Below are 57,671 nucleotides of genomic sequence, written 5' to 3' on the forward strand. Positions count from 1 at the left end.
TTTTGTCATTAGCTACACGATAGGTAACTTTTTTGCAGAATTGATTACTCTCGCCAAATTCTTCACGCACAACCTGGATTATGTCGTCGGCATGGCTGTCGGTTTTGGCGAAAACTAGAGTCTTCGGTACTTCCTTGCGACCAGGAAAAATAGAAGGTAAAGCATCTTTAAAGGTACGGATTACGGTGCGTATCTGGTCAGGATTGACGATGTTCCGGTCTAGTTGTTTACTTGTGTAGGCTTCATCTTCATCCTGGGTTTCCCAACGTTTACGACGGGTGGTGCGTTCGCGTTTTTCCACCTGTTGTTTGGCGGTAATTTTTCCACCTTGTTTGGTTTTCTCAGTTTCAATTACAAAGATCTCATTACCGACGTTAACACCATCAGCTACTGCTTTTTCATGGTCATACTCGCTGACTACATTCTTACGGAAGAAGCCGTAGGTTCGATTATCGGGTGTTGCGGTCAAGCCTACTAGATAAGCGTCAAAGTATTCCAGTACCTGTCGCCATAAGTTGTAGATAGATCGGTGACATTCATCGATAATGATGACATCGAAAAACTCAGGTGGAATTTTTCGATTATAAACGACTGGTAAGGGCTCTTTCGGGCGGATGTATTGTTCCGCCGGGTTTTCTTCTTCCAAAGCTTCATCAAGCGGTTCATCTTTCAGAATGGAATACATGCGCTGGATTGTACTGATGCACACCTGGGCATCTTTGGCTATGTATTGGTTTTTCAGTCGTTGCACTGTATAGAGCTCTGTGAACTTGCGGTTATCGTCATTGGGGACAAAACTCATGAACTCCTGCTCTGCCTGTTCCCCCAGGTTTTTGGTATCTACCAGAAACAGGATGCGATTAGCACTCACAGGTTCTTTTAGCAAACGATAGCTTGCAGTGATGGCAGTAAAAGTTTTGCCAGATCCAGTGGCCATTTGCACTAATGCGCGAGGTTTGTCTTGCTTTAGCGAAGCCTCTAAATTAGTGATTGCTGTAATTTGGCAATCGCGTAGGCCATCGGTTTTCAATGGAGGGAAATCTTGTAGGCGACCACGCAGGCTTTTGCTCTCACGCATCCATTTAGATAATGTTTCAGGGCAGTGAAAATTAAACACTTCACGTGAACGAGGATTCGGGTCTAAGTTATCGGTAAAACGTGTGATTACCCCAGTGCTTTCATATATAAAGCGCAATGGCTGGTTGTTGTTGACCCACTTTAGTTTCGCATTTGCATAATTAGAGGATTGCTCTTCAACGGTAGTTATTTTTTCGCCCCAATACTCTGGCTTGGCTTCAATGATACCTACTGCCTTTTTGTCCACAAACAGCACATAATCAGCAGGGCCAACATCCGTTTGATATTCACGCACAGCCACGCCTAGTGTGGCAGAAAAGTCGATCTTCTTCTTATCCTGTACAGCCCAACCTGCTTTTTTAAGGAGGGTATCTATTTCATCTCGGGCTATTTGTTCCGGATTCTGGTTGACCATATTTACTTCCTGGCTAATTGAGCCACTCGCTTAATTATTATTCATTTCAGTTTGCTGCATGCTTCCAGCTTCGATCCAATCATCAACTTGAGAAACTTTAAACTTCCAAAGCCGCCCAATTTTATGTGCAGGCATGCCTCTCTCATTAATCCATTTGTAGACAGTATCTCTTTTAACCCCGAGGTATTCGCCAATTTCATCAACCGATAACCACCTATCATTCATTGCTTTTCTCTTATGATTATTTTTGCAATATAAAAACAAGTATAGCCAATGAAAACCAGATTACATTAGGCTAAAAAGGTTTAAAACCGGCCTATGCTAATGAATTTATTTTGAATAATCAATTTACTGGTCATGTTATGATCATAGTGTACCAATCTTGATTTATTTGATGGATGGATTCGTTCTTTAAGTTATCTAAAAACCATAGAACAGATCTAGTTTTACAGAAATAAAGTTCTAATGCCCAATTAGCATGGTGAAATAAAGAAATAGGTTGTGTGCCTTCGAAGGACCTAAGAACTCTTTTCCAGTCAATACTTGGCTGATCACGAGTGGGCTGGCTTCAAGTATTTGAGCTAGTTCTCTACAGTTCAATTCACTGTAAGACAGAATAAAATCAATCAAATATTTCTGAGAGTCTTTTTTTAATTGAAACTTAACATCAATAACAGGCTCTAAAACCTCGATAAAACATTCCATGTAACGACCTCACTTTTATATTATTACGGCATAGTCCAGTCGAAAGACAGTAAACCATAGCTGTGATATCGATAAAATTAGTTTTTTTACATAGAAAAGATCAGAGGTAAAATGCAATTTTGATCTATTTTATATCAATTGTTATCATTTAATATTCCCTTTTACGCAGCTGTTATTGCCTCTAATAACTTCGAATCTGTTTTCTGTTCAATAACAGGATTAATTCTTTTGGCGATCAAGTAAAGGAAAAGCGCGCCCAATAGTGCCCACATACCCAGCTGGTTAAACACATGCAGGTAATCGACATTGGATAGCAATGGATTCGTGGACTCACCTTGGGTCATAGCATTGGAAAAGTAATGTGATAAAGATGCTGATACACCTGATACCATCATCCAGGTGCCCATGAACACGCCTTGTAATTGTGGTGGGGAAATTCTGCCGATCATGGCGTAGCCTACGGGTCCTATCAGTAACTCCGCAATTGCTTGCGTGATAAAATGAAGCATCACCCAATAAACACTAGTATATCCATCCATATTGGCAGAGAGAATACCGCCGGATAACAAGAAGAAAGAACCTGCAAGTATCAGAAAGGCCCAGATAAATTGTTTTGTTACTGATACATTGTATCCTTTTACATGTAGTCGTGTTATCACTATTGATAATAACGGAGCGCCTATAATTATCACAATGGCATTGATATTCAAAATCCATTGAGTTGCCATTTCATAATGGAACAGGTGTTTGTCGACATTATTTTTAATGAATAGGGTTACACCCATTGGGCCTGTGAAGTAGATCATCCAGAATAGGATTGATGTTACTGTTAGGATTAGAAAAGTCATAATTTTTTGCTTATCTAAAGTCGATTTTTGTTGGTAGCCAAGGTACAGAATTACAAAAAACATAATAATGCTGAGGCCTACTACAACCCCATTACTGAGCTGTGCTTTTTGAAAACAAAGCAAAGTGAATGGGATAATTGATAATATAATTCCCCAACCAATAGTTTTTTTGTAATTCAGTGAAGCTTTACTTTTAACTTTGAGTAAGGGAGTATCGCGATCATTCAGGTTTGACCAATAGCTACACATAAGGAAAAGCGTAATTAGGTTTGGAATTATGCTGGCATAGAGCAGAGTTTGATACTGATTGGAGTAATCAAAAAAACCGCTGATAATGTAGCCAGCGCAAAAGCCGACGTTCATGCTGGAATAGCTCAAGAAAAAGGCTTTATCTCTGCGGTTATCATCCGATGCAAAGCGTTGTGTCAGTATGCTGTTGTATGCGGTAGTATTTAAGCCACATCCAACAAGAAATAAACTCAGCCCAAGATAAAGCAGCGACTTAACTGATAGTGCCAAAAGTAAAATACCAATGGTTTGTATGGCTGTGGTAATTAAAAACAAGGATCGGTTACTTAAAAATCGTCCACCAACCACACCACCGAGTAAATGTAGAACATAGTTAAATGCTAGAAATAACCCAACAATGCTGTTTGAAAAGGTATTAGACAATCCTAATTGTTTAGTGAGAAACAGAGACAATGAGGAATATAGAATCGCATAGGAAAAGGTTGAAAAAGCCTGTATTAAATACAGGGGCATGATTCCTTTTGGCATTTTTTCTGATAACAACATAATTTTTTCCCTAAAACTATTTTGGAAAGTGACTCTACCATTAAAAATGGATAAACTTAATCCCTTTCTTCAATTATCCTTCTTTTTAAGAAAGGATAATTGATGTTTAATTGCTATATGGTGCTTAGGGAAATGAACAATATTACTAAAGTTTCATGGGATGAAATCAAACATAAGGTAAAACCAGTCAATGAATCGATATATCGTGTCATTGAAGAAATTAAACCTGGCAAAAAAATACCATTCTTTGTAGCTCGTTATAAATTTGGTGAGCATTTTGGTATTAAAAATCATGCCTATCTGCCAACCAGTAGCGGCCAAATGGAAAAGATTGACAGCAAGCACACAGATAATGAGTTATTCAATCATCTTGGCTATGGTAAAAATAGTCTGCCTTTGGGCTTAATACTGGATAAATTTTGTGAGTGGCATTATTTTGGAGAAGATGAGCGCATCTTTCCAGACTGTGTCCAGGGACCTGGTGCAATTTTTAATATGCAGGTTATTTTTGATGAAGATCAGACTGTAGATAACAATGTGCTGTCTGTTTCTTCTGGCGCGCTTTCATCCTTTTTATTGCCGAATATCGGTTGCAAAAGAAAACATGCTAGAGTCCAGAAATATTTTAATGTTACTGTTCCGGCTCCCAAATCACCTTATGAACATTATCAGGTATTCAAAGAGATATTGAAGGATAAAAATACTAACGATAATTGGCATAGTGAGATTCTTTATTTTTCTGAGCAGTTTATCAATGAAGTCAAACATAATGATAAATGGCTTAAGCTGAAACTATATTTCTCGGAGTCGTTAAGGAAAAAGCTGACGCAAAATACTTATGATGCTTCCTGTAACGATTTATTTCTCAGTGCCAAAAGTATTAATCGTTTCAGACCTACGCCATTCATCATGGATACAGCAAAATACATTTTTAATATTTGCATGGGCTCAGGTATTGGTGTGAAGCCAGCAATTGATGAGCAATACTTCCCCGTTAAAACGATTCAGAAAATTTATAATGAATGTTATGACTTAGAATACACAGCGACCGTAATGGTGCCGTCAACCTTAAATGGTCAGTCTGATAGCGTTTATTATCCCTTACAGTGCCCCTTTGCGAAGATTAATACATTTAAAACCAATCAAAGCAACAGCGCTTATAGTGAACTGGAAATGCTAAAAAATGTGTTGTTGGCTTATCAGTCGGAATTTACTGCCGATAATAGTTCTGCGTTTGGAAGTCCACTTTACCATGTGAGTAAAAAAACAGAATTTTCTTTTTACCATTATAAATCTTCTAATAATCACAGTATTCTATGCTCTGAAGGTTTAAGGGATACAGATAACCGATTTGTTTTTTCTTATTGTACTGACTCAGTACAATTTGCCAGTGACGCTAAGTTATTTAGAGGTTGTGTAAGATTAAGCAAGAATGGTTTATAAAATAGTTAATTAATTAGTTAGTGTTTATCGATATTAGTAAAATATTTTTTGACATGTGCTAAAAAACTGATTAAAAGTTTATAAATTTTATTCTGAGAGAGAGGAATTGTTATTGTTTGATTAGGATATTTAACAATTTCCATGTATTGTTTGACTCTTTTGAAATTATGCTCATTTATATTGCTACCTGAGCCCAATAACTCTAAAAAGTTAGCACTTACATTTGAAATTTGCTCGAGAGCTTTCAAAGCATCTTTTTTTTGATTATGAGTTTTTGTTGACCAGCGATGAAAATAATTAGTTCTTAACCTATGTACGTCAATTAAATTTTTTCTTTCAGTGTCTGAGATTATTTTTGCATGTTGAAGCCAGCGAATTCGTAAACTTTGGTCTAGGTTGTTTGCAATGTTAATTAATTTTGCATCTCCTCTACTTCTAATTTTTATCTGATCCTTTGATTGCATGTTACCAATATTATTTATTAATTCATCACTGCTAGTAATGCATAGATAATTTGCTAACATTTCTCCATGCAGTGCACAAAGCTCAATACACGCAAGGTATTCCCCAAACGAAAAAGTTTTCTTTGCCGAACTTAATGTACTAATTAATTTTGTATGGATATTTTCTTGAGTGGTTCCAGCACTTATATTTGTCATTATATCGCAGGCTTCTACATATCTCTCAAGCAAAGCCCTATAAAGTTCTGATGAATCTAATTCAAAAAAAGCACATATCCACTTTCTTTCATTGCAATATGACTGATTATCTAAATCTAAAAGTGGATTTATATCATTCTCATTTAGATGATAACCAAGAACATTAAATTTTAATGTAACATTTTGCATGTCAATTCTATCTAGTTGCAAAGATCTAATAATATAATTCTAAATCTCTATATTGGTACATATCAATAATAGTCTATATGGTGGATATCTTAATTATTCAGTATTCAATAAAGAAGAGCATAATATTTAGCTTTAAACTAAATCTTCAACTTTCAATTCAAGTAACTTTAAATATTTGCTACTGATTTCTGTTTTTCCTGAAGGTGGAACATAAACAGTTGTTATCGGGTTAATAAGGGATTTATCGAGATATGAAAGCGTGATCCATTCTATTCTTGGTTGCTGAGTGGGTAAGGAAGGTGCTTCATATAAACATATGGTATATTCCTTTGAAAAATATTCGCACAAGTAATCTTTTAAAATTGAGAGCTTATTAGATTTCTTTCCGTCTGTTCTGCCGAAGTTTGCTACTTGCCAAAGAATCAAGTGTGAATGAATATCAATATGACGTTCAAATAATACCAGTTCGGTAGCTTCGATTGAAAAGCATCCATGATTACCAGGGTCAATTTTAAGATCACTAAAAAGACAATCTTGAGCAGAAACAGCAGGTAATATGATAGCGTCACCGCCATTTTTTTTGATCTGTATTACGGCATTTAGCGCCGAATCTGCAAAAACGGCAGGATGGCCGTAAAAAACCACGCATAAAATTGAAACCTTCTTATATTCTTCAATGATATGATTTGTTAGTAACTGATATGCTTCAATCCGTTTTTCACTGCTAAAGTAGATAGAATCCAACGATTCAGAATTTTTTGCTTCTCGTTGAATCCATTGTTTTAGATTATCTTCATTAACGAGGTAGAGTACCTTATCAGCACTTTGAATAACCTGTTTAGTTTCTTCGGTCAGATGGGAAATCGATTTTATTCCTGACCCTACTACTATGAGCTTATTCATTAACTTGTTTTATATTTACTATCTTATTGCTATCAGGCTGATGGTGTCTTTGTACAGAAACTATTGTATTAGAATTAGTCTTCCTCTGATTGTTTTGATTTGTGTCTAACAATAAATCTTTGTGGCTGATCAAATACTCATTTCCTACTGCGTGTTCTAGTTTTTCCAGTAAACTCATTTGATGTCACCTTACCTATATTAAATTTTGATAAACATTGTACAAATAAAATTCTTATAGGTATAGCCTTAAAAAACATTTGCAGTGAAGTGCTCATTATGCTCTAATAAGTACTCGAATCGAGTAGTTATGATATGAGAGAGTTACAGGAGTTGAGAAGTCATGAGCAATATTCATCTAATCCCCCGATTAATTCGTTTAAGAGATGCCCCTACCTATGTAGGTATGGATCGCCATCGATTTAATAAAGATGTAAGGCCAAATCTGGTTGAGATTCCCATGGGAACTCAGGGTATTGCTTTTGATCGACTTGATTTAGATGCCTGGGTAGACGATTATATACAGTGTAGTGGTCGTCCCGCGGCAGTTGAACGTAGGAGTTTGGAGTTATGGGACGAAAAAGAACGCCAGGGCTGCAAAAGCGTGGCAGCGTCTGGTGTATTGACAAAAAGGTCTTCGGACGACGACTTTGCGAAAGCACTGGTACTGACAACCTCGAAGAGGCGGAAAAGTATCTCGCACGGCGTCTCGAAGAGATAAGACTTGCAACAGTCTACGGTGTTCGCCCCAAAAGAACATTCAAAGAAGCCGCTACTAAATTTCTGATGGAAAACCAACACAAACGCAGTATCAGTGATGATGCTGGTCGTTTGCGAGAGGTGGTTAAGTACATCGGGGATTTGCCTATTGAAGCAATTCATATCGGTAGTTTGCAATCCTTTATTGAAGGTCGAAGAAAGGATGAAGTGAGCACGAGAACTATCAATCATGGTTTGATGATTGTTCGGCGTATATTAAATTTAGCTGCTAGTGAATGGATGGATGAATTCGGTTTAACCTGGTTAAACTCAGCGCCAAAGATAAAACTTTTACCTGAGCCAGATTTAAGAAAACCTTATCCATTAAGTTGGGATGAACAGCACAAGCTGTTTCAGCAGTTACCTGAACATCTGAAAAATATGGCTTTGTTTGCCGTAAATACAGGGTGTCGAGATCGTGAAATATGTGAATTGCGCTGGGATTGGGAAATACAAATTCCAGAATTGCCACACATCATCGTTTTTATTGTACCAGGTGAACTGGTCAAAAACGGAGAGGAACGGCTGATTGTTTGTAACGAAACAGTTCGGGAAGTGATAGAAGGGGAGAGAGGTAAACATCCTACTCATGTCTTTAGTTTTAAAGGCCGACCATTAAGTCGTATGTTATCGACTGGTTGGCGACAGGCTAGAGAAAAGGCGAAATTGCCTGAAGTAAGAGTGCATGATTTAAAGCATACCTTTGGCAGACGATTGAGAGCTGCAGGGGTAAGTTTTGAAGACAGGCAAGATTTACTTGGGCATCGTTCAGGTAGGATTACAACTCACTATTCCTCAGCTGAGTTGCAAAGTTTATATCAAGCTGCGAATAAGATTTGTGAGAATCGTAAAAGTGGAGTGATATTAACGTTATTGCGAAACCCAAAGAGTAGACCTGCCAGTCAAAATACTCTAAGGGAAAGTCACGTAAGTTTGTAAGTGCGTGATCTAGGTCACGCAAAAGTCACGCAAGGACTTTTGTGTTAAAACAGGTAATCAACGTAAGTTATTGATTTTAAAGGTCTAAATTGGTGGGCCCACTAGGACTTGAACCTAGGACCAACGGATTATGAGTCCGCTGCTCTGACCAACTGAGCTATGGGCCCGGAGAGGGTGTCATTTTAAACTTAATTTGTTTAATGTGCTAGTTTTTTTTGTGATTTTTTAGCTATTCTTATCTTCATTTTTAAAAATGATGAGGATAAGAGACTCATTGTTCTCTTTATCCCCATTTTGAACTGATGAGCTTAGCCTTCGTCGCCTTCGAGGAAACTTCTTAGTTTCTCGGAGCGCGATGGATGGCGTAGTTTGCGTAGTGCTTTGGCTTCAATTTGACGAATTCGTTCGCGAGTTACGTCAAATTGTTTTCCTACTTCTTCCAGAGTATGGTCAGTATTCATTTCGATACCAAAACGCATGCGCAGTACTTTAGCTTCCCGTGGCGTCAGCGTTTCCAAAATTTCCAAAGTCGCTTCGCGTAATCCTTCGGCAGTAGCCATGTCGATAGGAGATTCAATGTTATTGTCTTCAATAAAATCACCTAAGTGTGAGTCATCATCATCGCCAACCGGAGTTTCCATGGAAATTGGTTCTTTAGCAATCTTTAAGACTTTGCGAATCTTGTCTTCGCTCAATTCCATTTTTTCGGCGAGTTCTTCTGGAGTCGCTTCACGTCCTGTCTCTTGTAGGATTTGTCGGGAAATTCGATTGAGTTTGTTAATGGTCTCGATCATATGTACCGGTATACGAATGGTACGTGCCTGATCAGCAATAGAGCGAGTAATTGCTTGTCTAATCCACCATGTAGCATAAGTAGAGAATTTATAGCCGCGACGGTATTCAAACTTATCTACGGCTTTCATTAATCCTATATTTCCTTCTTGAATTAAATCAAGAAATTGCAGGCCACGGTTGGTGTATTTTTTGGCTATAGAAATTACTAGACGTAAATTCGCTTCAACCATTTCCTTTTTGGCGCGACGTGCCTTCGCTTCGCCAATAGACATTTTACGGTTAATTTCTTTAATTTCAGAAATTGATAAGCCATATTCTAATTCGAACGCAACTAATCGGGATTGAATGCGTAAAATCTCTTCTGTATTGTCCTGAATACGTGCCATATCAAGCTTTTTGCTGTATTTCGCAATAATTGAGTTCAACCACTCAAGATCAGTTTCTTGGCCAGGGAAGGTATCTATAAATAATTTTCTTGGAATACGTGCTTTTTCAATGCAAAGACGCATAATGCCGCGTTCATGTTCTCTAATGTGATTGCGTAATTGGCGGAAATGGCGGGTTAAGCGATCTACTTGTCTTGAGGTGAGCTTAAGCTTTAAAAAGGATTCCGACATTACATCTAATGTTTTAATGGTTTTAGCATGGGTTCTGCCGTGTTCTTTTAATGCAACTACGGCTGCTTCATAAGTTTCCCGTAAATCATCAAAGTAAGCTTTTGCTTGTTCGGGGTTAGGACCATCGTCAACTTCACCCATGCTTCCTTCACCATCTCCGTCTTCATCTTCATCGTCAGAGAGAAGAATTTCTTCTTGCTGCTCTTCGTCGAGCATAGAACCAATACTTGAAGCAGGGGCTATTTCCTCTTCAACATCAGCAAAGCCGCTAATAATTTCATTAAGACGAATTTCTTGGGCATTGAAGCGTTCATAATCATCAAGAACAAGTTGTACTGTTTCTGGGTAATGAGCCAAAGACTTAAGCACTTGATAGATGCCTTCTTCAATCCGCTTAGCAATCCGGATTTCACCCTCGCGAGTCAATAATTCTACTGTACCCATTTCACGCATATACATGCGTACAGGATCTGTAGTTCGACCGGTTTCCTTGTCCACGGAGGCGAGTACCATAGCCGCTTCTTCAATATCAGGTACTTCTTCAGTATTCAGCAATAGCGCTAGCTCATCATCACCTGGTGGTAGTTCAAATACTTTGATGTTCATGCCTTCCAACATGCTGATAATGACATCAAAATGTTCCGTGTCGACTATATTCGGCAGTAAGTCATTGATTTGACTGTAAGTCAAATAACCCTGCTCTTTTCCTAGGCTAATGACTTTGGTTATCTGTGAGCTTTGCTGTTCTTGATCATTTATGGTCATAGGCACTTCTCTAGGGACAATTGGAAAAAATCCTAAAAAAACAACTCAACCCATAGCGTTAAGGCTGTTGATTGAGTTTTGATTGTTTTTTTAGGATTACAAAATCTTATAATTATAAACTGGCTAACAGCAACATACCAGTAATTTTTCATTGCTTTTTTTGAGTTCTCTTATTTTCTGCACTAAAAGTCTGCTTATTATGGGGAGGTGTTGGCTCAATTAAGCATGTCTTTCTTTTAACATTTCTTGTAATTTTATTTTTTCTGCTTCGCTTAAACCATGTTGGCGTGATTTATTAATGAGTTGGCGTATAGTCAATTCTTGGTTTTGTTTTTGTAAAAAAAGTATAATATCTATAAACTCTTTGACCAATTCCGGTTCAGGTACTTGATGATCCCATGCCGCTAATTTATTGATAAAATCAAAATAAGGATGATTTCGCCACGCTTCAATCAGTGTCGCGGTATTGGCTTTTGGATTTATGGTTAATTGGCTTAAGAGTTGAAGCAGTATTTCATGCTCTTCGGCATCGAAGAGATCAAGATTCATTTGCGACATACTTTGCGCATAAATTTCTGGATGCTGTAGTAAAAGAGCTACTGCAATACGCATAGGTGTGCGGGTAATCGTCATTATGGGGTCTTGAGAAGGATTCTTAGATTGATTTGCAATGAGCTGATTGAGTCTATGAGGTTCAATATGAGTCAGGCGTGCGAGATCTTCTATGAGTATTTGCTTGTATGATCCTTCACTCATCTTTTGTAAAAAAGGCTTGGCCAGATTAATTAATTGAGTTTTTCCTGCTGGTCTGAGCAGATTCAGATCTTTTGCCAAATTATCAAAGAAGAAGCGATTTAGAGGAATGGCTTGTTTTATTCGATTTAAAAACCGTTCTTTCCCCTCCTTTCTGACCAGACTATCTGGGTCATGCTCATCCGGTAAAAACATAAAACTGACATCCAAACCTAGATTCAAATGTGGAAGGCAGCTTTCAAGTCCACGCCATGCGGCTTGTTTTCCTGCATTATCTCCATCGAAGCAAAAAATTAGAGATTGAGTATGTTTGCTCAGTAACTGAATATGATAGGTGCTCGTTGCTGTGCCTAATGTGGCTACAACGTTGGTGATTCCATGCTGGACCAGAGCAATGACGTCCATATAACCCTCAACAATAATTATATAATCTATTGATTTTTGTTGACTTAGAATTTGATGTAACCCATAAAGTTCTCGGCTTTTTTGAAAAATTACAGTTTCTGGAGAGTTCAGGTATTTGGGTTTTTGTTCCGTATCTAGGACGCGTCCACCAAAGCCAATAATACGTCCATGACGATCATGGATAGGGAACATAATGCGATTACGGTAGCGATCATAAATTTTCCCTTCTTCATTTTTAATAAGCATGCCTGTTGCAATCAGTTCACGTTGATTGCGAGGAAATGCTTTTTCCAAGTGATGCCATCCTTCTGTTGCAAAGCCTAATTGATAAAGCTTTGCTACTTCTCCACTTAAACCCCGATCGCGTAAATAATTAATGGCAAGCTCTCCTTCATACTTTAATTTTTTTCGATAATAAAGACTCACTGCTGCCAATAGCTTATAAAGATCGCGGGATGTATTCTCTTTTTCTGTTTGCTTTTCTCGAGGAATCATTAAACCAATGCGTGTCGCGAGGGTTTCAACGGCATCAACAAATCCCTGATGGAAATAATTCATTACAAAACTAATTGCATTTCCTGAAGCACCGCAGCCAAAACAATGATAAAACTGTTTTCTGGCAACAACATTAAAAGAAGGGGATTTTTCATTATGAAAAGGACAGCATGCAACATGGCTGTTCCCTCTTTTTTTTAAGGGAACATAACTGTCAATAAGTTCAACCAGATCCGTGCGTTGTAGGAGATCATCAATGAATGGCTGAGGGATTAAGCCAGACATAAGGCTCCTTAACTTAATTTAGCCTTAATCAATCCACTAACCTGTGCCATATCAGCACGTCCTTGTAAACTTGGCTTTAACAAAGCCATGACTTTACCCATGTCTGCCATTTTTGTGGCGCCAGTTTCGACCATGGCATCATGGATCATTTTTTCGATTTCTGCTGCGGATAATGGCTCAGGCAAATAGTTCTTTAAGACATTCAGCTCAAATTGTTCTTGTGCTACTAAATCATTGCGATTTGCTTTTTCATATTGTGCTATGGATTCTTTACGTTGTTTACTCATCTTATCCAAAATCATCAACATACGTTCGTCATCAACTTCAATTCGTTCATCGACTTCAACTTGTTTTACCGCAGCAGTAATTAAACGTAATGTGGATAACAGTTCTTTATCTTTAGCACGCATTGCATCTTTAATGTCATTATTGAGACGTTCTTTAATAGTCATTTTTAATTCCTTAAAAAAAACGAAAAGGCCACATTCAATACGCCACCTTAGTCAATTTATTGTGACTACGCGAAGTATATGTGACCTTAGTAAAAAATACAGGACAGAGTAAATCCTATTTACGTCGGCGTTTTGAACCTTGTTGTCTTGCAGAAGCGTCACGAGAAATTTTCTTTAAATGACGTTTTACTGCAGCAGCTTGTTTGCGTTTGCGCTCAGCAGTTGGTTTTTCATAAAATTCACGGCGACGTAATTCAGTTAGAATACCGGCCTTTTCACAAGAGCGCTTAAAACGACGCAATGCATATTCTGGGTTTTCGCCTTCTTTGACGCGAACGGTAGGCATTAATTAGTCCTCTGGTTATTTGACTTAATAGGTGGGCAATTCTAGTGCTAGTTGAAGCGGTCGTCAAGTTTTAAATAGATAAATTTTATTAATTCTTAGTATATCTTAAGTATCTATTTAATCATAAAAGTCCTTTTTTGATCTTCCAAGAGAGATGATAGACGTCTCCTCTCATAATTAATGTGTTACAATTATAAATTTGCTTTAATCTTTGGATTTGGATTAGGTTTTTATGTTTGTTTTAGGAATTGAATCTTCTTGTGATGAAACTGGTGTAGCTCTTTACGATTCAGAAACTGGTTTGTTAGCGCATGCTTTGCATTCCCAAATTGAGACACATCGGATGTATGGGGGCGTGGTACCTGAGCTTGCTTCACGTGATCATATAAATTACTTGATTCCTTTAGTTGATAAAGTTCTGCAACAGACGGGGCTTGATAAGAATGCTTTAGATGGGATTGCCTATACAGCAGGGCCTGGTTTAATAGGGGCTTTACTCGTGGGCTCTTGTTTTGCAAAAAGTTTGGCCTATGCGTTACAGATTCCAGCGTTGGGTATTCACCATTTGGAAGCACATGTGTTAGCAGCAAAAATGGAAACGCCATCTCTTGGATTTCCTTTTATTGCTCTTTTAGTATCAGGTGGACATTGTCAATTAATCGAAGTTAACGATCTCGGTGTATATCGGTTACTTGGGGATACTATGGACGATGCAGTAGGTGAAGCTTTTGATAAAACTGCAAAACTTATGGGAATTCCTTATCCAGGAGGACCAGTATTGGCGGCACTTGCAGATCAGTGCGAGTCAACTCCTTATCATTTTCCAAGACCTATGACAGACCGACCAGGACTTGATTTTAGTTTCAGTGGCTTAAAAACATATGCATTAAATACTTGGAATCAAAGTGCAAAAGATGAGCGTGCACGCTTGGAAATTGCTAAAGCATTCCAACAAGCTGTTGTCGATACGCTAATGATTAAATGTAAAAGAGCGCTCCAAGAGTCTTCATGCAAGCAATTAGTGGTTGCAGGTGGTGTCGGAGCAAATAAGTCATTACGTATAGGCTTGCAGGAATGGATTCAAAGCATCGGTGGGACAATTTATTTTCCAGCTTTAGAATACTGTACTGACAATGGAGCAATGATTGCTTACGCAGGATACCTACGGATGCTAAGAGGAGAAAGGGACTTAAGTTCAGGAATAGAAGTTAGGGCAAGATGGCCATTGGCATGAATTTTATAGCATCAAATTTATACCCTATTATTATGATTATTCGTCCGTTTGCTTCTTGGTTCTGGGTTTTGATGGAGCAGGCCTTTTAGTTGTTCTTGCTTTCTTTTCAGATGTGTCCTCATTTTTATTCATTGTTTTAGTTGTTTTTTCTACTTTTTTTGTTTTAGGTGTTTCGACGATTGCTTCTGTAATTGTCACCGTTTCTATTTCAATTTCTGCTACTACCGTTTGTTCTTTCTTATGATGATGTATGGGTGCTTTATGTGTTCCCTCCATGATTTTTTCAATAACATTGGGTTTTAGTTTGATTTTGGATTCCTTACCATCGATGAGACGGTTAATGTTATCTTTGTGTTTATAAAGGATAAGTAAAGCTATAGCGAAAATGGGTAGGAAAACGTCCAGGTGTTGGATCAGTAATAGCGAATATAAAGGTGCCAAACCAATAGATGTTATCGATGCTAAAGAAGAGTAACGCGAGAGTTTAGCTACTAATAACCAGGTTGCAACAACAAAAATACCAACAAGAAAATGCAAACCTAATAAAGCACCTATTGCGGTTGCAACTCCTTTACCTCCTTTAAATTGAAAGAAAATAGGATACATATGTCCAAGTACTGCAGCTAAAGCAGTAAAACTTACTGTTACTGGATCAGCACCTAGAATTTTAGCGATAACTACTGGAATAGTACCTTTGAGAAGATCGGCAGCCATAACTAATGCGGCATATTGTTTTCCTGCCAACCGTAATACATTAGTTGTACCAGGATTTTTAGAACCTTCTGTGCGCGGATCAGGAAGAGAACAGGCTTTGCAGACAATAACCGCAGAGCAAATAGAGCCCATTAAATAGCCAAGAACTACCAAGAATATAAACAATACCACTGCTCGCTCCTTTTTCGGTAATTATTTAATTATTAATGAATCTTTATTGACAAGCAAGTGACTTCAATTTGACTTAAAAAGATTTCATCATTTTAGGGGTTCAAATGAGAAGAATTTTAAATTGCTTTTAAGTTATAAGTATAGTGCTTGAAGATCATTTGTATAACGTCTACCTAAAGGGGTGACTTGCCAGTGTGTTTCTGTCAAGGTAATTAATTTTTTCTTTTCGGCTATTTTGAGTTTAGGGAGTAGTTCGGTGAATGCCAGTCCCGTGGTTTGTGTAAATAGTTCTAAGGGAATCGTTTGTTCAAGACGTGTTGTATTGAGCATAAATTCAAAGAGAAGATCTTTTGCATTTACGGTTTCTATGTGTGCTAAAAAGGATTTTTTGGGGTCTAAATATTCTTTGGGTTGACGATGTTTTCGCGTTCTTAATATTCCATTTTCAGTGCTGATCTTGCCATGAGCTCCTGCACCTATGCCTAAGTAATCACCAAATAGCCAGTAATTTAAATTATGTTGGGACTGATGATTTGCCTGAGTAAAGGCAGAAATTTCATAGCGTTCAAAACCCGCTGCCTTGAGCAATGCTAATCCTTCTTCTTCCAAGAGATAAGCTTCATCTTCGGAGGGTAGCGTAGGTTTTTTTTTGTAAAATACGGTATTGGGCTCTAAGGTTAATTGATACCAGGATAAATGCTCTGGTTGGTGGGCTAATGCGGCGCGTAAATCCTCTATTCCTTGGGCAATGCTTTGTTGGGGTAAGCCGTGCATAATATCTAAATTTAGGTTAGTAAAACCTGCATTTCGTGCTGATTCAATGGCACGATGTGCTTGTTGACCATCATGAATGCGACCTAAAGCATGTAACTGTTTGGAATTGAAGCTTTGGATGCCTAAGGAAAGTCGATTAATGCCTAATTGGCGGTAATCCATAAAACGCTGTTGTTCTACAGTGCCAGGATTAGCCTCCATGGTGATCTCTATGTCTTGTGCAAAAGGCAAAAGGCATTTGAGTTCAGTGAATAACGTTTCATAGGCTTGGGCAGAGAGTAAGCTGGGAGTGCCGCCACCAATGAAAATAGAACAGATTTCTCGAGTTTCAAAACGTTGTAAATCGGTTTTTAAGTCAGCAATAAGCGCTTGAATATAACTTTGTTCAGGTAACGTCTCAGGACTTTTATGTGAGTTAAAATCGCAATAAGGACATTTACGAATGCACCATGGAATATGAATGTACAACGATAAAGAGATCATTATTTTTTTGGACTGGCTTGTTTGAACATGCAATAGTATACTTCGTTCGGTTACAATTTGAAGTTTTTCCGCAAAAGAATTAAGACTAAACTTCGGGCTGAACGAATTATATCACATTGAGCATTTTATCACAGAAATTGTAATTATTTATTTTACTTTTCTCATAAATAGAATAAGAATTTGAGATGTTATACTTAATAAATTAAAAGGAAATCACATGGCGAATAAACGAGTAAGAGTTGCTGTTACTGGGGCAGCCGGACAAATTGGTTACGCTTTATTATTTCGAATCGCTTCTGGGCAAATGTTTGGTGCAAATACAGAAGTCGAATTGAATTTACTTGAGCTTGAAGCTGCTCTTCCTTCTTTGGAAGGAGTTGCTATGGAGCTTGATGATTGTGCTTTTCCCTTATTAAAGCGGGTGGTATGTACTGCGGATATGAATAAAGCAATGGATGGGGTAAATTGGGCTTTATTAGTGGGCTCTATTCCTCGTAAACAAGGAATGGAACGTTCGGATTTATTGCAAATTAATGGCGGAATATTTACCAAACAAGGCCAGGCAATTAATGATCATGCAAGTGATGATGTGCGTGTGTTTGTAGTAGGTAATCCTTGCAATACAAACTGCTTGATTGCCATGCACCATGCTAAAGATGTACCCAATGATCGTTTTTACGCGATGACTACTTTGGATGAGTTACGATCACGGACTCAATTAGCTAAAAAAGCAAATGTTGATATCACTGCTGTGACTCAAATGACCATTTGGGGTAACCATTCTTCTACCCAATATCCTGATTTTTATAATGCAAAGATCAAGGGTGTCTCTGCTGCACAAGTGATTGATGAGTCATGGTTGAAGGATACTTTTGTTGCTACAGTACAACAGCGTGGTGCGGCGGTAATCAAAGCACGTGGTTCTTCTTCTGCTGCATCTGCTGCAAATGCTATTATTACAGGTGTGAATCATTTAGTGAATGATACTCCTGCAGGAGAGTCATTCTCCATGTGCCGTTGCTCTCAAGGTGAGTACGGTGTTGATGAAGGATTGATTTTTTCATTCCCTTGCCGTCGTCAGCAAAATCAATTGAGTGTTGTTGAAGGATTGAGCTTTAATGATTATGGCCGAGACATGTTTAACAAAACCTTAGATGAGTTAAGACAAGAACGTGATACTGTTAAATCTTTAGGTTTATTGGATTAGGAATTTATTTCTAGTAGAGTACCAAGCCCCAGAGCGCTCTCTCTTTTCTATATCCTGCGGTTTACTCGGCGTTGTTGCATCTATAAAAGCTCCGCTAGCCCCTTAAGGGGCTGCTTAAAAATCAGCCACACTTTTAGGTAGTCCTAATGTATTCATTTTATTTATAATCTGATATCGAATAGAAAGGTCTGGCTGAAATTAAGAAAGGTCCAAAAGAGTCCATTTTTAATTAGGCGCGCCGGGTCTTTCTTGTTGTTCTTTGGCTTCTAACTCTGAATGTACTTTATTATGATGGAAAAATCGATATAACTTACTGTCTTTATCTCTTTCGTCCACTCCAGTGAGTACAAAGTTAATATGTTTTTTTACATCTTCGGGAAATTGTTCCAAGCTTGTTTTTAGCTGTTGATTGAGTTTGGGAATATCTTCCTCTTTCACCCCTAACTCTAAACCACGCACGATGGCAAGTAATACAATTTTTGCATCTGTAAGATTAACTTCTTTCTGATTTAAAATATTGTTTACTGCTTCTTGGATTGCTGGATAAAGCTCGCCACGTTTCTTACCACGAAAATAGAAATGTGCTAGCTGGTGCAAACATTGTCCTGAACGAATGGCTCCCATGGATGCGCGACGATCATATAATTTAGTACCATCATTCATTTTAACATTATTAAAACTTGCAGAACTTGGGTATAAAAAATTAAAACTATCGCGAATTTTATATCGATTTATTTCTTTTTTTATAGGCAAGTCTTCAGGATCATGTAATAATCGAGAGCGCAAAAATAATGGATAATCTTCCAGTTGTGAATTGGGTTGTTTGGGATTAGTTAGAAAAAATTTTACTAATGATTGATTTTCTTTTAATCTTTTTTCAAATTCGTAACCCGATTTTAATTCAACGTAATGGTCAATCAAAGTAGATAAGTAAAAATCTTGTTGATGGATTACATCTTCATGTTTTAATTTTTCGGAGACTGCTTTTTTACAATGCATGACAAAGCCTGCAGGTGCTCGTTTATACATTGTTGATTTATTATAGGAATTAACGATACTTACACCGATACATTGCTCGGGAAATTCATCAAAAATTTTCTGCACAATTCCTGGATCTTTTTTTAGTGTTTCATCCACAACGACATAAAATTTCTGAGTGGGAGGAATCTCTTCCTTATCATAACCATCCGTTAACTTATAAATAATTTGCTTTATAACGTCCACATCTTGATAGTACTCAGAAACAGGGGCTACATAAATAATGTGATTTTTATCCGAATTTTTCCATGCAGATAATTCCGCCTGTCTGACTTCAAAATAAAAAGAATTATCAAATTCATAAGTTATTAAAAATTTATTACTGTGTTCTTTAGTGATTTCTTTTAAAGAAGTAATAATATCATCATCGTTTTCATCATAAGAATAAAAATCCACATCAGGAGAGCCTCCTCCTGCAATTTTTCTCAATGTTTCCAATTCTTCAGTAATCCATTTTTCTTTATTTTTTAGAATACAATTTTTTGTTTCAGTTAATGTCGAATATTCTTTTTGAGAATCTAAAGATTCTGAGGGATAAGATAACTCTAATGTTTTGATTTTTTGTTGTATCTTATCTAATTCACCGTCAATTACTTGTTGGTATTCTGCTAACATTATTGGATCATTTAATTTACATTCATTTATTTTTTGAAATTGCTCATGAGCATAATAAGTAGCAGATAAAATCGCGTTCATACAGGAATTTTTTAGAGCAAAGTCTACATCACCTTGTGGACATGTAATTTTTTTTAGTTCTTGTAAATAGTCATGGTATAACGCATCCTTATTTGTAAATTGAAATAAATGGTAGAGCAATTGAGATGCATTTTCAAAAAAATACTCAAATCTAACAGGGTCTTCTTTTGAATGTTCAAATGCTTTGGTAATCTCTTTTTCTAATAAGTTGATTAACTGTAAAATTACTTTTTTATTTTTATCAAACAACTCTTTATCGATATTATTTTCTAGAAGTTTAATTGTATTTAGCCATTTGTTTGCAATAAGGCCTCGATAATCTGTAGTGTATTTTAATAATGCTACAATCGAAGGATTTTCTTTTAACTGTTTAATTTTTTCATACGGATCATCTTCAAAATTCTTGCTGCTAGATTCATCGGCATACAGAGCGTTAAAATTCAAATTCAACTCTTTATCTATAAAATCTTTTGGAGAATTATAACATCTCGCTAGGTTAAAAAAGAATTTACTTGCATTCGATGCCAACATAGTAAAGCCAGTATATTGACCAAACATGTTGTTTTTTTTATCAAACTCGTCATTCATAATGAATACAGGTGTATTATTAATATAAGCTAAGCCAATAAAAGGTGCATTTTTATTTCCTTCTCCTAGTAAATCACATAAGATTTTTTTTTCAAAATGGACAAAATTATCATAATGTAAATCCGATTTATAATAATAACCTTTATCATTTTCCTCGTAATTAGACTTAGGATCGATATGTTTTATCTTTTTTAAATCTAAAAACTGTTCTATTTCTTTTAAATCATATTCATCAATTGGAACAACTTTAAATTTTTTCTTACCTATAGTTATTGTTTTAGCTAAACAACCTTCTCGACTATATACGCCTCCCTTGTGATCTACTGGATCTATACTGCGGAATAAACCATATGACATATAGGATGCATTGGCCCCTATTTCTCGCCGAGCAAGGTATGCATAAGCATGCTTTAAAGGCTCCGGTAATTGATCATTTTTTAAATCTTCTTCAGAAATTTGTACTAAGCGTTTTAATAGATGAGAATATTCTTTAAAAAATAATGCTTTTTTAAGCTTTGTTTCTATTTTCTTTTTCATAGGAACTCTGTGTAAAACGATAGTCTATGGTAAATTATAGTTCAAATTGCATCCGTAATTGCACATAATCCAAGTCTCTGAATTAAGCTTTATGAGCAGCTCATCGCGAGGAATAAGTGCGGGGTTTTTCTTAATTTTATTTCTTTGCACTGCAGCATTATGTTGAGGAGGAAAAACAAGCTTTAAGTCCTTTGCTCTACGACATAAAGTACTATAATCTGGCGCCTGGATTTCTAACTGATTGAGTTGAATTAAGGAGCGTAAAAAACCTTCGGTCGCTCTGTAAGGCAAATGAAATAGTTGTCTTAGCGTTAATGCACAAAGAATAAGTGAATTAGAATAGGCTTGATTTCCATGCGTGCCTTCAGCACTTCTTATATGCTCTTTATTAAACCATACAGTAAGACTTCCACGAGATACTAATCCTTTGTTATACTCCGACCAGTTACGAACTCTATAGACTTTTTTAGTCATGGGTAAACTCCTTTTTTTCGACGAACAGAAATTATACCGTTTAGGTTCGTAACGCCATATTTTTTATATCTTTTTTACATCCCCGAAATTTAAAAAGCAGATTTTATAAATCTGCAACAACGCCGGTTTACTCGCGGGATATAGAGTTTCATTAACATCACTTGATTCTTCAGTAATCTGCAGACGGCGCAGAATTTTCGGATATTATTTAAAATTTAGGCTTCAAATTTTCATTTTCGGCTGTAAATATGGGTGGTTGTTGGCGATTTTTATATTCATCAGTTTGATAGATGCGAAAAAATTCAGAACGGTCCAAAATTGCTTTGGCTTCTGCATTACGTAGGAGAGTAGAAATAGAACGTCCGTTAGATAATATTTCATTAACTTTATCCACTAATTGTTCTACTTGCATGAATGCATTTGGATGCTCCTGTCGTAAATTAGGTAAGTACTTGATTATTGCGCTCGCGATTTGTTCATCAGTTAAGTAAAGAATGAGACGTGTATTTGCAATTTTGATGAAATCACTTTCTGATTTCATAATCAAACGTGATAAAAATTCGGGATCTTTTTCTAAATGAGCCCTTAATTTTTGACTAAATCCAAGGTGCTCTCTGTGTGCAATTAAGATAAGAGTTTGTTCACTAGACGAAAATTGCGTGAACGCTTTTCCTGATTGGGTACTTAACCATGAGATAAGTTCGACATCTTGTTGCTTCACAGCAAAGGCATTGAATGCAAACCTTGATGAAATCCTAGAATGATGCAGAAATTTATCCCAATTGACGCGGGCCATTTGGTGATCTGCTGCCATTAAATCAATCGAGGTTTTGACGGCTTCGAAATTAATTCTTAATTTCTCAAAGTGTGGTAATGCTGCACCTATTGCTTTGACCAAATGAATGAACGTTACTCTTTTATCCATATGGTAATTCACGCAGGCTTCTTTCAAATGTTGAATTTCAGGATAAGTGTATTTACCGTTTCTCATCGGGACGGAATGAAATGCAGATTCTAGTGCTGTTTTTAGCGCAGAAAAAGGGTCATCCATCAAATTATCCTCTGTAGGCCCTTATTTAAAAGTAGTTTATAAAAAAGCAAATGCCAAGATTTTTTGCAAATTGATTGCTATGGGACTTTATGTTTCAAAAAATAAACTTCATTTATTCCTCCTTCTCTTGCACCTAGTATTGGCATACCTATTTATGTATTGGTTGTAACCAGCATCGTTGCTGGGCTTGCTTTTTTATCTTTCATTTTTGGAAATGGTATTGTTTTCATTTGATTGTTCAGTGCCGCAAGTTTTTCTGGTTTTAAAAGTAGCAACGGTTACTCTAATTTCTGCTAAAATAGGTACATTTATTTTGTATGGATGTAGTGATGCAGACTTTCAAAGTGTTCTCCGTTGTTATTATTGTGATTGTTTTGTGGGCTTCGGCATTTATTGGAATACGAATAGGATTAACGGATTATTCTCCAGGAGCACTGGCACTATTACGGTTTATGATTGCATCACTTTGTCTGTTAATTATTTACTATAGTTTAGGCATAAAAAAACGAGTTTCTTGGAAAGATCGTGTCCAGTTGCTTATCACAGGAATGGCTGGGATAGGCATTTATAATATTTGTTTAAATTATGGCGAGCTTAGTGTTTCAGCGGGTATTGCCAGCTTTGTGATTGGTTTAATGCCGATTATGACTGTAGTTTTATCATTTATCTTTTTACAGGAAAAGCTAAAGCGTCATGTTTGGTATGGTATCTTAATTAGTGTACTAGGTTTGGTATTATTGACTCTCGGTGAGAGTTCGGTTCCAGGAATGCGACATGGGGTCTTAGCGATTTTGGTTTCCGCTTTAATGGGAGCTATTTTAACCATTGTGCAAAAGCAATTTGTACGTGTTTATCATCCAGTTGCAATTATTTCTTGGATCATGTGGGGTGGAACTTTATTGTTGGTTATTTTTTTACCTGATTTACTTCAACAAATTAAGATTGCCCATGTACAGACTACTGTAGCAGTTGTCTATATGGGGATTTTCCCTGCAGCTCTTGCTTATCTGGCTTGGGGGTATGCATTAAAATATTTATCTGCTTCTAAAGCAGCAATTACGTTATATGCACTTCCTATTGTATCTACTTTAATGGGATTTGTAGTGTTGCATGAACACCCCTCACTTCTTTCGTTGATTGGATGCAGCATTACGTTGTTAGGCGCTTTTATTGCCAGCCGTTCTCCGCTAGAGACTTCTTTTGCTTATAAAGAATCCTTTAAAATGGAATAGTTTTCTTCACAACATTAAAGTTATTAATTAATTCTCTGTAAAAAGGTTGAAACTGGGTTTATACTTTTTGTTTTGAAGTTTTTGGCGAAATGCTCATGGAATTGAGAATTGATAATACTCCGTTTAAAGCCTTATTTCAGTCTTTGGATTTAGGTTTTACTCAATTAAAAAATCGATTATTAATGGGATCGATGCATACTGGCCTTGAAGAAGATAAGGACAGTTTAAATCGTTTGGCCCAATTTTACAGAGAAAGAGCTCTAGGGGGTGTAGGATTAATTGCTACTGGTGGTTTTGCGCCAGATCGAGCGGGTCGTTTGGCTCCTTTTTCTGCTAAATTGACGAACAGCAAAGAGCAACAGAGACATGAGTTAATCACCCATACGGTACATGAAGCAGGGGGCAAAATTGTTCTGCAAGCCTTGCATGCTGGACGTTATGGTTATCACCCTTTTATTGTAGCTCCTAGCGGAATCAAATCACCAATTAGTCCATTTAAACCCTGGGTAATGAGTCAATATCGAATTAAAAAAACCATCAAGCATTTTGCCCGTTGTGCTCGGCTTGCCCAATTAGCCGGTTATGATGGGATTGAAATTATGGGAAGTGAGGGTTATTTAATCAATCAGTTCATTGTTACTCATACCAATCAACGTCAAGATGAATGGGGTGGTAATTATAGTAACCGTATTCGTTTTCCTGTTGAGATAGTGCGAAGTGTACGTGAAGCAGTGGGCGAGAAATTTATTATTATTTTTCGTTTATCTATGCTTGATTTAATTGCAGATGGTAGTAATTGGGAAGAAATCGTGATCCTGGCTAAAGCCATTGAAGAAGCCGGTGCTACTTTAATTAATACAGGTATTGGTTGGCATGAGGCGCGAATTCCAACTATTGCAACTATGGTTCCTGATGCGGCGTTTACTCATTTAACGCACCATTTAAAGCCAGAAGTGAACATACCTGTAATTACTTCAAATCGTATTAATACCCCTGAACTAGCCAATCAAATAATCGAGTCCGGTGTTGCTGATATGGTCTCTATGGCTAGACCCTTTTTAGCAGACCCTTTATTTCCTGAAAAAGCAAAAAAAGGTGAAAGTGAAGCGATCAATGTGTGCATTGCATGCAATCAGGCTTGCCTTGATCAAGTTTTCGTGCACAAAACCGCTTCTTGTTTGGTGAATCCTCGAGCATGTAATGAAACGGAGTTGATTTATGAGGTGACTGCAGAACCCAAATCAATTGCTGTAGTGGGTTCTGGACCCGCGGGGTTAGCCTTTGCTGCAGTTGCTGCTGAACGCGGACATAAAGTCACTTTATTTGAACGAAGCGGACAACTCGGGGGACAATTTAATTTAGCAAAGAAAATCCCAGGTAAAGAAATTTTTCAATACACGTTGAATTATTTTACCTATCAATTACAGAAATTTAAGGTAACAATTCATTTAAATACAGAAGCAACAGTGAATCATTTGCTGGATTTTGATGAAGTCGTTTTAGCGAGTGGAATTAAGCCTCGAATTCCAGAAATTCCAGGCATCGAGCACCCCAAAGTTGCCAGTTATATTGATGTGATTACTGGAAAAAAGGATGTAGGTAAACGAGTTGCAATTATTGGTGCGGGTGGAATTGGTTTTGATGTTGCTGAGTTTTTAACTCATGAACATCAAGCTTCTAAAGAGCAGTTTTATAATGAATGGGGTATTGATGTTTATGGTAAATATCGGGGTGGGATTAAGCCTCCTGAGAGTACACCAAGTCCACGTGAGGTTTATTTAATACAGCGCAAAAAAGAAAAAATGGGTAAACGTTTGGGAAAAACGACAGGTTGGATTCATCGGGCAAGCTTAAAACACAAACACGTTAAAATGATTTCTGGAGTGAGTTATGATGCTATTGATGATCAAGGGTTGCATCTTCGCGTTGATGAAAAACCGCAAATTATAGAGGTCGATACTGTGGTGATTTGTGCGGGTCAAGTCGAATTGACCGAACTATTCACTCCTTTAAAAGAGGCCAAAAAGATTGTCCATTTGGTAGGTGGGGCATATAAAGCCTTAGAGTTGGATGCACGCCATGCTATTGATCAAGCATGTCGTTTGGCTGCTCTGATTTGAGGTAATTGGTTAGTACTCATCAGAGAACAGAGATTTATTATACTTCATCTTGCAGCATGTCTTAATAAATGTAATTGAACGTGAGTTCGACATAAAAAGCGTTTCTATGCCCTTTTATGTCGAACTCACGTTAATTTAGTCACTATTCACCATGTATCTCTTAAATCCCCAGGATGCACTCAGGGGTAAAAAATCTTTTAGCCCAGCAACTATAATTATCATAAACTGACGATTAATTTTTGTTTTTTGGATAGAAATACTCTGAAGGGGTATAAATGAAAACTAAAATAGAAAATGAATTTCAAGGCATTCAACTGATCCGTAATCTTATTCAAAAAATGCCCTATGAGTCGTATCGTTTAGCTATCGATGGTATAAAGCAAAGTGAAGGATGCGTAGATCAATGGGAATTAAGAGAGCCTGGATCATTGACAGGAGTATTAAATGGTTTTGATTTTGTGATTAAAACATTATCTGAATATACAGGACCAAGTTTTGTTCCAAACAGCCAATTTTTAAAAAATCTTCATCTTGTATGTACAAAGCATGTCCAGAAACTGAATAAGGGTTCATTACCAGGACAATTTCGAGATGGTGAAGCACGTTATGGTCTTGGGGATGACAATTCTACAAATAACGGCATGTCTGATATTAAAAATCATCCTCGATCAAATGCGTATTTTAATATTAATCAAAATTCCGTTGACCATCGAGGATTTGGTTGGAATTTAAAAAATCAAGACACCATAGATACAGAGATAGAAAAACAAGTAACTATTATTTTTGGTGAATATGAAAAAGCAATACAATTATCCCAAAATGATGATGATAAAATTGAAGCTATTACTCGTTGTATACAGGAATTAGAATGGTTGCATCCTTTTGGTGATGCAAACTGCCGAACAATTTGTGTGCTCCTTCTTAATACACTCTTATTATCTCAAAATTTAAATCCCGTCATTCTAAATGATCCAAATAGATTTGATGGCTATGCAACAAAAGAATTAATTGATGAGATTAAAAAAGGACAAGATAATTTTTTGTTATTGTTACAAAAACAAAATAAATTCTCATTTAACTCAAGAAGAATTTTCACAGATGGCCCATCAGCTCAAATTAATGATGTTACTGATTTTGATAAATTACCTGATTGTATAAAATATTCGACCCTCTATTTAAATCATACTGGAAATGAATATTTATTGGGCATTGCAAGTAGTATGCAAAAAACACTGGAATTAAATGAACAGAACAAAAAATATTTGGATGATATATTGAGCATATGCATCAAATATAAAAACAAAGAGCTTCTAGAGTATTTCCTTGATAATAACTTTATTGATATTAATAGAAGAGATAAAAACAATGATACTCTTTTGCATATAGCTTTAAAAAATAATTCTGTTGATATAGCTAAGCTTTTATTAGAAAAAAATATAAACATCAGTCCCATTAATAATCAAGGCCTATCAGTGCTTAATTTGGCTGTTAATAATAATTACATGCTTAAGATGTTAATGGATTTTGATCCATCGGTACTATCCAAACAAGATAATAATGGTCAAACACTTTTGCATTTAGCTATTTATACAAGAAATACTGAACTGGTATCATTCCTTATCAATAAGGCTAAGGTTGATTTAAATATTAAAAACAATTCTAACGAGTCTCCTCTTATTTTTGCTATAAAATCCATACATTCTGAATATGGGTATGAAAAGTCAAAACAAATAATTCAATCCATTAGCCAAGCAATGAATAATGAAATTAATTTCGAAGAGTTGTTAACTGTACTATTCAATAATGAAGAATTATTTTTAAATCATCAACTCACATTAATAAATTTAATTTTTGGTGAAGGGCAGGCGATTGATTTGGCATCAAAAATAAATAATCCGAGTTTGAAAACACAATTTTTTAGTTTATTAATAAATCGTGATATTGAAAATAAAGAATTTAAGGATTTTCAATATTTTTCATTTTTAAACCTGGAGTCAATATTTAATTCTTCTGAAGAATACAAGGAAATGATAGATGGTCTTATCTTATATGCCATTAGTTGCCCAAATCCAGATAATTTAAAGTTACTTTTAGAAAAGCATTACATCGATAAATCCACTGAGCTTTCAAATGGTAGTTCTATTTTTGATTTTGCCTTAAAAAAGGGGGCATTAGCATCCATTAATTTGTTGATTGATAACGAAAATGCTTCTCACTTGGAGGATGAAGATGCTTTTATTGATTTTTTAACTTCAAAACATGCAGCCTCTCCTATTGAAATTATTGAATTTTTAAAGAAAAACGAACAATGGAAGGAGCTCATTAGAAATAATAGAAAAATTTTACCTACTCTAGCTTATTACTCTATCGAAAAGCAAGTTTTTAAATTTATTGTTGATTCAGGAGCAGTATATAAACAAAAAGATTTGGCTTGGGAGCTTCAAGACAACCCAAACAGCAAATATACTACCATTTATATTGATTTTTTATGTGACAAGCAAAAAAAAGTAATGAATGAAACATCGGGGGCAATCAATAATATCCAAAACGTTTCTTTGCTATTTGACTCGCTAAGCAAGCGATTCGATCAACTTAAAAACAAACCTAAAGGGGATGACAAGCTGGAGTTGCAGATAGTAAAAACTTGTTTATGCTACTTAATGGGCGGTATAAGTGAAAAAAAATTTAGTAAAATAATTAAGGAGATTAACAACGATGAGAAAAATTATTCTTGGCTTTTTAAAGTGAAACAATTAACCCTTTCTTCATTAAAAGAATTTCAACAATTAGAGGATAATCAAAAGCTGGACCTTAAGTTCTAAGAGTGGATGTTTCGGTTCAGGCATGCTCTTACCTCTGTGGAATAGTTGGACTCCATAATAGACACCAAAAAAGAGGAGCAGCTAAGATGAGGTGAAATCTTAGCTACTCCTTTGCTTTATAAAGATTCTAGTTTATTTACTAAACTCATCAAATGCTTCTAAAGCTTCTGCTGCGTACATTAAAGAGGGGCCACCTCCCATATAAACAGCCATCCCCAAAGTTTCAAGAAGTTCTTCACGAGTAGTTTCTAGTTTTATTAACGTTTGAGAATGGAATCCAATGCATCCTGGACATTGTTTGGCAACTGCTAACGCCATGGCGATTAGTTCTTTAGTTTTTTTATCTAAAACACCATCCTTAGTCGCCGCTTGAGCTAGAGCTGAAAATCCAGACATGACTTCAGGCATTTCTTTGCGCATTTTAGCTAATTGTGTGCTGATATCTTTAGTGATATGAGTAAATTTATCTGACATTTGAACGAGCTCCTTTTGTAATTTCTTATTATGGATTATCCATAAAACAATTTAGTATAGGTACGAGTAATTACTTTAACGCCAAATAGGCGTTCCTAATTTACCTCATTACTTAATTCAGAAAAAGATCTTGGATGATTGAGTTTTGTTTTTTCTAGGATGATACAGCTCGATTTAATGTTTCTTTTGCTAAAGTTAAACTTCGTTCGACTTCACCTAATTCGGCCTTCAAATTCAAAAGTGCATCGGAGTCTTGCCGGCATTGTAGGTGCGCCAAACTCTTTATCATTGCTTGCCGTTGTGTCGATAAAGCGTCAATTTCTATTTCTAGATCGTTTATCCATTGTTGTCTTGTACTTAACATTTTGATGCCAAAATAACTTTTTCCTTCTGGTTTATTTTTCCGATGATGTATTTGGCACAAGACTACTAATACATTAATCTTTTGGCGGATACGCTCCGCTAAGTAAAAAGCACTACGTTTGTTAGTTTGTTTGGATAATGCATGAATGTCTGCTTTAATTTCAGCAATGCACAGTGCTGCAGTTGATTCTGAAGTTATACGAAATAATCCTTTGGGTAGGCTATGACTTAAAAAAGACATGCCTAAACCATTGAGTTTCCATTCTAACTCAGGTAATCGAGCAATTAATTTATGGAACAACTCATCGGGTTCAATTAACATGTCATTAGAATATTTTTAATTTTTCTTAGTAAGCGATTTTAGAAAAAAGACCTGTTTAATCCAAAGCGGGCTCCATTGCTGCTGATTTTCCTTGTATCCATGAACTTATAAATGGCGGCAAGCACATTAAAATTAAACCACCAATTAACGTCAATTCATAACGGACCAAACTACCTACATTAATACCTTCTGGCGGAATAAAACTTACTCCCAAGGTAGTGCATACACCAACAATTCCTACGCCTGCAACAAACAACATTCCAACTAAACCACCTGGTATTTTAAAAGGTCGATGATGCTCCGGTTGCGATAAACGTAATTTAATTGCAGCAAGAAACATAATAAAATACATTAACATATACAATTGAGCAGCCAATGCTGTTAATAACCAATAAGAGCCATTCACGCTAGGCATAAACAAAAATAACCCTGACAACACAGTAACAATGGTGGCCTGGGTATATAACATAATGACAGGAGCACCTTTGGCATTAGTGCGTTGGAAATAATCCGGTAAGTTTCCATCTTCTGCTGCTACCAATAATCCTTTTGTAGGAGCAATAATCCAGTTGCTTACACCACCTAGGCCGCCCAAAACCAACATAACTGCCACTACAGGCATCATCCAATACATATGGTAGCTTGAAAAAAATGCTTCAAACGCCTGCATAATTCCTGCTACTAGGTTGATGTCTTTTCCAGGTAGAACAATCGCGATAGCTAAAGAGCCAAGAATTAAGGTACTTAAGATAATACCTACTGAATAAATTAATACCTTGGGAAAAGCATGTTGTGGATTCTTTACGTCATTTGCATGAACAGTGGCGATTTCGATACCACAGAATGACATAATAATTGCTGTAAGAGATACCCACATGGATTTATCCTCTAAGTGAGGAACAATGCTTGGAATATCAAATTGAATCTGCAAAGGATTACCCTGGGTTACCCAAACTACTCCAAGACCAATAATTAACGACATAGGTAACAATAAACCTGCAAGAGAGCATAAGTTACTAAATGCAGCAGAAGACTTCATACCTCGTAGATTTAATGCAGTAGCCCCCCAAAATGAACTAACGATAACGGCCCATAGAAAATAAGGATTGCTCGTTAATGTTGGATTAATTAAATAGCCAATTGTTCCTGCAACAAAAGATAAAATGGTTGGGTACCAAATGACATTTTCTATCCATTGCAACCAAATGGCTAAAAAGCCAATTCTTTTGCCAAATGCTTGTTTCACCCAAATATAAATCCCTCCTTGTTTTGCCCACCCCGAGGCTAATTCAGCTGAGACTAAAGCAGTAGGAATTAAAAAAAATAAAGCGCCTAGGAAAAAATAAAAGATTAATTGACTACCGAATAAGGCTGTTGCTGGTAAATTACGTATGCTATCCACAGATCCAACTGTAATCATAGTCAAACTGAAAATTGTTAGTGAATGTTTTTTCTCAATCATCGCAGTCCTTCAGTGCAGTTTTTTGGGCGTGCAGAAGCTTATATTATATAAAAAGTAAGCTTAAGAAACGCTTAATAATAGGGCAATAAATAAACAAAATGTTCCTGAATTTTATTTACCATGAAACCTACTTATCGGTTGTCATGTAAAATAGCATGATTTAATCAGAAAATCTCTGCATTTTTTCTTAACGTTGTGTTAATCAATAGGGCTGTATAAAAACAGTATTTGCCAGTTTCATACTACAGCCTCTCTATGCTATAGTGACTATTTTTTTGGGCATACATTATGTTTGAAACCTTAACGGAACGTTTAACCCGCACCTTTAAAAATTTGCGAGGATTGGGTCGATTAACTGAAGAAAATGTACAACACGCGCTGCGTGAAGTCAGACTATCCCTGCTTGAAGCAGATGTTGCCTTACCTGTTATTAAAGAATTTATAGACCAAGTAAAACAAAATGCTTTAGGACAAGAAGTTTTAACTCATTTAAATCCTGATCAAGCTTTTGTGAAGATTGTACATGACGAATTAGTCCATGTCATGGGTGATGAGCGTGTTGAGCTCAACTTCAAAACCCAACCTCCAGCTATATTTTTAATGGCAGGATTACAGGGCTCAGGTAAGACAACCAGCACTGCAAAACTAGCGCGCTACTTAAAAGAATCTGAAAATAAAAAAGTAATGGTAGTTAGTGTTGATATTTATCGACCCGCTGCAATCCAACAGCTTAAAGTATTGGCTGAACAAATAGATGTTACTTTTTTCCCAGCAGAAGCTAATGAACCACCGTTAATTATTGCTCGTAAAGCTTTGGAAGCTGCGAAAAAGCAATATATGGATGTATTGCTCATTGATACCGCAGGTCGTTTGCACATTGATGCCGAGATGATGGCTGAAATTAAAGAATTACACCAAGCGGTGAACCCAATTGAAACTTTATTTGTTGTAGACAGCATGACAGGACAAGACGCTGCAAATACAGCAAAAGCATTTCATGAGGCACTTCCATTAACAGGGGTTATTTTGACTAAAACAGATGGCGATGCACGAGGTGGTGCAGCTCTTTCTGTAAAACAAATCACCGGACAACCTATTAAATTTATTGGCAGTGGCGAAAAAGTAGATGCACTAGAACCCTTTCATCCTGAACGCGTTGCTTCAAGAATTCTTGGTATGGGTGATATTCTTACCTTAATTGAAGAGGTTGAACGCAAAGCAGACAAGCAAGCTAGTGAAAAACTTGCTAAAAAGTTAAAAAAGGGGAAGAGCTTTGATTTGGAAGACTTCAAGCAACAACTGCTGCAAATGAATAATATGGGTGGTATTGCTGGAATGATGAGTAAGTTACCTGGTGTGAGCCAAATGATGCCTCAGCAAGCAATGAAACAGGTCAGCGAAAAAGCTATGGCACAAACTATTGCCATTATTAATTCAATGACCCCAAAGGAGCGCCGTATTCCTAAACTTATTGTAGGTTCTCGCAAAAAACGTATTGCTCTGGGTTCAGGAACACAGATACAGGATGTCAATAAGTTATTAAAGCAATTTGAACAAATGCAAAAAATGATGAAAAAATTTACTAAACCTGGTGGAATGCAGAAAATGATGCGTGGAATTGGTGGTATACCTGGATTAAAAGGAATATTACCAGACGATTTTAAATAATTCGTAAGAATTACTTCACATGGTGAATTAATTTTCGTACAATACACGGCATTTTTATGCTTAGTGCGATTACTAAGTATGTGTAACCACTCTAAAATAGAGGAAAATAATGGTCGTTATACGTTTATCTAGAGGTGGCGCTAAAAAGCGTCCTTTTTATCATATGGTCGTTACTGACAGTCGCAAACGTCGCGATGGCAGTTATATTGAGCGTATTGGTTATTTTAATCCTATAGCCCGTGGGCAAGAAGTTCGTTTGCATATTGATGCAGAAAAATTGAGCCATTGGCAAAAAGTAGGGGCAAAATTATCTGATCGAGTTAGTGCTTTAGTTAAAGAATTTAATAAAAAAGGCGAAGCTGCTTAAATAACGTGGATAATCAGAAGAATTGGATAATAATTGCCCGATTTGGGCGGCCTCATGGTGTTAAAGGGTTTATTACGGTGCATTCTTTTACAGAACCCCGTGATAATGTTCTGAAATATACAAATTGGCATGCTTTTATTGATAATAAATGGCGACCTATTAAATTAGTGCGTGCTGAAGTACAAAGCAAATCTATTATTATCCAAATAGAAGGTTATCTTGAGCGTGAATTAGTAGCTCATCTTACTAATATAGAAATTGCAGTACACCAAGATCAACTGGAACAATTGAAGCCTGGTGAATATTACTGGCATCAACTTATAGGCATGAATGTGATAAACCAACAAGGTGAGTCTTTTGGAAAAGTCACTGAAATAATTCCTACGGGTGCTAATGATGTGTTGGTTGTAGAGGGTGATAAAAGACATTTAATCCCTTACTTACCTGGCCAATTTATATTAGATATTAATCTCAACCAGCAATTAATCACTGTTAATTGGGATGTGGATTTTTAAGTGGTGCTTCATCTTGGAGTCATTAGCCTAATACCCGAGATACTTAATGCCTTGAATTATGGCATATCGGGTAGAGCCATAGCGCAAGGGTTAGTAAAAATTGATTTCTGGAATCCAAGAGATTGGTCCTCTAGGCCTTATAGACAAGTAGATGATAAACCTTATGGGGGTGGCCCTGGGATGGTCATGATGTACGAGCCCTTGCGGGGAGCCATTGTGCAGGCACGAAGCCAAATGCCAAGTCATTGTAAGACGATTTATCTAAGCCCTCAAGGCAGAGTAATTCGCCAAAATGACTTAAATCAGGTGGCAAGTGAGAAACAACCCCTGCTATTTATTGCAGGACGATATGAAGGAATTGATGAGCGTATTCTTCAACAGTATGTAGATGAAGAATGGTCTTTAGGAGATTTTGTTTTAAGTGGTGGTGAGTTAGCAGCCACGGTATTTATCGATGCACTTATTCGCTTAATACCAGGTAGCCTTGGGCATCTTGGTTCAGCAGAACACGATTCATTTATGAATGGTTTACTGGATTGCCCCCACTACACTCGACCGGCAGAGGTTGATGGATTAGGTGTTCCGCCTGTTTTATTAGGCGGTAACCACAGAGATATTGAACTGTGGCGAAGAAAACAGTCTCTAGGTAAAACTTGGCTTAAGCGGCCGGATTTACTTGAAAAAATACAGTTAAGTGAAGCAGACAAGCAATTGCTTGTTGAGTTTAAGTTTGAGCACGGTGAATCCTAGACGATGAACCAATTTGAGGAGTAGTCCATGACTAATATTATTGACCAACTGAATGCGGAGCAAATGCAAGGTAAGGAAATCCCTGAGTTTAATCCAGGTGATACTGTTTTGGTTCAAGTGAAAGTAATTGAAGGTAACCGTGAACGCTTACAAGCTTTTGAAGGTGTTGTCATTGCTAAGCGTAATCGTGGTTTGAATTCTGCTTTTACTGTTCGTAAAATTTCTCATGGTGTTGGTGTTGAGCGTGTGTTTCAAACCTACAGTCCAATTGTTGATAGTATTACTGTAAAAAGACGCGGTGATGTACGTCGTGCTAAACTTTATTACCTACGCAACTTGGCTGGACGTGCTGCACGCATTAAAGAAAAATTAACTGGCAAAAAAGAAGGCTAGGGGTTTTATTCTTTAACTCAAAGTTTGGTTAAAAATTATTCATAATCCCCACATTGTGGGGATTATTATTTATGTTACCGATAAAAAATCTCATGATTTTCTAAGTTTTTTCATCCATGACAACAACATCTCCATCTGCTGTTTATGTGTCGCTTCGATCCAGCGTGTAAAGCAATTGGTAGACTGTTTAGTATTCAGCTTTCTCATCACGAGCTATCGTATCATCAACGGGAATGCCATTCTCATAAGTCAGAACCTGCCTTTACCACTCGAGCTTAAGTAAACCGAAATTTCTGATTGCTCCAGCCGTCACATCCATGAATGTAGCACCACTAATAATAAAAAATAATTTCAATTAGCGGATAGCGCTTAATTGTATAACACCACATTAGATTACCAGGTTGGATAAATTATATTCCTTATGCTATATATTTAATAAAAGTGTATTTTAAATTTCTAATTTGTATTTTAAATGAGGTGCAGTATGCAAGATAAGCAAGATAAGCAACAGGGGTATAAATTCGAGAATCCTAAATTATTTTTCACACTTCCGTTCTCAATTCTTACGTCAGCGTTTACAGGTGCGAAACCACCGGAGGAATTTCACTGTCCACAGAGAAAAGCATTACATGAGCATTGTTCAAAGGTGCAGGGCTTTGATAGTTATACGGTTCCACCAGTAAATATTGAGTTGCATCATGAAAAAACACCTTTGACTAAAGAGTCATTTCAGGCTTTAAAAGATGATATGGATCATACGGCATCGTGGAAATCAACATTTTCAGATAAAGAACGCATTCAATTTTATAAGGAACAATCGGAACATCAGACCAAAATTAGTAAAAGCTTTTTTGAAGCCGGTGAACATGAAGGAGCGTTCATGCATGCGAGATTGTCCGATTTCTTTTCATTTAAAGCAAAGACATTTGATTTTGGGAGCCGATTGGGTCAGCAAATGGATCAGGAGCTGTCAGGAAAAACAACTCCGATAATAACTCAAAATTGGTAATTATATAAATAGGGGGAATGTATGATACCTAAGGATACAATAATGGGCCGTCAAGGTCCGAGTTCAGGCGTGCACACAAAGGATTGTGCACTTCTTTCTTTAACTCCTAAAGAACAATTTTTTCCGTACTTAGTCGACATTGCTGAAGATATGCTTGATTTACCGGAGGAGGAAACAAAAAAATTACTTGATCATTCTCTTCTTGAAAGCCATACTGTGCCCGTTTGTATTCCCCTGCTTACTAAACCTGATGATTTATCTTTATTTATTAAAAATAATAGCAAGATATTGTTTGATTTAATGTTAACTGCTTGGCCATTTAAAAACGCGCAATGGGGTTTTACTGATAAAAATAGTGAATTAATTGAAAAGCTTGTTTATATTAAATATTTCCCAATAGTGTATAAAGCGATTACCAAACGAGTTAAAAACACGTTGGATTTATCAGTAACGTTCGTTGGTCCGACCAAGGCTTTGGTTGATTATATCATAGAGAGCTTGGCCTCAGAAAAAATGGATCGAAGAGAAGAGGAATTAAGAACTTTGCTATTTATGCTATCGACTGGAATCGCTATTGTCACAAATACATTGGAAAAATCAGCAAATCAGAGTACTGAGGACTATCTTTTGGCAATAAATGATTCGAAAAACTATCTAGCTGTTCTAAAAGATAAAATAGTAGAAACTCTTTTTAATTTTTATTTTAAGAGTAAAGATGAATATCCTCCAAACAGTAGTGATGAATTTTTGCATTTTTGGTTTGATACAAAAACCTATCAGGGAATGTATATGTTTCCTGAACCATCAATCGCAAAAAAATATGCTTAAAGTTACAGTGTTATAAATGTTGATAGGGATTATATTAAGAAAATCCCTATAACATTTATAACCTCAAACTCAACCTATTCCAAGTCTAAATGATGTGTCTTCATCAAGAGAGTAGTGTTTTCTGAGATATTCCATCGCTTCTGGAATAAGTTCCTCACATGGTTTTACTCGTTCCCCACCATTAAGGTTTGCATCAAAGAAGCGACATTTTGATGCACTTTGCTTTCCAAGATATACTTGATGATATTTATCTTTTTGATTTAATTCAAATGTCATTAACATATGGTCTTTATCTTCTAAAGTTTTACTGACTTTCTCTGGGGTTAAACTTTTAAGAGAATGGTGTTCGTCTCGATGCTCTACCTTATTTTTATGAAAAGCATGATGCTCCTCTTCACCTGGATTTTGGGCTCTAAAATCAATCTCTTGATTTTCTTCAATTATGGATTGCTTTAAAAATTGCTTACCATCTTGTAATTCTTGGGTTGGATCTTGTTTCTTTAGTAGTAAATCTAAATAGTGATTTGACATTGGTTGACACATCCCAACAGCTTCACCATCATCGTTAATGGCTTGCCCACTTTCCATTAACATATCAAATTGATTCGTAAATGGCTTGATACCTTGCAGTCTTTTAAATAATTTTTCTAGCATGTAAAACTCCATATTAGGGAGAGCAACAAATAATGTTGCACGTAATTAATACTGAAACAAACAACAGTTATTATACTGAATTGTACAATAATAAGTCAAATTTATTTCCATTAGTACTAAAATTACCCCTTAATGATTTTTTATTAGAGCTCTTCTGAAACTATCATAGATGCTCACTGACACAGCAGTCGAAAAATATGCATGGGAATAAACGTTCCCATGCATGTTATTGGGCACCTTAGAAAATAGTGCAATTAATGCTATTTTGATTTTGGGTTTCTTGTAAATCAATTGTTGGCAATTTTTTTTCTAATTCATTAGGCTGTATTAAAGAAACGAGCTTTAAATGCGTAGCAGAAATTTTACCGTTATTATCGATAACATTACTTTTTAAGTTCAATGGAATTTCAGCCTTAATAATTAAAGGAGTATGCCAAACGGGATCTCGACCTTCAACGCCATCCATAGAAGACATATAGGTAAAACTTAAATCTGAATGTCGCTTGGAAATTGTCAATGCATATTGTTGCGCTTCTTCTTCAGAGCCAAACACCTTAACCTTTTCGCTTCCTTTAGGCAGCGCATTGATTATATCGTTTGTTGGGTCCTCGTTATAAAGGTATTCAACGCTGCGTATGATGCCTCCTTTGATATTTTGCATTTCTACTATCTTGTTGCTGACAACGTAAACTGGGCTTTTACCTAATCCAGCTTCCTCTAAAATCATTTGCTTAATAAATTTAGGTGGTTGAGCTTGCTTGCTAATAACTCTATTAATAGCCATTAATGTAGTTAAAGTCGCATTGTTTCTTGCAAAAATATCTTTAGCTCTCATGCTAATCTCCGGTGGTTTACTAAAAAAAGGTTTTTAAAACCAAGGAAGTACGGGATCGTCTATTTCCTTGGTTTATATAAAACCAGAAAATCACGATATACCCGTTTAATGAAAGCGATTAAACTAAACACCAGCAAAGTGGTGTCAGTCCTCTGACTTACTCAGAGAAGATATCATCAGTATTTATCATAAAATGAGGTGATATAATACCATGCCTAGCATAAAATGTAAACAATTTGATTGTATTTTGGTTATTTTTGTATTGAAAATTTATGGCAAAAGTACTCAAATGAAATTATTATCTCTTTGGGATTTTCAAACCATGGGTAGTGTCCTACGTTAGAAATTTCCTTTATGAGTATATTATTTCTCGGGTAGAGCTTATTTTTTTTAAAAAGCGATAAAGGCGTACTATGATCATGAGATCCGGTGATAATTAAAGTTGGAATTTTCTGCGGTACCCACGTGGCTTTATACTTTTTAGAGTCAAAAAGTTCGGATGATTGAACGTGGGCTGTATTATTAATAGGTAATTTTTCGAATAGATATTTTCCTTCACATAATGATTTTTCATTTATAAAGAGTACTTGGCTGAAGCCACTAAGAGCCGCCTTAAACGCTCATCATCTGGATTTACAGCATATTCCTCTTCAGCTTTAAGAATGGATTCATCCGTATGATTTTTACAGTATTCAATAAATCCTTCTTGCCATGATGAGTCTGGTGCGGAACCTATTAATACAAGGCCATATAAAATATTTTCCAGTTCGGGCATGGTTTGAACATACATTCCAGGGGTAGAGTGTGCCACTAGTATTACTTTTTTAAATGCTGTAGTCGCTTGGATAATTGAGGAATGTAAGTTTGAAATGGGTTTATCTTTTAAAACATTTGCGCCGTCATTAGGCAAATCTAAATGCCAAATAGTACCAGGGATTTATCCGAGCGTTTTATATTACTAAAAGTAAGGACTTAATCACAACAAATCATAGGAAGATAGAAAATGGTTGAAATTAAACTTGAGGCGTTTCTGATTGCCCTGAAATCAATTCACCAATGGATTTTTTATGCAAAACCAAATTAAAAAAACCTATTCCCATTCCCGTTACCCAACGCCAAGTGTTGTCTAAAGTTGAAGGTGGAGAAAGAGCATCTAAACGTTCTTCTTCCCATTTACTAGGGTGAAATTCACGAAGTGTGTTCACATAATTAGTAATTTCATCAGCTACTTTGGGTGTGAATTCAATTTGTTCATATATATAGGTAAGTAAACGTTTTGCCATACTTAATCGGGCCGTATAAAGTTCGTCTTGTTCTTTTTTTAATCTCTCTAAGTGTAAAATATAATCTTCAAGAAGATACCTAAGTCGAGTAATTTCATGAATTTTATGAAAAACAGCATTGACTTCATGTTTATCCATATTTTCTACCCATTGAAAAAACTTGGCTTGTACTTCAGTTAAACTGCTTTGATAAATCGATGAGGGCAATTGTTTACTACTTTGGTCTACTAATTGATTGATTTCATGACAAGTTACTTTAGCAGAATGGGATTGTGGACAAAAATTATGCTTATGGAAAACCATACATAGAAATAAAGCAACCATAATAGTTTTAAATGCGTAATCTAATTTTCCTTGTAACGGTTTGGATTCTAAATCATATACTGCATGTAAGAGGGCTAATTTCTTGGCATCTTCTTCTGAATAGCCATTATTTAACCATTCAAAAATTAAGGAATTTGTTGTATCGTCAGCATCTAAACTCTCTTTATCTGAATATTTTTTCGCAATAAAATCAACCCATTCCAAAAAAAGAAGATACTTTCCCTCATGAAGTGCTTTCAGGTATTCGGAACTGGATGAGAGCATGATGGTCCTTGACTACTTTTTTTCAATCATATCCTATAATTAAAAAACATAAACATGCAAATGGTGCACACTATGAAAAGGAAATGGTATGTGACTGTTGCTTTATCTCTTTTGCCCCTTCATTTATCTTTGGCAGCAAATTGCGATTTAACTCATTTTCGTTGGGAATGTGATTTGCCTGTTCATGTTAAACCAAAACCAGGAGCCACATCGCTTGTATATTGTGGTAACTCTTACGGTTATATAACAAAACAAGAGTATGACATACTCGCTCGCTATCAACGTGCTAATGTTAATATGGTCTTAGATATTAATGGTGAATATATAGACAGTCCTTGTATCGCTGCACAAAGATAGTAAAATAGGCCAGTAAACTTTACTCTGGGAGTGCGAATGCATTATCCTAGAAAAAGCAGTTGAATCCGTAGATTGCCCGCTACGAATTCAACTGCTTTTTCTAGAAGTATCCTTTTCCAGCTTCTTTTTTATTTTGCAGTGCATAAACTTAAGATACGATGAATAATAGGATCATTGAGATCGATGGCATCCCCATTGAAGTAATACGAAAAAAAATTAAAAACATGCACTTACGTATTTATCCACCCGATGGATTGGTTAAGGTAAGCGTGCCTCTTAAGTTTAGTGATCAATTAATTCGACAAACGCTACAAACTAAGGGGACATGGATTCATCAACAACGTGAACGCATTCGCAGTCGCTCCATTATTGAAAAGGGTGAATTAGCAACAGGAGCTACTGTAGCTTTTAAAGGAAAACACTATTTGCTCATTGTCCAGGAGCATCATGGTCCCACACACATTAAAATAAATGACGAATTGATGTACTGTTATACGCCACCAAACAGTTCTCACGAACAAAAACAAAGGCTCCTTGATAATTGGTATCGATATCAAATGCAAATCGTAGTACCTGATTTAATTCAGCACTGGGAGGTTATTGTTGGTGTAACAGTGTCTCAATGGGGAATAAAAAAAATGAAAACACGTTGGGGCTCCTGCAATACGAAAGCAGGGCGTATCTGGTTAAATCTTAATCTTATAAAAAAACCACAGATCTGCATGGAATATGTCTTGGTACATGAGTTAGTACATTTACTTGAGCCCAGCCATAATAAACGATTTTATCAATTGATGAGCAAATTTATGCCCGAATGGCGCCAATATGAATTTCTACTTGAAGGACGTACACTTTGATCGATTCTGAATTACTTATCCATAATCTTTGCACCCAAGGATTTCATATTATCGAAGATTTTCTTGAGTTTAATCAATGCCAATTAATTCAAGAAAAAGCTCATGAAATGTATACACAAGGATTATTTCGCGGAGCAAAAATAGGTCTTAATCTAGATTCCCAGAATAATAAGACTATTCGAGCGGATGAAATTTTTTGGTTGGATGAATATGAAGAAAATCCAGCAATACAAAATTATTTAAAACGAATCCAGCAATTAGCACAGCTCCTCAATCAAGAGCTCTTTTTAGGGCTGCATGAATTTGAAACTCATCTCGCTGCATATCAACCTGGATCTTATTATAAAAAACATATTGATCAGTTTGCTATGAAAAAAAATCGAAAAATCTCTTGTGTGTATTATTTAAATAAAGACTGGCGGCCTGAGTTAGGTGGTGAATTAAAGCTTTACAATCAAGAAGAACAACTAATCCAAGTTATTTTACCCCAAGAAAATCGTTTTATTTGCTTCAGCAGTGAGTTACCCCATGAAGTATGTCAGACCCATCGACCTCGGTATAGTATTGCTGGTTGGTTGAAGACTCGTTCTGAGTATATGTATTAAGGCGATTCTCTTCTTAAGAAGATAGTGAACCAATTATTAGCTTACGTTTGTTCAATGTTGTGCGCTACTGAAGGTTAGTGCAACAAGAAATTAAATATAAAAAATTCAATCATATTGAATAAATTATGAGCATTAACTATAATTAGCTTAGTGTTGTTTTAATATGAGGATGTCAGTCATGAAATCGCGTGAATTTAAAAATAATTTTTTTAACACAGCAATCAAAAATTTATCAAATTCCGGAGTTGAAAAAAAAATTCAGTCAATAAATGAAGCTATAAGTAGAGCTCAACACGAAGTTAGTACAATCGAAGATAAAATAGCGAAGTCAGAAATTGGATTAAAATTATTAAAGTTATTTGATCAAATACAGGATGATAAACAATCTTTAAAATTAGCAACAGAAGAAAATAAAGAAGGATTGCAAGCATTAGCACAAACATTACTTGATATACATGAAAAAGAATATAAAATCATCGAGGAACAATGTGATAAACTTAACAAACAACTCAGTGAATCAAAAGAGTTATTAAACGAATTAAACGAACAATTAAAAGAAGTATTGCAATCTTCTATGAACATTAAACCACTCTAAAAGTGTGTGTTGTACAGAAGCCCCTTCTTTTAATAAGTTGGAAAGTTTTATCTATAGGTGTACTTAATTGTCTTCATGATGTCTTAAATTTTAAAAAGCGCCGAATTTGCTTGAACGAAGTAGTGATATTTAAACTCAGATATAATTTGGGATTTGATAATACCTAGGTTACTCAATTGGGCCTATTCAATTCATCAACAGCAATAATGCATGTATCCATCCATCGTTTAAATGAATTACAACTTGCTTTCGAAGAAATACGATTCTTGTGTATAATGATATTTTTATTTTCACTTATCCCTTATGCATGCCCTAGAGATTAAACAGCTATCTAAAACTTATGCTAATGGTGTTCAAGCATTGAAAGGCATTGATTTAACCATTAACACGGGTGACTTTTTTGCTTTGCTGGGAGCAAATGGGGCGGGAAAATCAACAACCATCGGCTTAATAACTACCTTACTCAAAAAAACATCTGGTAGCATCTGTATTTATGGTTATGATTTGGAAAAAGAATCTGAAAAAGCCAAATCGTGTTTAGGACTTGTACCCCAGGAAATTAATCTTAATATTTTTGAAACTTGTGAACAAATTTTACTAAACCAAGCAGGTTATTATGGGATTTCGCGAAAAAATGCCCAACCTCAAGTTGAATCATTATTGCAACAATTAGGCCTTTGGGAGAAGCGACATTCTATAACACGTCATTTGTCTGGTGGCATGAAACGTCGACTGATGATTGCTAGGGCGTTAGTGCATAAGCCCAAGGTATTGATCCTTGATGAACCTACAGCTGGCGTGGACATAGAGATCAGACACAGTATGTGGGAGTTTTTAATCCGCACTAATGCAGAAGGAACAACAATTATTCTTACGACTCACTATCTTGAGGAAGCAGAACAATTGTGTAAGAACATTGCCATTATCGATAAAGGAGAAATTATAAAAAATACTTCGATGAAGGCTTTGTTACAAACATTGCGACATCAGACTTTTATTTTTAATACAGAAGATCGCATGAATACTTTGCCTGATTTACACCCATTCAAACCATCACTCATTGATAGTACTACTATAGAACTTAGAGTTGATAATCACTTAAGTTTAAATGACGCATTTGCTCTCTTCACCAAACAAGGAATACGGATTCATAGTATGCGCAACAAAACCAATCGCTTGGAAGAGCTTTTTTTGGATCTCATAAAAAATGGCCATTAAAAAACAACTTATTGCACTTTATACTTTGGTACGACGCGAACTTGTTCGGATGTTTCGTATTGCATCCCAAGTTTTTTTACCCCCAGTAATCACAACCACACTTTATTTTCTTATTTTCGGCAGCTTAATAGGGCCTCGCATTGGCAATATTGAAGGAGTAAGCTATCCAATGTTCATTGCCCCAGGACTAATTATGATGTCAGTGATTGTTAATTCCTATGGCAATGTATCTTCTTCATTATACAGCGTTCGCTTTCAAAGAAGCGTTGAAGAAATGCTTGTTAGTCCGATGCATCATGGTCTTTTACTTCTAGGATATGTCTTAGGGGGCGTATTTAGAGGATTAATTGTTGCTGTTTTAGTTTTTCTTGTGGCTAGTTCTTTCTTAACCCTGGAGTTAAGTCATTTGCCTATGACTCTGTTAGTGGTCTTATTGGTTTCTGCAATATTTTCACTGGCAGGTTTCACTAACGCAATGGTTGCCCGTAATTTTGATGATATTATGATTATTCCAACGTTCATTTTGACCCCGCTTACCTATTTGGGGGGGGTATTTTACAGCATTACCATGTTGCCAGAATTTTGGCAAAAGGTATCCTGGTTTAATCCTATTTTATATATGGTTAATGCACTGAGAAGTGCAATGATAGGCCAAAGTGAAGTAAGCATCTCTTTGGCTATGGGTATTATTGTACTCATGTTAGTTTTACTCACTATGCTCAACATGATTTTGTTGAAAAAAGGAGTAGGGTTACGCGAATAATCACACGCTACCTCAATACTATGGGGTAGTCTGAGTGGAATCTGAAAACTCTATACCCTTTTGATCCAACATTAATCGTGCTTTTTCTGCTAGAATTTTATGTGCTAATCCAGTGGGGTGTACTAAATCAAAAAATAAATAACCTGTGCAAACATCTTCTTTTGCTTGAGATTTTACTGCTGCAACCATTTTTAAAACAGATGTTTGAGCGATGTTATCCTCAAATTGAACACAAGTATCTGTAAGGTTGGTAAAGCCATAATCTTGCGAATGCTCTATGACCTCTTCAAAGGCTTGATATAGATCATAATAAAGCCATTCTACATCTGGATATTCATGTCTCAAATTATCAATCGATCGATTTAATAAGTGATTATGCTCTTTAGCAAAGAAAGTCATCTCTCCTACAGCACCTAGTTCAAACGCAGCAGGGGTCCGGCCTAAATCAGGTAAATTCACCACTAAGATATGTTTGGCGCCTTTTTCGACTAATCGTTGTAAACTATGTACAATTCCAGTATGAACATCGTGTAACGTTTTTTCAATTTCAGAAGGTAATGCAATATAATTATTAGCTCCTATCCATACCACAAAAAGGCTGTCTCCACTAGCTTTGTCATTATGTTCCAACAAATACTTATTAACCTCTCTCCTTAATGTAAATAATACATCATCCGCACCTTCCTCTTCAGAAACACCGGCTCCTCCAAAAGCATAATCAAATAAATGATCGCTAGGATTTTCAGGAAAATAAGAGGCGATCACATGCTCAATCCAGACCGGTCCATTAGAAAAACGGCCTTCATAATAAGGGGGCGATTGTGGAATTTGCTTTTTCATAAATTCATACAAATTACCGTTATCAGATAAACTATCTCCAAATATAACGATATTATGAAGAGGGGTTGCTGAAATAATCCCAGAAAATAAAAAAGCACCTATAGTTGCTAACAGTCTCATGAATACCCTTAATCTTAATCCTAAAAAAGCAGTGTCAACAGACCCTAGCTATGACTTCTGCACTGATTTTGAAGAGTTTATTTGATTGTTTTAAAAACAAAAACATCGGCATTATAGTATGAAAAATCGTTCATAAGCAATTTTTTTAAATCATCACGTAATATAGTATTTTTAATTATTTATCATATGGTTACGTTAAATTAACTATGAAACAGAGCACTGAAGAAGATATAATTATGATTATTTGATGGACAAACTTAGGGCTTGTCCGCGGTCTGCAGTGTTTTAGCACAGAGCTCCTAGAAGATCCCGCAGAGAACTGCGGAACGTGGGAGAGTAGAGTGAGACTGAATTTTTAGAGATGTATCGACGATTTAGCGCCTTCGTAGAGAGCGATGTGATTACTGAATTAAGCACTAACTGATTAAAGTTAATTTTAACTGCCGTCCACAAACCCAAGCTTTGGTTAAACCGCTCATGACTTCTTTAGGCATGCCTTTGGGAAGACGTACAATAGAATGATCATCAAGGATTTTAAGGCCGGTAATGTGCTTACTTTGTAAACCTGCTTCATTAGCAATAGCACCGACAATATTGCCTGGTTTTACTCCATGAACCTTACCTACATCAAGACGGAACAAATCTTGTTCTAAATCATTAGTTTTTTTACGGCTTTCTCTAAAACCCTTCTTATCCAAAGCAAAACTTTTTCTTTCGTCAAAACGAGAAGATGAGCGCTCGAATTTACCATTACGTTCGGAACGGCTTTCTTTCATTGGGCGATGTTCTTTAGGCAAGGATTGTTCCTTTTGCCATGGCATATCTTTATGCAATAATAAGGCAAGTGTTGCAGCAACATCGACGGCAGAAGCATTATTCTCTTTGATGTATTCTTCAATAATTCGTTTATATGAAGTTAAGTGTTCATGTTCTAAACGTGCAGTAATATTCGCCATGAAACGCTGTTGGCGTGTCATATGGATCATATGGTCTGTTGGCACAGCTACTTTAGTAATACGCTGACGAGTATGTCGTTCGATGCTTGTAATAAGTCGACCCTCCTTAGGTGTTACAAAGAGCACAGCAACCCCAGAACGTCCAGCTCTTCCTGTTCTTCCAATACGGTGAACATAAGTTTCATTATCATGAGGTAAGTCATAGTTAATCACATGAGTGACTCGCTCGACATCTAAACCACGTGCAGCAACATCGGTAGCAACTAGGATATCAATTGCTCCCTGTCTAAATTGAGCAATAATACGTTCACGTAATGCTTGAGTAATGTCACCATGTATGGCCATAGCTCGCAGCCCTTGTTGTTGTAATACTTCTGCTACTTCTTCAGTACTGCTTTTAGTGCGTACAAATACAATAACGCCCTGATGCTCTTCCACTGCTAACACCCGTAATAATGCGTCAGGCTTTTGATGCCCTGATGCAAACAAGAAACGTTGTTCAATACTTTTTACTGTGGCAGTTTCGGCACGTATTTCAATAGACGCGGGATTATGCAAATACGTATTAGCAATTTGGCGTATGCGATGAGGCATAGTTGCAGAAAATAAACCTATTTGTTTTTTCTCGGGCAACTTAGACATGATTAGTTCAATATCTTCAATAAACCCCATACGTAACATTTCATCTGCTTCATCAAGGATGAAAGTGCGTAAATTGTCTAAAAGCAAAGTACCTTTATCGATATGATCCAAAATTCGCCCTGGAGTCCCGACTACAATTTGCGCTCCAGCTCGTAATTGCTTCAATTGACGACCATATTCTTGGCCACCACATAAAACCGCAATTGTAATGCCGCGTTGATTGGCACTTAATAATTCGAACTGTTCTGCAACTTGAATAGCCAATTCACGCGTAGGTGCTAAAATTAAAGCTTGAGTGTTGCGCGAAGATAAGGATAAATTTTGCAAAATAGGTAACGCAAAAGCAGCAGTTTTACCGGTTCCTGTTTGCGCAAGGGCAATGGCATCTCTACCTTCTAGCAGTAAAGGAATAGTTTGGGCTTGAATTGGTGAAGGAATAGTAAACTTCATATCCTCTAACGCTCTATTTAAGGCATCAGAAAAATTAAAAGAAGTGAAGTTGGTGATTTCTTGAGACATAAAAATCCTGATTGAGTAAAACGTAGCCTAAAAAGGCAATGTGATATAAAAATTGAACATTATAATAACAAAATAAACAGGAAAAAGCACTATATTTTTAGTTGATGACTTTATATGGACAACAACGTAGCGACATTAAGGAAGGGAATTTTCTGGAAATTTCCGGATTTTTCCACCTTTATCCAGAGCTGAAGTTGCTCACGTCATCGGTTTTCGTGCTCATGGATGCTCTAATAGTTGTTACGATTGTCCTAATGCCGCAGAAACATGGACCATTTCATTTTTAGCCGCAGTGTTTTGTTGGCAAGGATACTGTTTACTTGCTCCTAGCCAAGCTACCTGGGATACGGTCATCGAATCTTTGTCACTTTGTTGGCTTGACATTTCTTTATAAGTTTGTTGCAGTAGCTGACAAAGAGTGGTTGCATTAAGCTGTACGCTTGGAGGTAGGCAAAAAATAGGATTGCCTTGGTTTTTAGCAATTTCATTTGCCTGAAGCATTGTTTCGGCAATACTTTCACAGGTTATAGTTAGAACGTGTCGCGCTGAACGAGCCCAAGCTTGAGCTTGTGGATCTGCTTTAATTTCCATCTGTGGAATATTATCGGCAATATTTATATAATTTTTTATAGTATCTGCATGGATGCAGTTACAAAGAAATATAAAACTGATGAATAATAGACGCATAATAAATCCTTAAATTTAAATGCCATGGGGTTTAATTAATCCCAGTTTAAAAGCAATTAATAAAAAGATAAATAAACTAACAGAAATACTTACCCTAATGGTCAATGCTCTAACTGTTCGTTTCGAATTACCCGAATCACGAATGAGGAAAATAAGCCCACTTGCTAAAGAGCCTGCGATAATAATCATGGCAAAGATGATGATAATTTTAGTGATCATTTGTTATACTCCTGAAAATTGCCATCAGATTATGGCCAACATTTGAACATTTGATGAACCATGCCCAGTTTAACCTGTTTTAAATTTCGTTTCACCCCAAGTTGGTTGATGCTTATCCTCACCATCCTATTTTTTTCATTATTTACTCGTCTTGGTTTTTGGCAAATTCAACGAGCAGATGAAAAAAAGAAAATGATTGTGGCACAAAAAACTCAAGAACTGCAAAAACCTTTTTTTTGGACTCATAATCAAAAGCAGCCCTTACAATATGAGCGTATTATACTGAAAGGAACTTATTTGCCACAGATATTTTTATTAGATAACCAACACCACCAACATCAATTTGGATATAATGTCTTATCGCCTTTAGAACTTCCTGATGGTTCAGTTCTTATGATTGATAGAGGCTGGGTTCCTGGAGAATTGAGTCGTCGAATTCTTCCTAATATCAAGACCCCAAATGGTTTAGTGAAATTACAGGGATCTGTGTATTTTCCAAGTAAAAATCAATGGGTTTTAGGTCCTTCCTTAGAAAAGAAAGGAAATAAAGTAATAATTCTTGAACGCTTGGATACACAATTGATTAGCCAAGTTTTGCAAAAAGCGGTCTCTCCGTTTATTATTCGCCTCGACAAACAAGAGGCAAATGGATTTGTGCGTGAATGGGCGACGGTATCTATGCCCCCGCAGCGGCATTTAGCCTATGCCCTGCAGTGGTTTGTAATGGCGTTGGTTGTCCTAATTATATTTGTGGCATTAAATCTGAAGAAAGAAAATGAAGAAACAAGCTTCTAAATATTACATTTTATTATTGTTAGTTCTAATATTTGCAACTCCTGGAATAGCTGCGTATTTGTTTTATCAGCATCCTTCTTGGTTAGGCACTGCAACGATTAATAAAGGAACTTTACTCAATCCACCTGTAGCGTTGAACTCCTTCGAAGGAGCAGCAAAATGGCGTATTATTTTTTGGAATCCGAGTGTTTGTGATAAAGCATGCATAAAACAGCTCGATATTATAGCTAGAGTTCGATTGGCGTTAGGACGTAAATTATATCAAGTTGATCAATGGTTGCTTCTTGGTAATAAATCACCCTCATTATCTCAAGAACAGCACTCTTTTCTAAGAGAAATAGATTTTAAAGTGACGAAATTACCTGCAACCGAAATCCAAGCCCAAAGAGCTTTATTTGCTCAAGCAAAAATTTTTATAGCTGATCCTAATAATTATTTAATTCTCAGTTATTCACCACAGGTTAACCCTGATGATGTGTATAAGGATTTAAAGTTGTTGCTCAATACAACAGAAAACAAGAGTGATAAATCCAATGCAAAATAAATTATTACGCTATGTCGTAACATGCGCTATTCTTTTATCTTTATTTGTAGTCATGTTGGGAGCTTATACTCGACTCACAGATGCAGGGTTGGGTTGCCCAGATTGGCCAGGCTGCTACGGACAGATGGTTCTTCCTAGCACTAAGGAACAATTGCAGGCCGCTCAAACTCAATACCCAAAAATTCCTATTGAAACTAGGAAAGCATGGACTGAAATGATCCATCGTTATATGGCGGGTACTTTAGCATTATTGATCTTTTTTATTGGCTTTTATGTTTTACGTAAACGTGCACAGGGTGGTCATTTACCTTGGCATTTGCCTGTTGCTTTATTAATCCTAGTTATTTTTCAAGCAGTTTTGGGGATGTGGACGGTCACTTTAAAACTCTTACCTGTTGTAGTCATGGGGCATCTTGTAGGAGGTATGTTGATCGTTGCTTGTTTAAGTAGGTTTCGCTGTCAAATCAGCACCTTAAGTGGTCACGATTTACCGCAATGGCGTCCTTGGTTACGTTTAGGCGTTCTTATTGTTTTGATACAAATTGCTTTAGGTGGCTGGGTTAGCGCTAATTATGCAGGAATTTCATGTATTGGTTTTCCAACATGTAACGGAGCTTGGTGGCCTGAGTTGCATTTTTCCCAGGGGTTTCATTTATTTTCTCCAGTAGGAGCAAATTATCAAGGTGGATTACTTGAGCATGATGTGCGAACGACGATCCAATTTATACACCGCTTGGGTGCAATGATAACTGCTGTTTATGTGATAATGCTTTCCTTTTTTATTCTCTTGAAAAGTGACTTTAGGTATCTTAAAACAGCAGCTGTAGTGATGTTTTTCTTGGTATTAGTTCAATTTACTTTAGGGATTCTTAATGTGATTTATTTACTTCCAATTACAGTAGCTGTAGCTCACAATGGAGTTGCGGCATTATTATTGGCTACTGTATTTAGCACATTGCATTTTACGCGTAAGGGGCAGAATGATGCATGCTGATCCTACAGTGCAACCTACATCAGCCGTTTGGCGTAATTATGTTGAATTATGTAAGCCTCGTGTTGTGTTATTGATGCTCTTGACTGTTGTAGTTGGTATGTATCTTGCTGCTCCAGGGTGGGTAAATTTATTTCTGTTAAGTACCTCTTTGTTGGGTATTGGGTTATGTGCAGGTAGTGCTGCGGCAATTAACCATCTTGTCGACAAACGAATTGATTCCATTATGGCTAGAACGAAAAAAAGGCCTGTAGCGAGTGGCCAAGTTTCAGTGCGTCAAGCTTTATGGTTTGCCTTAATCATGGGAACAATCGGATTAACTGTTTTAGTGGTTTTTGTGAATGGGTTAACTGCATTGCTCACTTTTATGACTTTGATTGGATACGCGGGTATTTATACAGGTTATTTAAAACGAGCTACTCCACAAAACATAGTAATAGGGGGGTTAGCTGGCGCTGCGCCTCCATTATTAGGCTGGACTGCTGTGACGAATCATTTGGATCCGCAAGCGTTGTTGTTGGTGCTCATTATTTTTATTTGGACACCGCCCCATTTTTGGGCTCTAGCGATTTATCGTTATGAAGAATATCAACATGCGCAAATTCCTATGCTACCAGTCACTCACGGTATCCAATTTACTAAATTGAATATTTATTTATATACCATTTTACTGGTTGTAGTGAGCGTATTGCCTTTTGTTATTGGGATGAGTGGCTTATTTTATTTGATTGGCGCATTAGTGCTTGGTGCACGTTTTTTATTTTGGGCGCATCAATTATATCATACAGATAAGTCTGTGGTTGCGATGCAAACATTTAGATTTTCAATAATTTATTTGATGCTACTGTTTGTCTTTTTATTGATTGATCATTATTTGTAAGGATATAGGAACTAAGTTCCGTTATATAGGGTTTGTTGACAATTCGCCATTTTGGCCAGGAGAGTAGAATTTCAACAGACCTATTAAATTTTTGTTATGGAGACTTAGTTCATTTATGTTCTTTAAACGGGGAGAGTAAAATGAGTTTAAAAGCTAAGGGTGTTACTTTTACTGTAGTTGTCTTGTTGGCTCTTGCAGGGTTATTTTCGGGAATTTTTGTAGGACAACATATTCATTTTAAAAAAAAAATTGATGCAAGCAAATTCCATGGTACTTATCTTGAACGCCCAAGACCAGTCAATAAATTCAGCCTAACGGGAATTGATAACAATGCTTTTGATAATCAAAGTTTAGAAGGTAAATGGACTTTATTATTTTTTGGTTTTACTAATTGCGGCTATGTTTGCCCAACAACTATGGCTGAGTTAGCTAAAATGTATCGTATCCTTGATGAAAAAGGTGTAAAAAATTTACCACGAGTAGTGATGATATCTATTGATCCGGAGCGTGATAATCAACAGAAATTAGGCAATTATGTGACTTCTTTTCATCCTAATTTTTATGGTGCACGAGGAGATGAGGAGTCGATTAAATTGATGACTCGAGAAATGGGCATTGCCTATACGAAGGTGATTGAAGCAAACAATGACTCTAAAAATTATGACATGCAGCATAGTGGCGCATTGATGTTATTTAATCCCCAAGGAGAGCTCAATGCATTTTTTACTACGCCACATCATGCGGATCTTTTAGCAAGAGATTATCTATTATTGGTTTCTTGATTAGGCAACTTTTTTATTAAATCTCAATGTGATTTTAGTTTTTTTAGGCTAGGCTTAATTTATATGAATCGTTTATAAACAAGTTTATTTTGCTCATCAAGAATTTTTAAAAATAACAAGAATAAAAAATAGTTAAGGAATGCGTGTTTCATGAAAATTGCAATATTGGCTACGAACCCACATTTATATTCTCATAAGCGTCTGAAAGCCGAGGGTGAAGCTGTTGGCCATGAGATAAAATTTATAAATCCGTTATATTGTTATATGAATGTCGCTGCTTCCTGCCCAAAAGTTCATTACAGAGGAGGAACACCATTACCTCATTTTGATGCGGTAATTCCAAGAATCGGTGCGTCAAATACTTATTATGGTACTGCTGTTTTACGCCATATGGAAACTATGGGTATGTATACTTTAAATGAGTCAATAGCCATTTCTCGTTCTCGAGATAAACTTCGTTCACTCCAATTATTGGCTCGTAAAGGAATTCCTATGCCATTGACCAGTTTCGCGCAATCTCCTGATGATACTGAAGATTTGGTTCGAATGGTGGGTGGTGCACCTTTAGTGATCAAATTATTGGAAGGAACTCAAGGGAAAGGGGTGATTTTAGCAGATAGCCATCAATCTGCAGTGAGTATTATCAATGCTTTTAAAGAAATGCGCGCCAATATTTTAGTGCAAGAATTTATTGAGGAATCACGTGGAGTTGACATTCGTTGTTTTGTTGTCGGTGAGAAGATTGTTGCTGCTATGAAACGACAAGCAAAAGATGGCGAATTTCGTGCTAATGTGCATCAAGGAGGTACGGCGATTAAAGTAAAATTATCCCCAGAAGAGAGAACAATTGCTATTAGAGCTGCAAAAACTATGGGATTAAAGGTTGCAGGTGTTGATTTAATTCGTTCTAATCATGGTCCTTTAGTTTTAGAAATTAATTCATCACCAGGCCTTGAAGGTGTAGAAAAGGCAACAGGGATTAATATTGCTGGGAAAATTATTGAATATATTGAGAAGCATGCAAGGCCAATCAGTGCAAGCGATCGATTTCATGGTTAAGTAATCTACAGACGTACTATCTAATCTGAGCTGGTTTAAAACTAGCTCAATCACTATTTATTTCTATTTAACAATAAAATTCTGATCCTAATTTGTATTATTAAATTATTTGATATCCAATATGAATAAAATCAATTTGATTTGCGATTCCTGGGTGTGTAAATTTTATACATTGGCTCTTAAAGTCCAATGAATCATTCTAACAATAAGCAAGTTTATTGCTGATACGTAGGGGTTTATCGAATATGAAAGACGATCCAGTAATAAAAGATGAGGAAAATAATTATTTAAAAGAGTTATACAGAGCAATCAAAAACACTCAAGAAAGAATAAAATTGGAAAGAGATGATCAGCAGCTAGAATCAGTCCACACAATGATTGAGGCGGTTAATAGTACCCAAGATAAAGCAATACAAAAGAAGCTCATTAACACAGCTCATATTCAAGCTAAAAATTTTCAATTAGATTTAATCGAGTTGATGATTAACAATTTTAGCGAGCTACCAAAAAGGGAAGAAGTAGAACATCCAATTGTCCAAGGATTAAAGGATACGAAATCCGATGAAAAGTCGTTATTCAATAAATTTTTGGATAATGTCGAAGATTCAATAAATGCTTTTTCTCAAACTATGGATTATTTTTCTACACAATTCAATGAAGATGCTTTATTGATGAAACGCCTTGAAGAAGCAAAAAATTGGCTAGAAAAAAGTGAACCTAACCAAGAAATTGAATTGGCTGATTTTAATAATCTTATTAATACTTATACAATAATGCTTGCAAAGAAAAACGGAAACTTTTCAGACGTAAAAGGAAATGACTCCTTCATAGACAATGAGATACATCATTCCAAAGAACGCATAAAAACATTAACTGAACTTACCTCTGAATTAGCTCAATTATCGGAGCAATATGGTTTAGAAGTAAGTGCAATTAGAGCACTTCGTCAGGAATTCGAAGAAAAAGTCGCTTTAGTAAAGGATGAGCTCGACCTAAAAGTATTGAGCTCATATGATTCTCTATTACAGCAAGTAGATGAGGTTATCCGTGAAAGAGAGCGTGAATTTACTGCTCAAGTCTCTGATTCTAGTGAGCAAATCCTGAAACAAATTGAAATTACAAAAAATGCACAAGTGACCTTGAGGCAAATAAATGAAAAATTAATTGATTTTTTAGTCAATACACTGGAGCCTGCTATCAAACCAGTAGAAAAGAATAGAGTTGATTATGCAAAATGTTCCCTGAACTCTTTAAACGTACAACTTGATAAGTTTAAGAATCTTAAGAAATGTTATGAGGATCTAAAGCAGGATCCAAGACTGCAGAATGATCCACGACTGTTAAACTATTTGCAGCATTATGAGGGAGACATAACAACAGCGTGGACAATTTCTGACTCTATAATGAAGGAATTATCAACAAACAAATTATCCAAGAAACAGATAGAAACAAAGAAAGATGAGGCGGAACAAAAACTTTCTACAATTACACAGTCATTAGATTACCAAATAAAGAGAATTAATAAATTTTTGAAGAGTAAAGAGCAATTAGAAACAGAATTAAATGAGTTAGAAAAAGAACTAAAAAAATCTCCTCTGGCCGAAATATATGGTAATGATTTTAATGATCTTAATCAGATTAGGAAAGACTTACAAAAAGAAAACGATATTTATTCTGAGATATCAAAGAACATTTCTGCAGGCATTGCAAATCTTAAAACTAAATTAGCGAGTCAAAGACAAGAATATACTGAAAGGCTTACCTCAAACGAAGTTATCCAACTTAACAAATTGATCGATGCAATTGCGTCCCTTGAAATGGAAATGCCTAATAACACTCCTGATGGGGTAAAAAATTTAAAATCGGGTTTAGAGGGAATTAGGTCGGAGTATTTGGCATCTAAAATTACTGGAGAACAATTCAAAATCGCCTCTGCTCAAGCAATAGTGACCAATGTTACTGAAAAAGAAGTAAGACAGTTGACTAACAATCATGAGAATGCAACCCGCTTCGGAAATTTCTTTCGCGCCTTAGCGGAATTCATCGTTGCAATTGGCTATTCCATCACACGGCAAGAAAAACCTCTTTATAGACCGCAGTTTTTTGCTTCACATCAAGAGAAAGAAATTGCTGGTAAACTGTATGAAACCTATAAGCTTTTAAAAATTAAAGATGATGCTGAAAATCAGCTACCGAGTCAATCTCAAAGAATCAGCATTTAAGCATCACTCAGTTTTTTGAGCTGAATCCCCGTAATAAGTGCTACTTATTTTACGGGGGTGTTTCGAGATCCTGGTATACAAATACTATGTGAATTTAGGGTATCTATGGAGATGAGTTAGCGCTATGAAGCATAGAGCTTTTTCCCTTATTTTCGTCATATTAATGAGAGGACTCATCACTTTTGCCTACTAACCAATCAGCACTTACCTCAAATTCTTGGGCTAGGGTATTAAGTAAGTCTTCATCAGGATTTGTTGCTCCATTAAGTAAAGCTTCTGCTTTAAATTTAGGAATTTTCACTAATTTTGACAATACTTCAATTCGCTCTGAACTTGATTCTGGTACACCAATATTATCTAACTCTTTATTCAGTCTTTCTGAAAATCTTTTATTAAGCATCAGATTCTCCTAATAATAATTTAAGGTTTAGGTAAATCAGAGTGTTTACATCTCTGCATCATTTACGCTAACCACGAGATAGCAAGCGGAAGTAAGTAATTACCTTAATATTTCTATAGCATAAAAATCAATTTTTGCAATACGGTCTATTGACGATTTGAACCAATATTAAACTCTGGCAAGGTTGGATGCGGTGCATAAAGCGCAGCACGTAAACGTAGGCAGTGGGAATCAATGGTCAACAGACTCTAATATTCAGTTTCTTAAAAATTTACACTACATGGGATTTCGTTCCAAACTTTACTGTAGTGGAGAATTGCTTCGTCGATACGGTGCTCGAATCCTAATGTACTGGTGTGTACATTCCGGTTCTTGCTCCGTCTCTCCTCACACTTCTCACTACAGCGAGTTTGGAACGAAGTCTAGTGAGAAGCTTTTTCAGAGATAATCAGGATTTAGGTTGATCTGTACTATCTTTCAATTTAGTATTTAACCCTCAAAATATGCTCGGGGTAGGATAAAACATGATCGAAGAAGTCGTTGCAAAATATCCTTGTAATTTAATTCTGTTTGGCGCCTTAGGAGACTTGTCTTGTCGCAAATTAATTCCCGCATTATTTCAGCTTGAATGTGCAAATTTACTCCATGCACATACCCGCATCATTAGCTGCGCTCGCGAAGCATTAACGCTTACTAAGTATCTTGAGATCGCGAAGACAAAGACTCAAACTTTTATAGGTAAAGAACTTGATGAAAAGCTTTGGTCCCGGTTTGTTGAAAAAATGGTTTATTGCCAACTTGATTTAACACATTTTGAAGATTATGTACGATTAAAAGATCTTGTTACTCCTGATGAGCGAATCACAATTTCCTATTTGGCGATTCCTCCCTCTTTGTATGCACAAGCATGCCAAGGGCTTTCAAGTATAGGCTTAACAAAACAACCGTCTCGCATTGTTTTGGAAAAACCAATTGGCCATGATTTACCTTCATCCATCGCAATTAATAACGAAGTTGCTCATTTTTTTGCTGAAAATCAAATTTATCGAATTGATCATTATTTGGGTAAAGAAACAGTATTAAATCTTTTGGTACTTCGCTTTGCTAATGCTATTTTTTCATCAAATTGGGATAACCAGTCGATTGATAAAGTAGAGATTACTGTTGCAGAGGAAGTAGGAGTGGAAGGGCGCTGGGCCTACTATGATAAATCAGGCCAAGTAAGAGATATGTTGCAAAATCATTTATTACAAATACTTTCTCTTTTGGCAATGGAACCTCCAATGAGTTTGTCAGCGGAATGTATTCGTAGTGAAAAACTCAAAG

Annotated in this window: 56 protein-coding genes and 1 tRNA gene (1 of these 57 cut by a window edge); 28 read left to right on the forward strand and 29 right to left on the reverse strand. The window is 36.3% G+C overall.

Features of this window, described 5'->3' with window-relative positions:
- From Lgra_RS17265 to Lgra_RS13230, 4 genes are all read right to left on the reverse strand, one after another.
- On the reverse strand, window positions 1-1,492 hold a 1,492-nt coding region (locus Lgra_RS17265), incomplete at its 3' end, for a DEAD/DEAH box helicase family protein (protein ID WP_157068276.1).
- Between the two features lie 30 nt (window positions 1,493-1,522).
- Complete coding sequence (mads1, locus tag Lgra_RS13220) at window positions 1,523-1,717, reverse strand: methylation-associated defense system helix-turn-helix domain-containing protein MAD1 (RefSeq protein ID WP_058499744.1); 195 nt, start codon at window positions 1,715-1,717, stop codon at window positions 1,523-1,525.
- Between the two features lie 237 nt (window positions 1,718-1,954).
- Window positions 1,955-2,197, reverse strand: a complete 243-nt coding sequence (locus tag Lgra_RS13225; RefSeq protein WP_058499745.1) for a hypothetical protein — start codon at window positions 2,195-2,197, stop codon at window positions 1,955-1,957.
- Between the two features lie 161 nt (window positions 2,198-2,358).
- Window positions 2,359-3,840, reverse strand: a complete 1,482-nt coding sequence (locus Lgra_RS13230; protein ID WP_058499746.1) for a peptide MFS transporter — start codon at window positions 3,838-3,840, stop codon at window positions 2,359-2,361.
- Window positions 3,841-3,972: 132 nt separating this feature from the next.
- Between Lgra_RS13230 and Lgra_RS13235 the strand changes: the two genes are divergently transcribed.
- The gene (locus Lgra_RS13235) at window positions 3,973-5,283 is read left to right on the forward strand and encodes a hypothetical protein (RefSeq protein ID WP_058500329.1); all 1,311 of its coding nucleotides are present in this window, start codon (window positions 3,973-3,975) and stop codon (window positions 5,281-5,283) included.
- Window positions 5,284-5,300: 17 nt separating this feature from the next.
- On the opposite strand, the gene Lgra_RS13240 is transcribed toward Lgra_RS13235, so the two are convergent.
- The 3 genes from Lgra_RS13240 to Lgra_RS13250 form a co-directional block, all read right to left on the reverse strand.
- A complete protein-coding gene (locus Lgra_RS13240; RefSeq protein WP_058499747.1) occupies window positions 5,301-6,131 on the reverse strand; it encodes a hypothetical protein in 831 nt (276 codons plus the stop codon).
- 132 nt (window positions 6,132-6,263) lie between these two features.
- Window positions 6,264-7,034, reverse strand: a complete 771-nt coding sequence (locus Lgra_RS13245) for an SAM-dependent methyltransferase (RefSeq protein WP_058499748.1) — start codon at window positions 7,032-7,034, stop codon at window positions 6,264-6,266.
- The gene (locus Lgra_RS13250; RefSeq protein ID WP_058499749.1) at window positions 7,027-7,212 is read right to left on the reverse strand and encodes a hypothetical protein; all 186 of its coding nucleotides are present in this window, start codon (window positions 7,210-7,212) and stop codon (window positions 7,027-7,029) included. Before Lgra_RS13250 ends, Lgra_RS13245 begins: the two co-directional genes overlap by 8 nt.
- 389 nt (window positions 7,213-7,601) lie before the next feature.
- Here Lgra_RS13250 and Lgra_RS13260 point away from each other — a divergent pair, with 389 nt between their 5' ends.
- Window positions 7,602-8,729: a tyrosine-type recombinase/integrase gene (locus Lgra_RS13260; RefSeq protein ID WP_238584452.1), complete on the forward strand. Its 1,128-nt coding sequence runs from the start codon at window positions 7,602-7,604 to the stop codon at window positions 8,727-8,729.
- Between the two features lie 90 nt (window positions 8,730-8,819).
- On the opposite strand, the gene Lgra_RS13265 is transcribed toward Lgra_RS13260, so the two are convergent.
- The 5 genes from Lgra_RS13265 to rpsU all read right to left on the reverse strand — a co-directional run bounded on the left by Lgra_RS13265 (window position 8,820) and on the right by rpsU (window position 13,642).
- Window positions 8,820-8,896, reverse strand: a tRNA-Ile gene (locus tag Lgra_RS13265).
- Between the two features lie 141 nt (window positions 8,897-9,037).
- Window positions 9,038-10,906: an RNA polymerase sigma factor RpoD gene (rpoD, locus tag Lgra_RS13270; RefSeq protein WP_058499752.1), complete on the reverse strand. Its 1,869-nt coding sequence runs from the start codon at window positions 10,904-10,906 to the stop codon at window positions 9,038-9,040.
- A 219-nt stretch (window positions 10,907-11,125) separates the two neighbouring features.
- Complete coding sequence (gene dnaG, locus Lgra_RS13275; protein ID WP_058499753.1) at window positions 11,126-12,844, reverse strand: DNA primase; 1,719 nt, start codon at window positions 12,842-12,844, stop codon at window positions 11,126-11,128.
- 8 nt (window positions 12,845-12,852) lie between these two features.
- Entirely contained in the window at window positions 12,853-13,296 is a 444-nt protein-coding gene (locus Lgra_RS13280; RefSeq protein ID WP_058499754.1) for a GatB/YqeY domain-containing protein, read from the reverse strand.
- Between the two features lie 115 nt (window positions 13,297-13,411).
- On the reverse strand, window positions 13,412-13,642 hold the full coding sequence (rpsU, locus tag Lgra_RS13285) for a 30S ribosomal protein S21 (RefSeq protein WP_003634990.1): 231 nt from the start codon (window positions 13,640-13,642) through the stop codon (window positions 13,412-13,414).
- A gap of 232 nt (window positions 13,643-13,874) precedes the next feature.
- Between rpsU and tsaD the strand changes: the two genes are divergently transcribed.
- Window positions 13,875-14,876 carry a tRNA (adenosine(37)-N6)-threonylcarbamoyltransferase complex transferase subunit TsaD gene (gene tsaD, locus Lgra_RS13290; protein WP_058499755.1) on the forward strand — a complete coding sequence of 334 codons (1,002 nt, stop codon included), beginning with the start codon at window positions 13,875-13,877 and terminating at the stop codon, window positions 14,874-14,876.
- 36 nt (window positions 14,877-14,912) lie between these two features.
- Here tsaD and plsY read toward each other — a convergent pair whose 3' ends face one another.
- A complete protein-coding gene (plsY, locus tag Lgra_RS13295) occupies window positions 14,913-15,761 on the reverse strand; it encodes a glycerol-3-phosphate 1-O-acyltransferase PlsY (protein ID WP_058499756.1) in 849 nt (282 codons plus the stop codon).
- A gap of 132 nt (window positions 15,762-15,893) precedes the next feature.
- Window positions 15,894-17,018, reverse strand: coding sequence for a radical SAM family heme chaperone HemW (gene hemW / locus Lgra_RS13300; protein WP_058500330.1), 1,125 nt, complete (start codon window positions 17,016-17,018; stop codon window positions 15,894-15,896).
- Between the two features lie 217 nt (window positions 17,019-17,235).
- Between hemW and Lgra_RS13305 the strand changes: the two genes are divergently transcribed.
- Window positions 17,236-18,225: a malate dehydrogenase gene (locus tag Lgra_RS13305; RefSeq protein ID WP_058499757.1), complete on the forward strand. Its 990-nt coding sequence runs from the start codon at window positions 17,236-17,238 to the stop codon at window positions 18,223-18,225.
- A gap of 225 nt (window positions 18,226-18,450) precedes the next feature.
- Here the strand turns inward: Lgra_RS13305 and Lgra_RS13310 are convergent, their stop codons facing one another.
- From Lgra_RS13310 to Lgra_RS13320, 3 genes are all read right to left on the reverse strand, one after another.
- Window positions 18,451-21,084 carry a hypothetical protein gene (locus Lgra_RS13310; protein ID WP_058499758.1) on the reverse strand — a complete coding sequence of 878 codons (2,634 nt, stop codon included), beginning with the start codon at window positions 21,082-21,084 and terminating at the stop codon, window positions 18,451-18,453.
- A gap of 24 nt (window positions 21,085-21,108) precedes the next feature.
- Window positions 21,109-21,558, reverse strand: a complete 450-nt coding sequence (locus Lgra_RS13315) for an IS5/IS1182 family transposase (RefSeq protein WP_058499759.1) — start codon at window positions 21,556-21,558, stop codon at window positions 21,109-21,111.
- A 208-nt stretch (window positions 21,559-21,766) separates the two neighbouring features.
- Window positions 21,767-22,609 (reverse strand): hypothetical protein, encoded by an 843-nt coding sequence (locus tag Lgra_RS13320; RefSeq protein ID WP_058499760.1) that lies wholly within the window; start codon window positions 22,607-22,609, stop codon window positions 21,767-21,769.
- Window positions 22,610-22,938: 329 nt separating this feature from the next.
- On the opposite strand from Lgra_RS13320, the gene Lgra_RS13325 reads away from it, so the two are divergent.
- The 3 genes from Lgra_RS13325 to Lgra_RS13335 all read left to right on the forward strand — a co-directional run bounded on the left by Lgra_RS13325 (window position 22,939) and on the right by Lgra_RS13335 (window position 28,783).
- On the forward strand, window positions 22,939-23,841 hold the full coding sequence (locus Lgra_RS13325; protein ID WP_058499761.1) for a DMT family transporter: 903 nt from the start codon (window positions 22,939-22,941) through the stop codon (window positions 23,839-23,841).
- A gap of 95 nt (window positions 23,842-23,936) precedes the next feature.
- The gene (locus Lgra_RS13330) at window positions 23,937-25,961 is read left to right on the forward strand and encodes an NADPH-dependent 2,4-dienoyl-CoA reductase (protein WP_058499762.1); all 2,025 of its coding nucleotides are present in this window, start codon (window positions 23,937-23,939) and stop codon (window positions 25,959-25,961) included.
- A gap of 275 nt (window positions 25,962-26,236) precedes the next feature.
- Entirely contained in the window at window positions 26,237-28,783 is a 2,547-nt protein-coding gene (locus Lgra_RS13335) for an ankyrin repeat domain-containing protein (protein ID WP_058499763.1), read from the forward strand.
- 132 nt (window positions 28,784-28,915) lie between these two features.
- Here the strand turns inward: Lgra_RS13335 and Lgra_RS13340 are convergent, their stop codons facing one another.
- From Lgra_RS13340 to Lgra_RS13350, 3 genes are all read right to left on the reverse strand, one after another.
- Complete coding sequence (locus tag Lgra_RS13340) at window positions 28,916-29,257, reverse strand: carboxymuconolactone decarboxylase family protein (protein ID WP_058499764.1); 342 nt, start codon at window positions 29,255-29,257, stop codon at window positions 28,916-28,918.
- Between the two features lie 154 nt (window positions 29,258-29,411).
- Entirely contained in the window at window positions 29,412-29,942 is a 531-nt protein-coding gene (locus Lgra_RS13345) for a hypothetical protein (protein WP_058499765.1), read from the reverse strand.
- 55 nt (window positions 29,943-29,997) lie between these two features.
- Window positions 29,998-31,404, reverse strand: coding sequence for an APC family permease (locus tag Lgra_RS13350; protein ID WP_058499766.1), 1,407 nt, complete (start codon window positions 31,402-31,404; stop codon window positions 29,998-30,000).
- A gap of 288 nt (window positions 31,405-31,692) precedes the next feature.
- On the opposite strand from Lgra_RS13350, the gene ffh reads away from it, so the two are divergent.
- The 7 genes from ffh (at window position 31,693) to Lgra_RS13385 (ending at window position 36,934) form a co-directional block, all read left to right on the forward strand.
- Entirely contained in the window at window positions 31,693-33,072 is a 1,380-nt protein-coding gene (ffh, locus tag Lgra_RS13355; protein WP_058499767.1) for a signal recognition particle protein, read from the forward strand.
- 109 nt (window positions 33,073-33,181) lie between these two features.
- Window positions 33,182-33,439 carry a 30S ribosomal protein S16 gene (gene rpsP / locus Lgra_RS13360; protein WP_003635023.1) on the forward strand — a complete coding sequence of 86 codons (258 nt, stop codon included), beginning with the start codon at window positions 33,182-33,184 and terminating at the stop codon, window positions 33,437-33,439.
- 5 nt (window positions 33,440-33,444) lie between these two features.
- Entirely contained in the window at window positions 33,445-33,954 is a 510-nt protein-coding gene (gene rimM, locus Lgra_RS13365; protein ID WP_058499768.1) for a ribosome maturation factor RimM, read from the forward strand.
- Window positions 33,955-34,704, forward strand: coding sequence for a tRNA (guanosine(37)-N1)-methyltransferase TrmD (gene trmD / locus Lgra_RS13370; protein ID WP_058499769.1), 750 nt, complete (start codon window positions 33,955-33,957; stop codon window positions 34,702-34,704).
- 27 nt (window positions 34,705-34,731) lie between these two features.
- On the forward strand, window positions 34,732-35,097 hold the full coding sequence (rplS, locus tag Lgra_RS13375; RefSeq protein WP_058499770.1) for a 50S ribosomal protein L19: 366 nt from the start codon (window positions 34,732-34,734) through the stop codon (window positions 35,095-35,097).
- Between the two features lie 484 nt (window positions 35,098-35,581).
- Window positions 35,582-36,106: a hypothetical protein gene (locus Lgra_RS13380; RefSeq protein ID WP_058499771.1), complete on the forward strand. Its 525-nt coding sequence runs from the start codon at window positions 35,582-35,584 to the stop codon at window positions 36,104-36,106.
- A 42-nt stretch (window positions 36,107-36,148) separates the two neighbouring features.
- The gene (locus Lgra_RS13385; RefSeq protein ID WP_238584453.1) at window positions 36,149-36,934 is read left to right on the forward strand and encodes a hypothetical protein; all 786 of its coding nucleotides are present in this window, start codon (window positions 36,149-36,151) and stop codon (window positions 36,932-36,934) included.
- Between the two features lie 69 nt (window positions 36,935-37,003).
- On the opposite strand, the gene Lgra_RS13390 is transcribed toward Lgra_RS13385, so the two are convergent.
- The 4 genes from Lgra_RS13390 to Lgra_RS13405 form a co-directional block, all read right to left on the reverse strand.
- The gene (locus Lgra_RS13390) at window positions 37,004-37,588 is read right to left on the reverse strand and encodes a hypothetical protein (protein ID WP_058499773.1); all 585 of its coding nucleotides are present in this window, start codon (window positions 37,586-37,588) and stop codon (window positions 37,004-37,006) included.
- A gap of 238 nt (window positions 37,589-37,826) precedes the next feature.
- Window positions 37,827-38,423, reverse strand: coding sequence for a hypothetical protein (locus Lgra_RS13395; RefSeq protein WP_058499774.1), 597 nt, complete (start codon window positions 38,421-38,423; stop codon window positions 37,827-37,829).
- 574 nt (window positions 38,424-38,997) lie between these two features.
- On the reverse strand, window positions 38,998-39,333 hold the full coding sequence (locus Lgra_RS13400; protein ID WP_058499775.1) for a hypothetical protein: 336 nt from the start codon (window positions 39,331-39,333) through the stop codon (window positions 38,998-39,000).
- Between the two features lie 103 nt (window positions 39,334-39,436).
- Window positions 39,437-40,294, reverse strand: coding sequence for a helical bundle domain-containing protein (locus Lgra_RS13405; protein WP_058499776.1), 858 nt, complete (start codon window positions 40,292-40,294; stop codon window positions 39,437-39,439).
- Window positions 40,295-40,366: 72 nt separating this feature from the next.
- Between Lgra_RS13405 and Lgra_RS13410 the strand changes: the two genes are divergently transcribed.
- The 6 genes from Lgra_RS13410 (at window position 40,367) to Lgra_RS13435 (ending at window position 44,689) form a co-directional block, all read left to right on the forward strand.
- Window positions 40,367-40,651, forward strand: a complete 285-nt coding sequence (locus Lgra_RS13410; RefSeq protein ID WP_058499777.1) for a hypothetical protein — start codon at window positions 40,367-40,369, stop codon at window positions 40,649-40,651.
- Window positions 40,652-40,809: 158 nt separating this feature from the next.
- Entirely contained in the window at window positions 40,810-41,508 is a 699-nt protein-coding gene (locus Lgra_RS13415) for a M48 family metallopeptidase (RefSeq protein ID WP_058499778.1), read from the forward strand.
- Complete coding sequence (locus tag Lgra_RS13420; RefSeq protein ID WP_058499779.1) at window positions 41,505-42,113, forward strand: 2OG-Fe(II) oxygenase; 609 nt, start codon at window positions 41,505-41,507, stop codon at window positions 42,111-42,113. The genes Lgra_RS13415 and Lgra_RS13420 overlap by 4 nt, the downstream gene beginning before the upstream one ends.
- A gap of 178 nt (window positions 42,114-42,291) precedes the next feature.
- Entirely contained in the window at window positions 42,292-42,708 is a 417-nt protein-coding gene (locus tag Lgra_RS18355) for a hypothetical protein (RefSeq protein WP_238584454.1), read from the forward strand.
- Between the two features lie 303 nt (window positions 42,709-43,011).
- Window positions 43,012-43,926 (forward strand): ABC transporter ATP-binding protein, encoded by a 915-nt coding sequence (locus Lgra_RS13430; protein ID WP_058499780.1) that lies wholly within the window; start codon window positions 43,012-43,014, stop codon window positions 43,924-43,926.
- A complete protein-coding gene (locus Lgra_RS13435; protein WP_058499781.1) occupies window positions 43,916-44,689 on the forward strand; it encodes an ABC transporter permease in 774 nt (257 codons plus the stop codon). Before Lgra_RS13430 ends, Lgra_RS13435 begins: the two co-directional genes overlap by 11 nt.
- Before the next feature lie 18 nt (window positions 44,690-44,707).
- On the opposite strand, the gene plaA is transcribed toward Lgra_RS13435, so the two are convergent.
- The 4 genes from plaA to Lgra_RS13455 form a co-directional block, all read right to left on the reverse strand.
- Window positions 44,708-45,649 (reverse strand): GDSL family lysophospholipase PlaA, encoded by a 942-nt coding sequence (gene plaA / locus Lgra_RS13440; protein ID WP_058499782.1) that lies wholly within the window; start codon window positions 45,647-45,649, stop codon window positions 44,708-44,710.
- A gap of 416 nt (window positions 45,650-46,065) precedes the next feature.
- On the reverse strand, window positions 46,066-47,766 hold the full coding sequence (locus tag Lgra_RS13445) for a DEAD/DEAH box helicase (protein WP_058499783.1): 1,701 nt from the start codon (window positions 47,764-47,766) through the stop codon (window positions 46,066-46,068).
- 240 nt (window positions 47,767-48,006) lie between these two features.
- A complete protein-coding gene (locus tag Lgra_RS13450) occupies window positions 48,007-48,453 on the reverse strand; it encodes a hypothetical protein (protein ID WP_058499784.1) in 447 nt (148 codons plus the stop codon).
- A gap of 15 nt (window positions 48,454-48,468) precedes the next feature.
- Entirely contained in the window at window positions 48,469-48,672 is a 204-nt protein-coding gene (locus Lgra_RS13455; protein WP_058499785.1) for a twin transmembrane helix small protein, read from the reverse strand.
- A gap of 60 nt (window positions 48,673-48,732) precedes the next feature.
- On the opposite strand from Lgra_RS13455, the gene Lgra_RS13460 reads away from it, so the two are divergent.
- The 7 genes from Lgra_RS13460 to Lgra_RS13490 all read left to right on the forward strand — a co-directional run bounded on the left by Lgra_RS13460 (window position 48,733) and on the right by Lgra_RS13490 (window position 55,945).
- Complete coding sequence (locus tag Lgra_RS13460; RefSeq protein ID WP_058499786.1) at window positions 48,733-49,467, forward strand: SURF1 family protein; 735 nt, start codon at window positions 48,733-48,735, stop codon at window positions 49,465-49,467.
- Window positions 49,448-50,011: a hypothetical protein gene (locus tag Lgra_RS13465; protein ID WP_058499787.1), complete on the forward strand. Its 564-nt coding sequence runs from the start codon at window positions 49,448-49,450 to the stop codon at window positions 50,009-50,011. Before Lgra_RS13460 ends, Lgra_RS13465 begins: the two co-directional genes overlap by 20 nt.
- Window positions 50,001-51,005: a COX15/CtaA family protein gene (locus Lgra_RS13470; RefSeq protein WP_172468385.1), complete on the forward strand. Its 1,005-nt coding sequence runs from the start codon at window positions 50,001-50,003 to the stop codon at window positions 51,003-51,005. Before Lgra_RS13465 ends, Lgra_RS13470 begins: the two co-directional genes overlap by 11 nt.
- The gene (cyoE, locus tag Lgra_RS13475) at window positions 50,995-51,882 is read left to right on the forward strand and encodes a heme o synthase (protein ID WP_058499789.1); all 888 of its coding nucleotides are present in this window, start codon (window positions 50,995-50,997) and stop codon (window positions 51,880-51,882) included. The genes Lgra_RS13470 and cyoE overlap by 11 nt, the downstream gene beginning before the upstream one ends.
- A 140-nt stretch (window positions 51,883-52,022) precedes the next feature.
- Complete coding sequence (locus tag Lgra_RS13480) at window positions 52,023-52,664, forward strand: SCO family protein (RefSeq protein ID WP_058499790.1); 642 nt, start codon at window positions 52,023-52,025, stop codon at window positions 52,662-52,664.
- A gap of 150 nt (window positions 52,665-52,814) precedes the next feature.
- Window positions 52,815-53,723: a 30S ribosomal protein S6--L-glutamate ligase gene (gene rimK, locus Lgra_RS13485; protein ID WP_058499791.1), complete on the forward strand. Its 909-nt coding sequence runs from the start codon at window positions 52,815-52,817 to the stop codon at window positions 53,721-53,723.
- Between the two features lie 245 nt (window positions 53,724-53,968).
- Window positions 53,969-55,945 carry a coiled-coil domain-containing protein gene (locus Lgra_RS13490; RefSeq protein ID WP_058499792.1) on the forward strand — a complete coding sequence of 659 codons (1,977 nt, stop codon included), beginning with the start codon at window positions 53,969-53,971 and terminating at the stop codon, window positions 55,943-55,945.
- A gap of 160 nt (window positions 55,946-56,105) precedes the next feature.
- Here Lgra_RS13490 and Lgra_RS13495 read toward each other — a convergent pair whose 3' ends face one another.
- A complete protein-coding gene (locus tag Lgra_RS13495) occupies window positions 56,106-56,345 on the reverse strand; it encodes a hypothetical protein (RefSeq protein WP_058499793.1) in 240 nt (79 codons plus the stop codon).
- A gap of 524 nt (window positions 56,346-56,869) precedes the next feature.
- Here Lgra_RS13495 and zwf point away from each other — a divergent pair.
- Window positions 56,870-57,671 carry the 5' portion of a glucose-6-phosphate dehydrogenase gene (gene zwf / locus Lgra_RS13500; RefSeq protein WP_058499794.1) on the forward strand. 686 nt of this gene lie beyond the right edge of the window, so the window shows 802 of its 1,488 coding nt (coding positions 1-802); it begins with the start codon at window positions 56,870-56,872; its stop codon lies off the right edge, out of view.

It is taken from the genome of Legionella gratiana, assembly GCF_001467695.1.
GTDB classification, from domain to species: Bacteria; Pseudomonadota; Gammaproteobacteria; order Legionellales; family Legionellaceae; genus Legionella; species Legionella gratiana.

Coding starts and splice junctions, on each gene's coding strand:
- mads1 (WP_058499744.1), bottom strand. CDS start 1,717: ATGAATGATAGGTGGTTATCGGTTGATGAAATTGGCGAATACCTCGGG.
- Lgra_RS13225 (WP_058499745.1), bottom strand. CDS start 2,197: ATGGAATGTTTTATCGAGGTTTTAGAGCCTGTTATTGATGTTAAGTTT.
- Lgra_RS13230 (WP_058499746.1), bottom strand. CDS start 3,840: ATGTTGTTATCAGAAAAAATGCCAAAAGGAATCATGCCCCTGTATTTA.
- Lgra_RS13235 (WP_058500329.1), top strand. CDS start 3,973: ATGAACAATATTACTAAAGTTTCATGGGATGAAATCAAACATAAGGTA.
- Lgra_RS13240 (WP_058499747.1), bottom strand. CDS start 6,131: ATGCAAAATGTTACATTAAAATTTAATGTTCTTGGTTATCATCTAAAT.
- Lgra_RS13245 (WP_058499748.1), bottom strand. CDS start 7,034: ATGAATAAGCTCATAGTAGTAGGGTCAGGAATAAAATCGATTTCCCAT.
- Lgra_RS13250 (WP_058499749.1), bottom strand. CDS start 7,212: ATGAGTTTACTGGAAAAACTAGAACACGCAGTAGGAAATGAGTATTTG.
- Lgra_RS13260 (WP_238584452.1), top strand. CDS start 7,602: ATGGGACGAAAAAGAACGCCAGGGCTGCAAAAGCGTGGCAGCGTCTGG.
- rpoD (WP_058499752.1), bottom strand. CDS start 10,906: ATGACCATAAATGATCAAGAACAGCAAAGCTCACAGATAACCAAAGTC.
- dnaG (WP_058499753.1), bottom strand. CDS start 12,844: ATGTCTGGCTTAATCCCTCAGCCATTCATTGATGATCTCCTACAACGC.
- Lgra_RS13280 (WP_058499754.1), bottom strand. CDS start 13,296: ATGACTATTAAAGAACGTCTCAATAATGACATTAAAGATGCAATGCGT.
- rpsU (WP_003634990.1), bottom strand. CDS start 13,642: ATGCCTACCGTTCGCGTCAAAGAAGGCGAAAACCCAGAATATGCATTG.
- tsaD (WP_058499755.1), top strand. CDS start 13,875: ATGTTTGTTTTAGGAATTGAATCTTCTTGTGATGAAACTGGTGTAGCT.
- hemW (WP_058500330.1), bottom strand. CDS start 17,018: ATGATCTCTTTATCGTTGTACATTCATATTCCATGGTGCATTCGTAAA.
- Lgra_RS13305 (WP_058499757.1), top strand. CDS start 17,236: ATGGCGAATAAACGAGTAAGAGTTGCTGTTACTGGGGCAGCCGGACAA.
- Lgra_RS13310 (WP_058499758.1), bottom strand. CDS start 21,084: ATGAAAAAGAAAATAGAAACAAAGCTTAAAAAAGCATTATTTTTTAAA.
- Lgra_RS13315 (WP_058499759.1), bottom strand. CDS start 21,558: ATGACTAAAAAAGTCTATAGAGTTCGTAACTGGTCGGAGTATAACAAA.
- Lgra_RS13320 (WP_058499760.1), bottom strand. CDS start 22,609: ATGGATGACCCTTTTTCTGCGCTAAAAACAGCACTAGAATCTGCATTT.
- Lgra_RS13325 (WP_058499761.1), top strand. CDS start 22,939: ATGCAGACTTTCAAAGTGTTCTCCGTTGTTATTATTGTGATTGTTTTG.
- Lgra_RS13330 (WP_058499762.1), top strand. CDS start 23,937: ATGGAATTGAGAATTGATAATACTCCGTTTAAAGCCTTATTTCAGTCT.
- Lgra_RS13335 (WP_058499763.1), top strand. CDS start 26,237: ATGAAAACTAAAATAGAAAATGAATTTCAAGGCATTCAACTGATCCGT.
- Lgra_RS13340 (WP_058499764.1), bottom strand. CDS start 29,257: ATGTCAGATAAATTTACTCATATCACTAAAGATATCAGCACACAATTA.
- Lgra_RS13345 (WP_058499765.1), bottom strand. CDS start 29,942: ATGTTAATTGAACCCGATGAGTTGTTCCATAAATTAATTGCTCGATTA.
- Lgra_RS13350 (WP_058499766.1), bottom strand. CDS start 31,404: ATGATTGAGAAAAAACATTCACTAACAATTTTCAGTTTGACTATGATT.
- ffh (WP_058499767.1), top strand. CDS start 31,693: ATGTTTGAAACCTTAACGGAACGTTTAACCCGCACCTTTAAAAATTTG.
- rpsP (WP_003635023.1), top strand. CDS start 33,182: ATGGTCGTTATACGTTTATCTAGAGGTGGCGCTAAAAAGCGTCCTTTT.
- rplS (WP_058499770.1), top strand. CDS start 34,732: ATGACTAATATTATTGACCAACTGAATGCGGAGCAAATGCAAGGTAAG.
- Lgra_RS13380 (WP_058499771.1), top strand. CDS start 35,582: ATGCAAGATAAGCAAGATAAGCAACAGGGGTATAAATTCGAGAATCCT.
- Lgra_RS13385 (WP_238584453.1), top strand. CDS start 36,149: ATGGGCCGTCAAGGTCCGAGTTCAGGCGTGCACACAAAGGATTGTGCA.
- Lgra_RS13390 (WP_058499773.1), bottom strand. CDS start 37,588: ATGCTAGAAAAATTATTTAAAAGACTGCAAGGTATCAAGCCATTTACG.
- Lgra_RS13395 (WP_058499774.1), bottom strand. CDS start 38,423: ATGAGAGCTAAAGATATTTTTGCAAGAAACAATGCGACTTTAACTACA.
- Lgra_RS13405 (WP_058499776.1), bottom strand. CDS start 40,294: ATGCTCTCATCCAGTTCCGAATACCTGAAAGCACTTCATGAGGGAAAG.
- Lgra_RS13410 (WP_058499777.1), top strand. CDS start 40,367: ATGAAAAGGAAATGGTATGTGACTGTTGCTTTATCTCTTTTGCCCCTT.
- Lgra_RS13415 (WP_058499778.1), top strand. CDS start 40,810: ATGAATAATAGGATCATTGAGATCGATGGCATCCCCATTGAAGTAATA.
- Lgra_RS18355 (WP_238584454.1), top strand. CDS start 42,292: ATGAAATCGCGTGAATTTAAAAATAATTTTTTTAACACAGCAATCAAA.
- Lgra_RS13430 (WP_058499780.1), top strand. CDS start 43,012: ATGCATGCCCTAGAGATTAAACAGCTATCTAAAACTTATGCTAATGGT.
- Lgra_RS13435 (WP_058499781.1), top strand. CDS start 43,916: ATGGCCATTAAAAAACAACTTATTGCACTTTATACTTTGGTACGACGC.
- plaA (WP_058499782.1), bottom strand. CDS start 45,649: ATGAGACTGTTAGCAACTATAGGTGCTTTTTTATTTTCTGGGATTATT.
- Lgra_RS13445 (WP_058499783.1), bottom strand. CDS start 47,766: ATGTCTCAAGAAATCACCAACTTCACTTCTTTTAATTTTTCTGATGCC.
- Lgra_RS13450 (WP_058499784.1), bottom strand. CDS start 48,453: ATGCGTCTATTATTCATCAGTTTTATATTTCTTTGTAACTGCATCCAT.
- Lgra_RS13455 (WP_058499785.1), bottom strand. CDS start 48,672: ATGATCACTAAAATTATCATCATCTTTGCCATGATTATTATCGCAGGC.
- Lgra_RS13460 (WP_058499786.1), top strand. CDS start 48,733: ATGCCCAGTTTAACCTGTTTTAAATTTCGTTTCACCCCAAGTTGGTTG.
- Lgra_RS13465 (WP_058499787.1), top strand. CDS start 49,448: ATGAAGAAACAAGCTTCTAAATATTACATTTTATTATTGTTAGTTCTA.
- Lgra_RS13470 (WP_172468385.1), top strand. CDS start 50,001: ATGCAAAATAAATTATTACGCTATGTCGTAACATGCGCTATTCTTTTA.
- cyoE (WP_058499789.1), top strand. CDS start 50,995: ATGCATGCTGATCCTACAGTGCAACCTACATCAGCCGTTTGGCGTAAT.
- Lgra_RS13480 (WP_058499790.1), top strand. CDS start 52,023: ATGAGTTTAAAAGCTAAGGGTGTTACTTTTACTGTAGTTGTCTTGTTG.
- rimK (WP_058499791.1), top strand. CDS start 52,815: ATGAAAATTGCAATATTGGCTACGAACCCACATTTATATTCTCATAAG.
- Lgra_RS13490 (WP_058499792.1), top strand. CDS start 53,969: ATGAAAGACGATCCAGTAATAAAAGATGAGGAAAATAATTATTTAAAA.
- Lgra_RS13495 (WP_058499793.1), bottom strand. CDS start 56,345: ATGCTTAATAAAAGATTTTCAGAAAGACTGAATAAAGAGTTAGATAAT.